Origin of the sequence: Pseudarthrobacter sp. NPDC055928, from assembly GCF_042270935.1 — a bacterium.
GTDB lineage: Bacteria > Actinomycetota > Actinomycetes > Actinomycetales > Micrococcaceae > Arthrobacter.
Genome location: NZ_JBHJZH010000002.1, coordinates 115344 through 173014, shown reverse-complemented (window position 1 = coordinate 173014; position 57671 = coordinate 115344). Strand labels below are relative to the sequence as shown.

Genomic DNA, 57671 nt, shown 5'->3' with positions numbered 1-57671 from the left:
GCTGCCTATCGAAGCGGCAACCACCAGCTACTACATCGGCCTCGACGTCGCCGACCAGCCGGGCGTCCTGGCCCGCATCGCCCAGCTCTTCGCCGAGCATGGCGTGTCCATCGAAATCATGCGGCAGACCATCCACAAGGACGCCGAGTCCAACGTGGAATCGGCCGAATTGCGGATTGTCACCCACCGCGCATCCGAGGCTGCCCTCGCAGCCACCGTCGAGGCCGTGAAGGGCCTGGACGTCATCAATTCAGTTACATCCGTTCTGCGGGTAGAAGGAGTCTAAGTGGCTCACCAATGGCGCGGCGTTATCCGCGAATACGCTGACCGTCTGCCCGTGACGGAATCCACCAGGGTCATCACCCTGGGTGAGGGCGGGACCCCGCTGGTCCACGCGCAGAAACTCTCCGAACTGACCGGTTCCACCGTGTACCTGAAGGTCGAGGGAATGAACCCCACCGGTTCGTTCAAGGACCGCGGAATGACCATGGCCATGACCGCCGCCGTTGAATCCGGCGCCAAGGCCGTTGTCTGCGCGTCCACCGGCAACACCTCGGCTTCCGCCGCAGCCTACGCAACCGCCGCAGGCCTGAAGTGTGCCGTGCTGGTTCCCGAGGGCAAGATCTCCATGGGCAAGCTCAGCCAGGCCATCGCACACGGAGCCACGCTGCTCCAGGTTGACGGCAACTTCGACAACTGCCTGGACATTGCACGGAAGTTGGGGGAGTCCTACCCGGTCTTCCTGGTCAACTCTGTCAACCCTGCCCGGATCCAAGGCCAGAAGACCGGCGCATTCGAGGTAGTGGACTCCCTGGGCGACGCTCCGGACATCCACGTCCTGCCCGTCGGCAACGCCGGCAACATCACGGCCTACTGGAAGGGCTACAAGGAGTACTCCGCGCCGTTCGAGTCCGCAACAGCCGGTACCCTTCCTGCCGTCTCCACTAAGACCCCGCAGATGTGGGGCTTCCAGGCCGCTGGCGCCGCGCCGTTCGTAGCGGGCCACCCGATCACCGAGCCGGACACCATCGCCACCGCTATCCGGATCGGCAACCCTGCCTCCTGGGACGGCGCCATCGCCGCCCGCGACGAGTCCGGCGGATTCATCGATGCCGTCACGGACGAAGAAATCCTCGATGCCCACCGCTGGCTGTCGGCCCGCGAAGGTGTCTTCGTGGAGCCCGGCTCAGCCGCCGGTGTTGCCGGGCTCTTGAAGAAGCACGCCGCGGGGGAAGTTCCGTCCGGCAAGACGATTGTTATCACCGTCACGGGCCACGGGCTCAAGGACCCCCAGTGGGCACTGCGCACCGAAGACGGCAGCGACGTGCAGCCGGTCAAGGTCTCCAACGATGTTGTGACCGTTGCAGCCGAACTGGGACTGGAAGACAAGTAGCCGTGGAAACCACCTCGCCCACCACTGTTGGCCTGCCCCTCATCGAGGCAGGACAGCGCGTCACCGTCCGGGTCCCGGCCACCAGCGCCAATCTCGGTCCCGGATATGACAGCCTTGGCCTGGCCTTGGCGTTGCATGACACCCTGACAGTGGAGAGCCTCGAAACCGACGAACTGCTTTTCGAGCTCAGCGGCGAGGGAGCCGAAACGCTGCCGCGCGATGCCAACCACCTGGTTATCCGGGCCATGGAAGCCGCCTTCGAGCGACTGGGCTACCGCCATGGCGGCTTGAAGATTATCGCGAAAAACGTCAACCCGCACGGCCGGGGCCTGGGTTCATCGGCCTCGGCTGTGGTGGCTGCAGTCTCCGCGGCCAACGCCATGGTGCCGGAGGCCGGACAGCGTGGGCGCGACTGGATCCTCCAGCTCACCAGCGAGCTGGAAGGCCATCCGGACAACGTCGCACCGGCCATTTTCGGTGGGCTGGCGCTCTCCTGGCAGGACAGTGACCAGTACAGCAGCACGTGTGCCAGTGTGCTGGAGTCGGTGATCCCGATTGTGGCGGTTCCTGATTTTGAACTGTCCACGGAGGCCGCCCGCGCGCTCCTGCCTGCCTCGGTGGGCCACCATGCTGCCGCCATGAATTCGGGCAGGGCTGCCCTGCTGATCCATGCACTGACGCAGAAGCCGGAGTTCCTGCTCGCCGGCACCGAGGATTTCCTGCACCAGAGCTACCGCGCGGAAGCCATGCGGCCCAGCGCAGCCCTGATCAGCGCGCTGCGGAAAGCCGGACATGCGGCCGTTGTCTCGGGTGCCGGGCCCACGGTCCTGGTGCTGGCCAACGGCCAGGCTGAAGCCTCCGCAGTCGTGGACTTTATCAATGCCTTTACGGCGTCAAACACGCCGGATATCGCCTGGCGCGTGCTGAAGCTCGCAGTGGACGTTGAAGGTGCTAAGGTGGACTTGCACCGGCGGTGATTCCGCCTATCTGATCTGCAGCTGCATTCAGTTGTTATTTGATCTCCTACTGCGCAACATCTTCCGGTGCCGCCTGCTTGGTCTGTCGCAGGAATCTGCAGCATGAAGTGTCTGCCCCTGAACCGTCAGTCCAGCGTTCCGCCATTAATCGGAGCGTGGGTGAATCAGTATCCGGTCCTGCTGGCCGAAATCCAACCGGCAAGGCCGAATTTCCGGCTGCAGATCTGAACTGCAGCCCAGATCAAATCATCGCGTCCAGCTCCCAGTCTGGACGCCGTCGAGGGGGAAGGATCCTTCGTGACCGAAACCACTGAGCTGTCTCCAGCTGTGGAACTATCATCTTCTGCTGCCGGATCGTCAACGGCCGCACCCGCCAAGAGCAGCGGCCTAGCCGGCCTGAAGCTCGCCCAGTTGCAGGCGCTTGCCAGCCAGCTAGGTATCTCCGGCGGATCCCGCATGCGCAAGGGGGACCTGGTCACGGCCATCTCCGCCCACCGCGCAGGCACTCCGGCCACCAAGGCCCCGGCCAAGGCTGCCGGAAAGGCGACTGAAAACCACGCCGCTCCCATTGTTGCCGCGCCTGCGACTGCACCCGCCGCTGCAGCGAGCGAAACCGCGGAGGCCCCGGCCGCCGAAGGTACCCGTGCACGTGGCCGTGGCCGCAGCCGCCGGGCAGTCAGCGACGGCGTTGTTGCCGCCGCTCCGGCGGAAGCAGCCGGCGAGGCTCCGGCCGCTGCCCCCGCCGAAGCTCCGGCCTCCCAGCCCGCCGAGGCCGGCGAGGCAGCAGAAGGCGCCGGCGAACGCCGCCAGCCCCGCACCCGCAACCGCCGCCGCGGTGAAGCAGCTGCTGCGTCCCCGCAGACCGCCGAAGCTGTCGAAACACCGGCCGAGCAGCCCGTTGCCGAACAGCGCCAGGCGGAGCGCACTGAAACCCAGCGCACTGAAACCCAGCGCACCGACGCGCAAGGCTCAGAAGCCGGCGACGGCCAGCGTGCCGACCGCCGTGAAGGCGGACGTAGCCGCGGTGGCCGCGACACCGCCGTTCGCGAGACCACCGACGGCGGCCGCGACAACGCAGGCAGCCGTGAGGCTGGCCAGCGTGAAGGCGCCCGTCGCGACGACTCCCGCGACAACACCCGCGACAGCGATGATTCTGACGGCGGAAGCCGCCGGAACCGCCGCAACCGCCGGGACCGGAACGACCGCAATGACCGCTCAGGCGGCCAGGATAGCCGGGACAACTCCCGCAATGACCGTTTCCGCGACCGCAACGACCGCCGTCGGGGACGCGCCCAGGGACCGGACGTCGACGACGTCGAGGTCACCGAGGACGACGTCCTGCTGCCTGTCGCAGGCATCCTGGACGTCCTGGAGAACTACGCGTTCATCCGCACCTCCGGCTACCTCCCGGGCCCGAACGACGTTTATGTCTCCCTCGCCCAGGTCAAGAAGTACAACCTGCGCAAGGGCGACGCCGTGGTTGGAGCCATCCGTGCTCCGCGTGACGGCGAAGACCGCAGCCAGCAGTCAGCCCGCCAGAAGTTCAACGCCCTGGTCCGCGTGACGTCAGTCAACGGCAAGACCTCCGAAGAACTCAAGGACCGCGTCGAGTTCGCCAAGCTGGTTCCGCTGTACCCGTCCGAGCGCCTGCGCCTCGAGACCGACCCCAAGAAGATCGGCCCCCGCGTCATCGACCTGGTTGCCCCGATCGGCAAGGGCCAGCGCGGCCTGATCGTCTCCCCGCCGAAGGCCGGAAAGACGCTCATCCTGCAGTCCATCGCCAACGCCATCACCACCAACAATCCTGAGGTCCACCTCATGATGGTGCTCGTTGACGAACGCCCCGAAGAAGTCACCGACATGCAGCGCACGGTCAAGGGTGAGGTTATTGCCTCTACCTTCGACCGTCCGGCCGATGACCACACCACCGTGGCTGAACTCTCCATCGAACGCGCCAAGCGCCTCGTGGAAATGGGCATGGACGTGGTGGTCCTCCTGGACTCCATGACCCGCCTGGGCCGCGCCTACAACCTGGCAGCACCGGCCTCTGGCCGCATCCTGTCCGGTGGTGTTGACTCCGCCGCGCTGTACCCGCCGAAGCGCTTCTTCGGTGCAGCCCGCAACATCGAAAACGGTGGCTCCCTGACCATCCTGGCAACCGCCCTTGTGGAGACTGGTTCCAAGATGGACGAGGTCATCTTCGAAGAGTTCAAGGGCACCGGCAACATGGAGCTCCGCCTGTCCCGCCAGCTGGCAGACAAGCGCATCTTCCCGGCCGTGGACGTCAACGCCTCCGGCACCCGCCGCGAAGAGAACCTGCTTTCCCCCGAGGAAGTCAAGATCATGTGGAAGCTGCGCCGCGTCCTCTCCGGACTCGAAACGCAGCAGAGCCTTGAGCTGTTGACCAACAAGATCCGGGAGACCCAGAGCAACGTCGAGTTCCTCATGCAGGTCCAGAAGACGACGCTTGGTGCGAAGTCGGATAACGACAAGTAGCTGTTTTCAGGGGCGGGGTGCGGTTGCCTCGCGTGGTTCGCCACGCGGGTTTTCCGCCCCCGCCCCTTCGCGTGGTGGCCATGTCCTGACGGACTTGGCCACCACGCTTCGGCAGGCCCGATGCCACTCCCGGGGCGGAAAACCCACGCGTCGGGTGCCCGGTTCACCGTGTGCCCGGCCGCTTTGGGATGGATTCCTGTGCCCCACTAAAATGGGTGCAGAACGAAAGGTTTTGAAAATGTTTGAGTCCGTACAGGGCCTGCTTGATGAGCATGATGCTATCCAGGCGCAGCTTGGGGATCCTGCTGTTTATGCTGACCAGCGGCTGGCCCGGAAGCTGGGGCGGCGGTCTGCCCAGCTGAACGGCATTGTTGAGGCCTACCACAAGTGGGAGGGCATCCGGGATGATCTTGCTGCTGCCAAGGAAATGGCGGGGGAGGACCCCGAGTTCGCTGCCGAGGTGCCTGAACTGGAGGCTGCGCTCGAGACGGCCTCCGCGAAGCTGCGCCGTCTGCTCATCCCGCGCGACCCTGACGACGCCCGCAACGTGATCCTTGAGGTCAAGGGCGGCGAGGGCGGCGATGAGGCTGCGCTGTTCGCCGGCGACCTGCTGCGGATGTACACCCGGTACGCGGAATCGCGCGGCTGGAAGACCGAACTTATCTCGGCCACGGAGTCTGACCTGGGCGGCTACAAGGACGTCCAAATGGCCGTCAAGGGCAACTCGAACGATCCTGCCGAAGGCGTCTATGCACGGCTCAAGTTCGAAGGTGGTGTGCACCGTGTGCAGCGCGTGCCCGTGACGGAGTCGCAGGGCCGTATCCACACTTCGGCTGCCGGTGTGCTGGTGCTGCCTGAAGTTGACGAGCCCGAAGAGCTCGAAATCAACCAGAACGACCTCAAGATCGACGTCTACCGGTCCTCGGGACCCGGTGGCCAGTCGGTGAACACTACTGACTCCGCCGTCCGCATCACCCACCTTCCCACGGGGATCGTGGTGGCCATGCAGAACGAAAAGTCGCAGCTGCAGAACCGCGAAGCGGGCATGCGTGTCCTCCGGGCCCGCATCCTGGCCCACCAGCAGGAGCAGATCGACGCCGAGAACTCGGCCCAGCGGAAGTCGCAGATCCGTACGATGGACCGTTCCGAGCGCATCCGCACCTACAACTATCCCGAAAACCGGATCGCGGACCACCGTACCGGCTACAAGGCCTACAACCTGGACCAGGTCATGAACGGCGACCTCGAGCCCGTCATCCAGTCCGCCATCGAGATGGACGAACAGGCACGCCTGGACGCCATCGGCGAATAGCCTTCCCAAGAGATGACTGGTTCGGAGCGGACCCTCGCGGCAGCCGTCAGTGAGGCCACCACCATACTGCAGCAAGCCGGAGTTCCCAGTCCCCGTGTCGACGCCGAGCTGCTCGCCGAACACCTGCTCGGCGTCGGCCTCGGCCGGCTCCGGGCGATGATGCTCGGGAACTCCCCGGCGCCGGAGGGCTACGCGGACCTCGTGGCCGAACGCGCGCAGCGGACCCCACTCCAGCACATCACGGGCGTTGCGCACTTCCGCTACCTGGAACTCGCCGTCGGACCTGGCGTTTTCATCCCACGGCCCGAAACCGAGTCTGTCGTCCAGCTGGTCATCGACCATGTCAAAGGCATGGAACACCCGCGGATTGTGGATTTGGGCACAGGTTCCGGCGCGATTGCCGGTTCCATTGCCCATGAGGTTCCGGGCGCGGACGTGCATGCCGTGGAGTACAGCCCGTTCGCGCACGCGTGGGCGGCGAAGAACCTCGCTCCCCTCGGTGTGAACCTCGTCCTGGGGGACCTGCGCGACGCGCTTCCCGAACTTAACGGAACTTTCGACGTCGTCATTTCGAATCCGCCGTACATCCCGGCCGAAGCCGTTCCCAACGAGCCGGAAGTTGCGCTCCACGATCCGCCGGAAGCATTGTACGGCGGGGGAGCGGATGGCATGGAACTCCCGACGGCGGCGGCAGCTTCCGCGGCGCGGCTGCTGGTTCCCGGGGGCTACTTCGTGATGGAACATGCTGAGGTCCAGGCCGGCTGGATCAAGGCGATGTTGTCGCGGTCCGGTGTGTGGACCGGAATTACCACGCACCTGGATCTCAACGGCAAGGAACGGGCCACCAGCGCGGTGCTTTCCGGCCTGGACCACGAGTGATGAAAGAATGAGGCAGTGAGCACAACCTATAACTGCACGTCAGACGATCAGCGCGCCCTGGGACTGGAACATGCCCAGCGTGCCATCAGCGAACAGAAATGCGTCGTATTCCCCACGGACACTGTCTATGGGATCGCTGCCGATGCCTTTTCGCCGCAGGCTGTCACCATGCTGCTGGTCTCCAAAGGGCGCGGCCGCAGCATGCCGCCGCCGGTCCTCATCCCCAGGATCAATGCCCTCGACGGTCTGGCCACAGACGTGTCCGCGGACGCCCGCAAACTCGCTGAAGCTTTCTGGCCCGGCGGACTCACGCTGATCCTGCACGCCCAGCCGTCCCTGGACTGGGACCTCGGCGACACGAAGGGAACGGTAGCCCTCCGGATGCCCGCAGATGAAGTGGCACAGGAACTGCTGACCTTGACCGGTCCGCTGGCGGTGTCGTCGGCCAACCGTACCGGCCACGCTGCGGCCCAGACCGCCGCCGAGGCGCGGGAACAGCTCGCTGAGTCCGTGGAGGTCTACCTTGAAGGCGGATTCCGGCCGCTTGAGGGCACTGAGGGTGTTCCCTCAACAATTGTTGATGCCACCGGTCCGCTGCTCCGCGTGGTCCGGAACGGCGCCGTCACCCTCCAACAGTTGCGCGAGCATGTTCCAGGGGTGCTGGGCCTCGGTGAGATCCCTATGGCCCAGGAACCTGCGGACGAGGCGCCAGTAGGCGACTCTGAAGTGGATGAGGCCCCCCTGGCTGAAGCCACCCTGGCTGAAGGCCCCCTGGCTGAAGCCACCCTGAATGAAGGCCCCACAGGCGCAACGGCGGGGGAGCCAACCGGTCCGAAACAGGAGCCGAACGCTTGATGACCCTGCTCCGCCAGGCCATTCCGGTCCTCGGTGTTGACGCCACGCCCCTGAGGGTGGACGAACTGATTGATGTCCTTGCGGGGTTCGTTAACGACGGCAGCACACGGACCGTCGTCGGCCATAACCTGCATAGCGTGACACTGACCCATTCGGATCCCGGCTTCCGCCGCCTCTACGAGGACAGCGACGTTGTGCTTCTGGACGGAGCGCCAGTGCTGTGGCTCTGGGGCCGTACCGGGCAGGCTTCCGGGCCGGTCATGGAGTACCGGCTTGGGTCAACGGACTGGATTCCCGCCCTGGGGCGGCTGGCCGGCCTGGAGCGGATCGCAGTGGTCGGCGCCGGCGCCGAGGCCAACGCGAAGGCCGTAGCGAGGCTGGAGGGCATTGTCCCGTCCGCGGCGGTCTCAGGCTTTCCTGGCGAAGGCTGGAACGACGACGTCGAGGACACCGCCGCCGCCTGGCTCACCGAACAGCGTCCCCAGTTGGTGCTCCTGGGACTGGGCATGCCGCTGCAGGAATCAGTGCTGCAGCGCAGGCTGGATACCCTGCCGCCGGCCATTTACTGCGCCGTAGGCGGGGCGATCGAGCAGCTCGCCGGAATCCAGAAGCTGGCACCCCGCTGGCTGGGCCGGCTGGGGCTCGAATGGGCCTGGCGCCTGGTCCTGCACCCGCGCAGGGTGGCCTACCGCGTCTTTGGCGAGCCGTGGGTCCTGCTGTGGCTGCTCGCACGGCGCCGCCTCAGGCGGACGTCCTAGAACTTCTGCTCTTCCAGCGGAGCAAATCCCTTGGCCCGCAGCCCGGTGGTAAACGATCTGGCCCAGTCCAGGAACCCGGGCAGGTCTCGGCGCTGCGCAAAATAGCCAACGTAGCCGCCGACGTCGGCCACGAAGGACTTGACCCGGAAATACCGGCGGATCAGATAACCGCGGTTGCGGTAGTAGTAATACCGTTTGAAGGCCGACTCCGGCACGATGACATGCCAGCCGGCCCCATAGACGTGTTTGGTTTCGGCGAAGGCGTGGGGGTGCGTGATGGCGGTGGTTGTTACGGTGCCAAAGCGGATGCCCGCCTTGCGGAGCCGGATGGTGAAGTCCACTTCGTCGCCCCGGATGAAGAGGCGCATGTCCGGCAGGCCCACCTTGAAGAAGACGTCTGAGCGGATCAACGCGCCGTTGAAGAAATGTCCGTCATCCAACAGGAAACCGACCTTCTCCAGTTCGGCGCGGTCGTGGGTGACTTTTCCGTCCAGGCGGAAGAAGAACGACAGCCGGTCGGGCTGGCCCGGCGCGACAACGAGGGGTACCACGGCCTCCAGATCGCGGGCTTCAGCTTCGCGAAGCAGGGTGGCCAGGCATTCCGGGTCAGCCGGTTCGGCGTCGTCGTCCATCATCCAGATCCAGTCTGCGCCGCTTGCGACGGCCTTGAGCGCCGCCAGAGCGAAGCCGCCGGCGCCGCCCAGGTTGGCCTCGGACCGGACATAGTCCACGTTGGAATGCTTACCGGCTACGTCGCGTGCGGGGTTGGTGCCGCTGTCAACCAGGCAGATGGTGTCCACGGATGCGGACTGGGCGTTGATGGCGTCCAACAAGGTGGACAGCTCCCGGTGACGGTCGAAGGTCACCGCAGCAACAGCAATACGGGGGGTCATGGACTTCCTTTCAGCATGGCTGACAGGGAATTCCCCGCTCGCAGTGCGCCGTGTGGCGCGAAGCCATGAAGCCGTTGGCGCTAGTATCTTTGACTAGAGTCCACTGTAATACAGCCGTGTAAGGCACTGCGTACAAGAAAAAAATGCACTGCCTGCTGCGCGCCCGGCGACGGAGAAGTTTCATTTATCGAAGAACAGATCCCCTGCCAGTGAGCCCATCGACCACGGAACAGCCGCTGTTGTGGCTGCCCAGCCCCAGCACTGCCGTAGCTCCAGGAGCTACGGCAGGAACTGACGAAATGGCCGCCATCGCATGATTATGTACCTGCTCATGGGCTTGACGGCTGCCGTCGTGTCCTACTCGGCAACCTGGGGTGCCCGGGTTATCGGAAACCGGCTCGAGCTCCACATGCCCATCCGCAGCCGCGACATGCATTCGACGCCGGTATCCCGGCTGGGCGGCGTGGCTATCTTCCTTGGTGTGATGGTGGCCCTGATCGTGGCCAGCCAATCCTTCTTCGTGAAGGACATCTACCGGAACAACTTTTCCCCGTGGGGAATCCTCGCCGGAGCCGTGCTGATCGTGCTGGTAGGTATAGCCGATGACCTGCTGGACATCCGTTGGTGGGTCAAGCTCATCGGGCAAAGTGCGGCAGCCCTGGTGGTAGCCATCTGGGGAGTCCAGATGACGATTGTTCCCTGGGTACCGGAACCGATCACCCTGGAAAATGAGATGCTTCGGGTGGTGCTGACCGCGGGGCTGATCGTGACTACCATGAACGCCTTCAACTTCATCGACGGCCTTGATGGCCTGGCTGCCGGCGTGGCCATCATCGGCGGCACAGCGTTCTTCTTCACCGCCTACTGGGTCCACCGCACATCCGTCATCTTGGATAAATCGGACCTCGCCACGCTGATTACGGTGGTCCTGGTGGGCAGCTGCATAGGTTTCCTGCCGCACAACTGGTTCCCCTCCAAGATCTTTATGGGGGACTCCGGTGCCATGCTCATCGGCCTGCTCATGGCCTCCGCGGGTATTGTCTCCACCGGACAGATCACGTCAGGGTTGTATGACCGGGCCAACGGTATCTCCACCGTGATACCCATCCTGCTGCCCTTCGCCGTATTGTTCCTCCCACTGCTTGACCTGGGCCTCGCCGTTGTTCGGCGCACGGCACGCGGACGTTCCCCGTGGTCGGCGGACCGCGGGCACCTCCACCACAAACTGCTTGATATCGGCTATTCGCACCGGACCGTGGTGATCCTCATGTATCTGTGGACCGCCATCCTGTCCTTCGGAGGGCTGGCTTTTGCAGTATTCCCGTGGCAGATCGTGCTCTCTGTTGACCTCTTCGCCACCCTGGTGATGGGCCTCGTGACGGCGTGGCCGTACCTGCGGCGAAGGAAAGAGGAACCCGCGGCGTAACGGCGTTCGGAAATATTTCTATCTCGTGTAGAATTTAGGGGCAGCTCAAGCTGACCTCCACCACGCCCCTGGCTCCTTGCCTTGGTACCGACGATTGGGATCATATGACCTCCAACGCCGACTCCGGACCCGTGTCCGGCAACGGACCCGTTGGTGTCTCCGGTCCCACCCGGTCACTGTGGCTCCGCCTTCTTGTACTCAGCTCGCTGGCCGCTGGGGCAGGCCTGGTCCTGTGTTCCGTGGTTGCGGCATTCCTGGACGGCGTGAGTGGTGCCCTGTCGACTGTGCTGGGCGGATTGCTGGTGATGCTGTTCTTCGGCATCAGCCTCCTCGTGGGCCATTTCGTCGGGCGCAGCAATCCATCGGGCGCCATCGGCGTCTTTGTTGCGACATATTTCATCAAAGTCGTGGGGTTCGCCGTCGTCCTGTTCCTTATCGGTGCTCCGGAGTGGCTTCACGGCCGTTGGTTCCTGATCGGGGCCGTCGCCGCCGTCGTACTTTGGCAGGGTGCGGAGATCTACGGCTTCAGCAAGGCACGGTTGCAGATCTACAACGACCCCGAGACCAAGGAACCACGCGATGTCTGACCGGAAGCGAAACAGGGGCCCGTCAAAGCCTCGGGTAACCGGTTCCGCACCCGGTGTATCCACTGAAAACAACGACGGCGGATACAACGCCGGGATGGCCGTCTTCAGCTACATAATTGGCGGAATCATCGTCTGGAGTTTGATAGGGTGGGGTCTGGATAATCTGTGGGGAACCCGCTGGATCGTGCTCGCAGGCGCTCTGCTTGGAGCTGTCGGAGGATTTTATCTTTCCCACATGCATGGCCTTACCAGTCTCAGAAACACAGCCGGTAAGAGCGGCGCAGACAGCGGCCCGTCCGCGGACGGAAACACTAATGCCAAATAATTTCACACGGGGAACAGCGGAGCGCAAATCCGCGGATCCCCGACCAACGCCCAATGATGGACACTGCAGAGAGGAAACGCGTTGATCGCGCTTGCGCTCCCGGCCCAAGATTCAGGAGAGTTCACTCCTCCTGGAATTGAAGAAATGCACCTGCCGGCAATCCTGCCGTGGGGGGCGGCAGACGGATTCTCCAAGCAGATGCTGCTGGTAATCCTGTCGGTCGTCATTATCGCCACATTCTTTCTGCTAGCTGCACGGAAGCAGCAGCTTGTCCCCGGCAAGCTCCAGTTCGCTGGTGAAATGGCCTACGGCTTTGTGCGTAACAGCATCGCCAAGGACATTATCGGCGGCAAAGACTTTATGAAGTATGTCCCGCTGTTGTTCAGCCTCTTCTTCTTTATTCTCGTGAACAACATTTACGGCGCCATCCCCGTGATCCAGCTTCCGAGCTTCTCGCACGTCGGCGGCGCGTATGTCCTTGCGGGCATCGTCTACTTCACCTGGATTGCCATCGGCATCAAGAAGAACGGCATCAAGTACTTCAAGCTGGCCACCGTGCCGTCCGGAGTCCCGTTCTACATCCTGCCCATCGTGGTTCCGATCGAGATCATCTCCAACTTCCTGGTTCGTCCGGTCACGCACAGCCTCCGTCTGTTTGCCACCATGCTGGCCGGCCACCTCATCGTGATGCTTGCCGGTTCCGGCATCGAGTACCTCGTGATGCAGGAAAACCTCCTGTTGAAGGGCACCTCGGTCCTGGTCCTGGTCGGCGCCATCGCCATGTACATGCTCGAAGCCCTGATCATGGCGCTTCAGGCGTACGTCTTTACCCTGCTGACCGCCATCTACATCGAAGGCGCTCTGCACGCGGACAGCCACTAGGCTCCCAAAATCTTCCCCTTGCGGGGATGAAGCAAACCAAACAACCTGCCACACAGATGGCATCTTGAAAGGAATAAAATGGAAGGCAATCTCAACCTCGTAGGTTACGGTCTGTCCGCAATCGGCGGTGGTATCGGTGTGGGTCTCGTGTTCGCTGCCTACATCAACGGTGTAGCACGTCAGCCGGAAGCACAGCGCGTCCTGCAGCCGATCGCATTCCTCGGCCTCGCGCTGACTGAAGCCCTCGCCATCCTCGGCCTGGTCTTCGCTTTCGTTCTCTAGTCTGACTTCAGAACAAGCGAACATCCAGAACCGAGTAGATAAGGACGGGTGAATTATGAATCAGCTGATCATCTCAGCCGCCACAGAGGGTGAAACCAGCCCCCTGATGCCCAATGTCTGGGAAATGGGCGTCGTCCTCGTCGGCTTTGCTGTCCTCATGTACATCGTGGTCAAGTTCATTGTCCCGATGTTCGAGAAGACATTCGCAGAGCGTGCCGAGGCCATCGAAGGTGGCATCGCGAAGGCTGAAAAGGCCCAGGCTGAGGCCTCCGCTGCACTCGAGGAATACAAGCAGCAGCTGACTGACGCCCGCGCAGAAGCCAACCGCATCCGCGAGGAAGCACGTGCTGAAGGCGCTCAGATCCTTGCTGACCTGAAGGAAAAGGCGGCTGCAGAGTCCGCCCGCATCACCGCTCAGGCACACGTGCAGATCGAATCGGAGCGCCAGGCCGCAGTTGTGTCCCTGCGCTCCGAGGTGGGCACTCTCGCCACCACCCTGGCAGGACGCATTGTTGGTGAAGCACTCACCGATGACGAGCGTTCGGCTCGCGTCGTTGACCGCTTCCTGGCAGATCTGGAGAACCAGAACGCAGGTGCAGCTCAGTAATGGCAGGTGTATCGAGCGGATCGCTGGCCACGGCACTGACCGCGTTGGAAGCCAAGCTTCCCATCGCCTCACTGCAGCTGGCTAAGGAACTCTTCGGAATCCTGGGAACGGTGGACAGCTCGGCTGGCTTGCGCCGCGCCCTGACTGACCCGTCCCGTAGCGGTGACGAAAAGTCGGCGCTGGTCAAGCAGCTGTTTGGCGGGAAAGTCTCCGCTGATGCTGCGGATATCGCGGGCGGACTGGCCAGTTTGCGCTGGGCATCGGCACGAGACATCGGCGATGCACTCGAGACTCTTGCCGCAACGGTGGTCATCGCCGTCGCTGAAAACAAGTCTGCCGTTTCTGCCTCCGGAATCTCTGGGCTGGAAGAGCTGGAGAACGATCTGTTCTCCTTCAACCAGGCCGTTGCCTCCAGCCACGAGGTACAACGTGCCCTGTCCGAACCACAGGCAAGCGGTGCTGCAAAGACCACCCTCACCGAAAGGCTGGTTCCTGGCGCAAGCGAGGAAGCCAAAGTCCTCATCGGCCAGGCGGTCTCGCAGCCCCGAGGCCTGAAGCCGACCAGGCTGGTGGCGCGGTTCGCCGAGCTGGCGGCCAAGCGGCAGCAGCGCTGGATTGCAACGGTCAGCGTCACCCGTCCTTTGACGGAGACGCAGTTCAGCCGCCTCCAGGCAGGGCTCAACTCCCTGTATGGTCGCGAGCTCAAGGTCAACATCAACGTTGATCCTGCACTGATCGGCGGAATCCGTGTCCAGGTAGGCGACGAAGTGCTTGACGCTTCCGTTGTTTCCCGTCTGGGCCAGCTTCACCGCCAACTGGCCGGCTAGCCGGACAAGCACAACTTAACTGATAGAAACCCCGGTCATCGTGAGCAACGATGATCACGAAAACAGGAGAGCAGGGACTGCAGATGGCCGAATTGACCATCAACGCCGACGACGTCCGTAATGCGTTGAACGAGTTCGCGGCGTCCTACGAACCCGGAAACGCAGAGCGCGTAGAGGTTGGCCGCGTAACCACCGCAAGTGACGGCATCGCCCGTGTTGAGGGCCTTCCCTCGGTCATGGCGAACGAGCTGCTTCGCTTCGAGGACGGCACGCTGGGCCTCGCCCAGAACCTTGACGTCCGCGAAATCGGTGTCATCATCCTCGGTGACTTCACGGGCATCGAAGAAGGCCAGGAAGTCCACCGCACCGGTGAGATCCTTTCCGTGCCGGTAGGCGACGCGTTCCTTGGACGCGTTGTTGACCCGCTGGGCCAGCCGATCGATGACCTCGGTGAGATCAAGGCTGAGACCACCCGTGCGCTTGAACTCCAGGCTCCCGGCGTCACCCAGCGCAAGTCGGTCCACGAACCGATGCAGACCGGACTCAAGGCCATCGACGCCATGATCCCGATCGGCCGTGGCCAGCGCCAGCTGATCATTGGTGACCGCCAGACCGGTAAGACAGCCATCGCCGTGGACACCATCATCAACCAGAAGGCCAACTGGGCTTCCGGAGATGTCTCCAAGCAGGTTCGCTGCGTCTACGTCGGTGTTGGCCAGAAGGCTTCCACCATCGCAGCAGTCCGCCAGACCCTTGAGGACCACGGAGCACTCGAGTACACCACCATCGTGGCGTCTCCCGCTTCCGACCCCGCAGGCTTCAAGTACTTGGCCCCTTACGCCGGTTCGGCCATTGGCCAGCACTGGATGTACGGTGGCAAGCACGTCCTGGTGATCTTCGATGACCTGTCCAAGCAGGCCGAAGCCTACCGCGCAGTGTCACTGCTGCTGCGCCGCCCGCCGGGACGCGAAGCCTACCCGGGTGACGTCTTCTACCTGCACTCCCGCCTGCTGGAGCGTTGTGCCAAGCTCTCCGACGAGCTCGGTGCGGGTTCGATGACCGGCCTGCCGATCGTCGAGACCAAGGCAAACGACGTTTCCGCCTACATTCCGACCAACGTGATCTCGATCACCGACGGCCAGATCTTCCTCCAGTCGGACCTCTTCAACGCCAACCAGCGTCCCGCTGTTGACGTTGGTGTCTCGGTGTCCCGCGTTGGTGGCGCTGCCCAGGTCAAGTCCATGAAGAAGGTCTCCGGTACCTTGAAGCTGGACCTGGCCCAGTACCGCGACATGCAGGCTTTCGCCATGTTCGCCTCGGACCTGGATGCAGCTTCGCGCCAGCAGCTCACCCGTGGCGCCCGCCTGATGGAACTGCTGAAGCAGGGCCAGTACTCGCCGTTCCCGGTCGAAGACCAGGTTGTGTCCATCTGGGCAGGCACTAACGGATACCTCGACGACGTGCCGGTGGAAGACATCAGCCGCTTCGAGTCCGAGTTCCTGGAGCACCTCAAGCACAAGTCCTCGATCCTCACCACGCTGGCACAGACCAACGTTTTGGGCGACGACACCGCAGAAGCACTGAAGACCGCCATCGTGGACTTCAAAAAGGGTTTCTTCGGCGAGGGTGACAACCGCCTGGTAGGGGCTGGCCACGAGGAGCATGATGCTATCTCCGAGGGCGAAGTCGACCAGGAAAAAATCGTCAAGCAGAAGCGCTAGTTCCGTTGAACGGGGTGCGCCGGACCCACGGGTCCGGCGCACCCGGTCTACGGAATCTTAGGAAAGGATAAGTATGGGAGCCCAGATTCGGGTCTACCGCCAGAAGATCAGCTCGACCACGTCGATGCGCAAGATCTTCAAGGCGATGGAACTGATCGCTACCTCGCGCATCGGCAAGGCCCGTGCGCGCGTAGCAGCTTCACTGCCTTACGCGAACGCCATCACGCGCGCCGTTTCTGCTGTCGCCAGCCAAAGCGAAATCGACCACCCGCTGACCACTGAGCCGGAGCAGATCCGCCGTGCCGCAGTCCTGGTAATTACCTCGGACCGTGGCCTGGCAGGATCCTACTCGGCAAGTGTGCTCAAGCAGGCGGAAGGTCTCAACGAGCTGCTCCATGCTGAAGGCAAGGAAGTCAAGACCTACCTCGTCGGCCGCAAGGGACAGGCGTACTACGAGTTCCGGAACCGCGAGTATGCGCGGGTCTGGACCGGCGGCACTGACGCCCCTGAATTCGCCACTGCGCGCGAAGTCGGGGAAGCGCTGCTGACGGATTTCGCAACGGCCTACGAAGAGGGCGGCGTGGATGAAATCCACGTTGTGTACACCCGCTTCAAGTCCATGGTGACCCAGGAGCCGACGGTCATCCGCCTGCTCCCGCTCGAGGTCGTTGAAGAGCAGGCCGCTTCGGAGTCGGAGCTCTTGCCGCTGTACGAATTCGAACCGGAATCGGAGCAGGTTCTTGATGCCCTGCTGCCGCGCTACATCGAATCCCGTATCTTCGCAGCCATGTTGCAGGCAGCAGCTTCCGAGCTTGCTGCGCGCCAGCGGGCGATGAAGTCCGCCGGCGACAACGCGACGGACCTGATCAAGAAGTACACGCGTCTGCGCAACACGGCCCGCCAGGCTGAAATCACGCAGGAGCTTTCCGAAATCGTTGCCGGCGCCGACGCCCTCGCGTCCTAGCCTTCGGCATTTTCGGTTCCCGCGGGACCTGCACCACAACAGATAAACTTAACCCCACGCCATCTACTGAGTGAAGTGAGAGAGATGACTGCCACTGCTACCGAACACGTAGCCGCAACGTCCGGTGCCACCGGCCGTATTGCACGTGTTATTGGCCCGGTTGTCGACGTCGAATTCCCGGCTGACGCAATCCCGTCGATTTACAATGCCCTGTCCACGGAGATCACCCTCAACGGTGTCACCAAGACCATCACGTTCGAGACCTCCCAGCACCTGGGTGACAACCTCGTCCGCGCCATCTCCCTGCAGGCTACCGACGGACTCGTCCGCGGCACGTCCGTGGTGGACAGCGGCGCCCCGATCTCCGTGCCTGTTGGCGACGGCGTCAAGGGCCACATCTTCAACGTCCTGGGCCAGCCCCTCGACGTTGCCGAGTCGGAACTGGAGATCAGCGAACGCTGGCCCATCCACCGCAAGGCTCCTGCCTTCGCTTCGCTTGAAGGCTCCACCGAGATGCTGGAAACCGGCATCAAGGTGATCGACCTTCTCACCCCGTACATCAAGGGTGGAAAGATCGGCCTCTTCGGCGGCGCCGGCGTGGGCAAGACCGTTTTGATCCAGGAAATGATCACCCGTGTTGCCCGCAACTTCGGTGGTACCTCCGTATTCGCCGGTGTGGGCGAGCGTACCCGCGAGGGCAACGACCTCTGGGTCGAAATGGAAGAGGCTGGAGTCCTCAAGGACACCGCCCTTGTATTCGGCCAGATGGATGAGCCGCCGGGAACGCGCCTGCGCGTGGCATTGTCGGCCCTGACCATGGCGGAGTACTTCCGCGATGTCCAGAACCAGGACGTGCTGCTCTTCATCGATAACATCTTCCGTTTCACGCAGGCAGGCTCCGAGGTTTCCACCCTCCTCGGCCGCATGCCTTCGGCTGTGGGCTACCAGCCCAACCTTGCGGACGAAATGGGCCTCCTCCAGGAGCGCATTACGTCCACCAAGGGCCACTCCATCACCTCGATGCAGGCTATCTACGTTCCCGCAGATGACTACACCGACCCGGCCCCGGCCACGACCTTCGCACACCTCGACGCGACCACGGAACTTTCCCGTGAAATCGCCTCCCGTGGTCTGTACCCGGCCGTTGACCCGCTGACGTCGACTTCCCGAATCCTGGATCCCCAGTACATCGGCAAGGACCACTACAACACGGCTGTCCGCGTGAAGCAGATCCTGCAGAAGAACAAGGAACTCCAGGACATCATCGCCATCCTCGGCGTTGACGAACTCTCGGAAGAGGACAAGATCGTCGTGTCGCGTGCACGCCGCATCCAGCAGTTCCTGTCCCAGAACACCTACACCGCCAAGCAGTTCACCGGCGTCGAAGGCTCCACGGTTTCCATCAAGGACACCGTCGAAGGCTTCACGGCGATCTGCGACGGCGACCTTGACCACATCGCAGAGCAGGCGTTCTTCAACGTCGGCGGCCTGGATGATGTTGAGCGCCAGTGGGCCAAGATCCAGGAACAGACCAAGTAATATGGCTGAGCTTGAGGTTGAGATTGTCGCAGCGGACCGCTTTATCTGGTCCGGAGCGGCCACGATGGTCAAGGCCCGCACCAGCGATGGTGAGATCGGAATCCTGCCCGGCCACTCGCCCCTGCTGGCGATCCTGGCCGAAGGTGAACTGGCCATCCAGCCGGTTTCCGGTGACCGTATTGCCGTAGTTGTTGACGGCGGATTCTTCTCCGTTGACAACAACCGCGTGGTTATTGTTGCTGACAACGCCCAGCTGGGTGACGCGGCTACTGCTGGGATCCGCTAGCACGACCTTGATGGACGCACCGAGTCTTCCGTTCATCGCCATGGCAATCGCCTTTGGATTGCTGATATTTGCACTGTGCCTTTCCGGGGTGCGCCGCTTCAATTTGCGGCGTGCCCTGGGCACGGTGGACGCCTCCATTTGCGTAGCTGGAAACAGCTGGCAGATGGGGGTTTGTCGTTATCAGGACAACGACCTTGAGTGGTTCCGGCTGCTCTCGCTCAGTGTCCGGCCCAAGCATAAGTTCAAGCGAAGTTCCCTGGAACTGCTTGGCCGCCGCAAGCCGACCGAAGCAGAGGCCGTGAAAGTCCAGCCCGACGTCGTAATTGTGGAACTGCGTTATGAGGGCCAGGACCTGCGGCTGGCCATGAAGTTCGATGCCTACACCGGGCTCTCATCCTGGCTGGAAGCCGGGCCGGTCATCGGTGTCGGAACCTGGCGCTAGCCGGCGTGGACTTCATTGCTGATGTCCGGCTGACTGACGGACCGGTATTTTGGACCGCCTCGGCACTGGGGGCGGCTGCAGCCGTATACCTGGTGTGGCGCCCCGCAGCCGAGGGACCGCGTCCATGGTGGCTCTCAGTCCTGGTCTCCGTTGCCGGCGGCTTCGCCGTAGTGGGCCTGGTGCACTGGGCGCTGATCGACGTTTTTTCGACTTTCCCGGAGGACCTTCCGGATGACGTCCTGGTCTGGGCGGTTCCAGCTGTAGCCGCCCTGATCCTGGCGCTGATCCGCCTGCCGCGGTCCACCCAGCGGGCGCGGGGCGCCGGTATTGTTGCTTTCTTGCTGGTGCTCCTGTTGTCCGGAGTCCAGATCAACGCGTACTTTGGCCTCAACCGGACAGTCAGCGACCTCATGGGCACCGCGCTGGCCCGGATCCCGGCTCTGGAGCCTGCCCTGACTCGCCAGCCTGGCGGCCCCTCTCCCGTGCCGTTGGCAGGCTGGGCCCCGCAGGGGGAGGTGCCTGACGAGGGTGCCCTCCGAAAGGCAACCATCCCCGGAACGGCCTCGGGGCTGGAGACGCGGGAAGCCTACATCTACTTGCCGCCGGCCTATTTCGCCACCAACAGGCCCGCGCTTCCGGTCCTCGTGCTGTTCTCCGGACAGCCCGGCGGTCCTGCCGACTGGCTCACCGGCGGCGCGCTGAGGACACACCTGGACACGTTTGCCTCCGGCCACGGCGGTATTGCGCCGGTTGTCGTGGTGGCGGACCCCAACGGGACACAGTCGGCTAATACGCTGTGCCTGGACAGCCGGATAGCCCGGGCGGACACCTACCTGTCCGTGGACCTTCCGGCATGGATCAACACAACCCTGGATGTGGACCCTGACCACAGGCAATGGGCTGCGGGCGGATTTTCCTTCGGTGCAACCTGCGCCCTGCAGATGGGCACCCGCCACCCGGATCTGTACAGCTCCGTGCTGGCGTTCTCCAGCGAACTCGAACCGGCCCTTGCCAAGGAACGGCAGAAAACCATCGACGCGGCGTATGCCGGAGACACCGCTGCCTTTGAGCGCGAGACCCCGCTGACCAGGATGAACCAGCAGCGGTTTGACGCCAAAGCAGTGTACTTCGCAGCGGGGGAGCGGGACCCCGAATTTGTGGAATACATGGACACCCTGGCCGAGGCTGCCAGGAAGGCCGGCTTCACTGTCGAAGCCACGCAAGTCCAGCATGCCGGCCACTCCTGGGACACGCCGTCCCGCGGGATGGCGGACGGACTTGCGTTCCTGGCCGCCCGCTGGGGTATCAGGTCATGAGTGCCGGAACCGATGTCCGGACTGCCTCACTCGCCTGGGCCACTGTGGGCCGGCCGGCGTGGCAGCGCTCCAAGGCGCGCCTCAGCTCGATTCCCTTCACCCTGGGCGTCCTGGGGGCCTTCATTCTGACCGGAGCCCTGACCGGAAGCTATCTTGCCGGTCCGCCGGAAACCATGCTGGACCTCGCCAGCGTCAGCGGGCCGGGACTGAAGTCGGGCCTGTGGTGGTCGCTGTTTACGTCGATGTTTTTCGCCACCAACCCGCTGGCCTATTTGACGGCATCACTGATGATCCTTCTGCTGCTGGGACTCGCCGAGCGAAAACTTGGGACACTGCAGGCTGCTGTGTTCTTTGCCGCCGGCCAGTTCGGCTCTGTAACTCTCTTCCTCCTGATCACCCAGGTGGCCAGATACGCAGGCGATGGCTGGTTGGGCCTGATGGCGGACAGCCACCTCATCGGCCCTTACGCCGCCGTTCTCGCTGTTGGCCTCGCCGCGAGCGGCCGGCTCGCAGTCCTATGGCAGAGGCGCTTGCGGACGGGGCTGGTGTCGGTATCGCTTCTCCTTGTGCTCTATGTTGGCCACCCGGAAACAGTGATTGGTTTCTTGGGGGCACTCCTTGGCCTCGTCGCCGGCTGGTGGATCCAGGGCGAGCACGGCCACCTGCACCGGCACCGTTCCACAGGCCGCGAAACGCGCAACCTGCTCGCCCTGACAGTGGCCGTTTTTGCCGTTGGACCCATCCTTACGGCAGTGGCGAGGACCCCCACCGGTCCCCTTGCCCTGCTGCGCGACGTAGTCCTGAATCCGCTGCCTACGCTGAGCCAGTTGGAATCCTATTGCGGTTCCACGGTTGAGGCATCCTGCCTGGAGGCGGGCCGGCAGGGTTTCGCAGGACCGGTGGGGCTGGCCCTGGCGATCGTTCCCGTCATCCTGCTGCTGATCTGCGCGGACGGAATGCGCCGCGGGCGGCGGCTTGCCCTGCGCATCACGCTGGTGATCCAGTTGGCCGTCACAGCGCTGGCGGCCGTCTACCTGGCGCTTTTTGCGCTGATCCCGCACTATCCGTCGCGGCCGCATACGGCGGCGATGGGGTCAGGGTTCGCGCACATCCTGCCACTCGTGACGGTGCCCCTGCTGCTGGCCGCCGTGCTGTGGGCCAACCGCAGGCAGTTCAGGGTGGAGACCGTCCCTGAAGCCCGCAGAACGCTCATGGCTGTGCTGGGCGGGGCCCTGCTGTTGCTGGCCGGAGGCTACAGTGCGGCGTGGCTCAGCGCGGGCGGAATGACCCGCGACGGCGGCCCCTTGGGACTGCTTGCTGAACTGTCGCGGCAATACCTGCCCGTGCCCATCCCCAACCTTTATCGCAGGGTGTTCGCAGACCGCGACGGCGCAGAGTCCTTCATCTTCGCCTTCTCCGGTCCCGTTTTTTGGGTGATTGCCCTGGCCGGCGTCTGGTTCGTACTGCTGGGGCGGCACCATGGCAGCGATGCCGGCGCGTCCGACAGGGCGAGGGTGCGAGGGCTATTGCAGGAGGGCGGCGATTCCTTGTCCTGGATGGCTTTGTGGGAACCCAACGTGTACTGGTTCAGCCCGGACCATAGGGGTGCCGTCGCGTACCAGCAGCACGGTAGCGTCGCGCTGACCCTTGCCGGACCCTTTGGCGCCCGGGCCTCGCGTTCCAGTGTTGCTGAAGGCTTCCTTGCACACTGCAGCCGGCATGCGCTCATTCCCGCGTTCTATTCCTGCGACTCCAGCCTCTGGCCACCGCTGCAGGACCGGGGCTTCCACCGGGTGGCGGTTGCCCAAGAGACCAGGCTTGCGGTACGCGAACTGGAATTCCGTGGGAAGGAATGGCAGAACGTACGGACCGCCCTGAACCGTGCAGCGAAAATGGGCGTCACCGCTGTTTGGGGGAGCTATCACGGTTTGCCACAGGCCCTGCGCGGCCAGCTCAGCGAAGTATCGGAGGAATGGGCGGCCGAAAAATCCGTCCCCGAAATGGGCTTCACCCTCGGCGGGTTGGATGAGCTGATGGACGACGACGTGCTGTGCTGCCTTGCCGTCGACAGGGACGGGAACGTACATGGGGTGACCAGCTGGCTTCCCGTGTACGACGGCGGCAAACTGGTCAGCCGCACGCTGGACGTCATGCGCCGCGGAGCCGGCGGCTTCCCGGGAGTCATGGAGTTCCTGATTGCCTCGGCAGTGCTGGAGCTACGAAAGTCGGTGGAGGTCATTTCGCTGTCCGGATCTCCGCTGGCGCGGCGCCCGGAGGATGGGCAGGCGAGCGGGGAAGCGGACGGACAGGGGAGCGGCCGGGCCGGCCCGGTGCATGCGGAGAACCTGGTCCGCATCCTGGATGTGGTCGGACATGCGCTCGAGCCGGTTTATGGTTTCCGTTCGCTGGCTGCCTTCAAGTCACGCTTCAAGCCGGAGTACCGCACTCTGTACCTCTACTACCAGGACCCGCTGCACCTTCCGGCCATTGGCAGGGCGCTCACCAGGGCGTACCTGCCGGGGCTGTCCCTGCGGCAGGGCGCCAGGCTCCTCCGCGAACTGGTGAACTGACAAGCGATCCCATGGTGGGACAAAACATTGATGACTGGGGAAGTCTTCGGGGAATGCCGTAACGGAAGGCCCGCCACATTTGGCTTTTGGTAAATAACAAAAAATGATCCCCGGCATTTATGCCGGGGATCATTAATTCGCGGGGGCCGCACACGTGCGGCCGGCAGGCGAGGGACTAGACCAGCGTCACGCCGGTAGCCTGGGGACCCTTGGCGCCCTGACCGATTTCGAACTGAACACGCTGGTTCTCGTCGAGGGTCTTGAAGCCACCGGTCTGAATCTCGGAGTAGTGAACGAAGACATCGCCATCGGAGTCATCCGGGGTGATGAAGCCGAAGCCCTTTTCAGCGTTGAACCACTTGACGGTTCCCTGTGCCATTTATTTCTCCTCATAATGGAACTTTTAAGTCCAGCACACCTCGTGCTGGCCTTGGTCACTCCGCGAGAAGAATCCTGGATTGCCGTTCCTAGGAACTGGCCCTGCAGGAGCTTCGCGCTCGCAACATGTCTTGCGAGCATGAAAAACACCTACACAAAGACTCAGATAAGAATTTCATGTCACTACCCTCAGGTCAACGGTCCAGACAGCCAATCCGGTAAATTTTGCGTAAAACAAGCGTTAAACCCCTCGTCAGGGCCTTGTAACGGCCGCATCTCCGGATTCGCCGTACTGAAGTGCCTAGAAAAGCCGGGATTCGCTGTCGTCCACACCGCGCATGGCGTCATAGTCCAAGGTGACGCAGTCGATGCCGCGGTCATTGGCCAGGACCTTGGCCTGGGGCTTGATCTGCTGGGCGGCGAAGATGCCGCGGACGGGTGCCAGCAGCGGGTCACGGTTCAGGAGTTCAAGGTAGCGGGTGAGCTGTTCAACGCCGTCGATGTCGCCGCGGCGCTTCAGTTCGATGGCCACGGTGGCCCCGCTGGCGTCGCGTGCCAGGATGTCCACCGGGCCGATGGCGGTGAAATACTCCCGGCGGATCAGTGAAAAGCCGGAACCGAGGGTTTCTATCTGGTCCGCGAGCAGGCGCTGGAGATCCGCCTCAACGCCGTCCTTGATCAGGCCCGGGTCAACACCAAGGTCATGGGAGGATTCGTGGAGGTGCTCATGGATGTTGATGATGAGCCGGTCATCGGTCTTGGCGGACTGGACGGTCCACTGCTCCGTGACTCCCAGTTCGAGATCAACGTCCTCCGGGGAAGACACACGCAAAGTTGCCGGCGGGCTCATCCAGTTCAGCGGTTTGTAGGAGCCGCCGTCGGAATGGACCAGCACCGACCCGTCAGCCTTGACCAGCAGGAGCCTGGTGGCAAGGGGGAGATGGGCTTTGAGCCGGCCAACATAATCAACGGAGCATCGGGCTATGACAAGTCGCACGCCGTACACACTACCGGGGCTGGGGCAGAATGGAGGCATGCCGCGTTCGAACCGCCCCCGCCGCCCTGCCTCCGGAAAACCGGGCGCAGCTGCAGGCAAGAAGGGAAACGGCGAGGTCCCGGAACTTGACCTGGAGCGGGCCCGGGCGGGCATTGCCCGCCGCGAAAGCGCCCCCGACGGCGACTGGATGGTCCGGACCATGACGGCCCGCAACGCGGAAAAGACGTACGTCTGCCCTGGCTGCTCCACGGCCGTACTGCCCGGGATTGCGCACCTGGTGGTGTGGAAGGATGACCACCTTTTCGGAGCGGCCGCCGGCCTGGCCGAGCGCCGCCACTGGCACACGAACTGCTGGATGTCACGCAGCTACCGGTACCGCTGAGCAGACCGGTAAACCGGTGACCGCCAAGGGACAATCCCGGCAGCGCAAAGTCGCTAAGCTGGCAGGCATGACTTTTGATCCGGCGTCGTACGAGTTCACCGTTCCTGTTGGCCCTGCACCCATTCGTGCCTCCACCGTTCTCCCCGCGAGGCGCGAAAACGTTGAGCTGCGCACCGAAGACGGCCACACCCTGGTGGGGGAACTGGCGCTGCCCGAGTCCGGAGAGATTACCGCGACGTTGATCACGCTTCACCCACTGCCCACGCACGGGGGGTTCATGGACTCCCACGTGTACCGGAAAGCGTCGTACAGGCTTCCGGCACTGGCGGGCGTAGCGGTGCTGCGGTTCAATACGCGCGGAACCTCTTCTCCCCGCGGCACCAGCGAGGGAGCCTTCGAGGAGGGGATCGGCGAGAGGTTCGACGTCGAGGCGGCCGTCCGCTTCGCCGTCGAACGCCAGCTCCCGAACCGCTGGCTGGTGGGCTGGTCCTTCGGCACCGAACTCGCACTGATGTACGGCGCAGTTGAACCGGTGGCCTCCCAGGTCGAAGGGGCAGTGCTGCTGTCCCCGCCGCTGCACCGGGCAACGGATGCCCACCTGGGTGCCTGGGCGGCGAGCGGCAAACCCCTGACCGTGCTGGTGCCCGAACACGATGATTATCTGCGGCCCGAGGCCGCGGCGGACCGCTTCCGGCTGGTGCCGCAGGCCCGCGTTGTGGGGGTCGACGGCGCCAAGCACCTTTGGGTGGGCGAAAAGTACGCCGCGCGGGTACTTAACGAAATCGTGGATGAGGTTACGGAGGCTGGATCCGGCCCGGAAGGCCTGCCTCAGGAATGGAACGGCCCGGCAGCCACTGCTGCGGCCTAGTGCTTGTCCTGGCGGACGATATAGATCTCCTTGACCAGCAGGAGGATGGCGGCTGCGGTGGGGATTGCTATCAGGGCGCCCAGGATGCCCAGCACGCTGCCGCCGGCGATCACGGAAATAACGGCTACGGCTCCCGGCACTGCCACGGCCTTCTGCATGATGCGGGGCGAGATGAAGTACGCCTCAAACTGCAGGTAGGCGAAGTAGCAGATCGCGTAAATCGCGGCCGTCTGCCAACCCTCCGTCAGCGATACCAGGAGCACCACCACCGCCGCAATCAGTCCGCCCACCAGCGGGATGAATGCCAGCAGAGCCACCACGAAGGCGAGCAGGACGGCAAACGGGATGCCCAGGATGGACATCACCACAAACGCGAAGGTGGCATTGAGCAGCGCGACGCACGCCTGTCCGATGACGTAGTTGCCCACTGAGCGCGTGATTTCTTCGGAGAGCGCCTGCACGCGCGGCCTGCGCGACCGGGGTGCCAGGCGGTAGCCCCACTTCTTCATGGCCGGGAGCGCCGCGAGGAAGTAGAGGCTCAGCACCAGGACGATCAGGGTGCCGAACAGCCCGTTGGCCACCGTTGAGCCGAATCCCACCACCCCACCGAAGATGCCGCCCATGGCCTCGGGGTTATTGACGAACTTGTCCAGTTCGTCCTCGATGCGGTCCCGGACGCCGAACTGGTCATCCACGCTTCGGAAGAAGTCCGAATCTATAAAATCGCGCACCCAGACCGGTGCCTGTTGGACGATTTCCGTGACCTGCTCCACGATGGTGGGGATCAGGGTGGCAAAGAATCCCACCACCGCGGTGACCAGCACTGACACCGAGACGAGGATGCCGGCAGGGCGCGGAATTTTCCTGCTTTCAAGCCAGCCGACCACCGGATCCAGGCCCAGGGCAATGAAGAGGGCGGCGACTATCCAGAGGAGTAGTTGGGTGGTGTTGGAGCCGATCCAGTAGACCAGGAGCGCCAGCCCCACGCCCACTGTGCCCATGAACCCGAGGTAGAGCGGGTGTTGCGGCGAGATTCGTGGACCTGGCTGGCCAAACTGCGGAGGTGACTGCACCGAATCGGAGTCGGCAGACTCTTCCTGCTGTGAATACTCGGGAGGCATCTCAAAGCGGAGCCGGGGCTGCGCACCGGGCAGCGGCTGGCGGAGCCTTCGTAATACGGATCCCAAGGCAGCCGCGGCGCCTGATCGCCGGACCAGGACAGGCCGCTCCGGCCCCGTACGCTGCGCGGGAACAGCGGGTGGATTTTCCTGTCCCGCGGGGGATTCTTCCGTCTTGTCAGTCACTGCTTTTTGGGGCCTGTTCCGTGCGTGGCGCCGCGGCTGCGGGCCGGTGTGATGATCATCGCAAACACTATCAGCAGCCTTGTCAACAGCCGGGAGGATCGCCTGTCCAGGAGCGGCTGGGACGCGCGCGGCAGGCCCCCGACTGAGCTATTGGTAACAAAACGGTTACTATTGAAAGCAAACCCCCGCTGATGATAGGTGTTTCCTTTGCGTTTCAAGACTGCAGTCGCACTCGTGCTGCTCGGCCTCCTGACACTTCTGGCCGGTATCGGCCAGAAGACCATCTGGGCTCCGTCCGAGACCTTCACGGCCTCGGTACCCACAGATGCCGCCGAGGCGCCGTTGACCGTCATTGACCAGAACCTCCGCACGCTTCACGGCGGCACGGTAAAGATCAACATCAAGGGTGATGGCAACTTCATCCTCGCTGCCGGCCGTCCGGACGACGTTGACGCATGGGTGGGCCAGGCCGCCCACAACACCGTCACGGGGGTCTCCGAAGACAACAAGTCCCTGACGGTGGAGCACGCCGACGGCGAAGCCACAGCCCCGAACCCCGCAGGATCAGACCTGTGGGTGTCCAGTGAAAACGCCAGTGGCGAACTGGACTACTCGTGGACCCCTCCCGCAGACGGTGAATGGTCGCTGCTGCTGGCCTCTGACGGCACGAAGGCTGCCCCGGGCACAGTGTCGATGACGTTCCCGAACGACATCTCCACGCCGTGGGCCATTCCGCTGATGGTCATCGGCGGCCTGCTGATCCTCGCCGGCATTGCGTTGGCTATCCTTTCTGCACGAACCCGGAACGGCGACGGCACCGGCCAGGGAAGCCTGTTCGCCCAGCGGGCCCGCGCCAAGGCCGAGACACGCTCCACGGCCCGCCTGGGCATGGTGAGTGCAGGCATGGTCACAGCAGCTGTCACGGCAGCCGTCGTAGCCGGAACGGGCGCGGCCGCCAACGCAACCACAACTCCTGCGCCTTCATCGGAGCCCACAGCTTCCGCCTCCGAAGCGGCCGCTCCATCCTCGCGTGTCCTCCTGGACGCGCAGTTCCGCCGCATCCTGGAGCAGGTCTCCAGTGCCACTGACGCCGGCGACGCCGCCAAGGACGCCGGCAAGCTGGCCGATCGCGTCGCGGGAACCGAGCTGGAAGTACGGACCCAGAACTACAAGATCCGCTCCCAGGTGGGTGCCTACGAGGCACGGATGCCCGTTCGCTCCACGAAGCTGCTCACCACCGTTGTCACTAGCAAGCGTGACTGGCCGCGCCAGGTCCTGGCCGTGACCCAGGGCGACGGCAACGTGGTGCCCCAGCTGCTGACCCTGGTACAGCCGTCACCGCGGGAGAACTACAAGCTCGTGGAAACCACCCCGCTGCAGCCGGGGACCACGTTCCCGTCCATCGGCAGGAGTGGCACGGAGACCCTGGCTCCGAACGACAAGACCGGCCTGCTGTACAGCGGGGAGGAGGCCCTCGCGGGCCTGGCAGACCGCCTCAGCTCCCCTGACTCGAGCTTCAAGGACAAGCTGGTGGAAGGTGAGTCCTCGCCGTACATCGCCGACACACTCTCCTACCAGGCTGAAGTGGTCAAGTCCGGTGAGAACGGCAACTTCTCCTTCACCCACAAAGTCGTGCCGGAAAGCACAGTGGTGTTCCGAACGGCCGACGGCGGTGCCCTGGTTTTGGGTCGGTTGAACTTCGCGTTCGACGGCACTCCCAAGGCTTCCGGCGACAAGCTCACCATCGGTGACGACGCAGCGGCGCTCGCCGGAGGCAAGGAAACCACCACCGGCATGGTGCTGAACTTTGCTGAGTCCATGGCCGTCTATGTCCCGCCGACCGGCTCAACGGACCCCATCAAGCTCGTTGCCGCCACCCGTGGACTGGTCGGAGCAAGTTTCAAGTAGGCAGGCAGCAGGGCACAAGCCCGCTGTGCATTACCCCCGGCAGCGGCCGGAGTGGCTAGAGTGGAAAGCATGAGTTCGCCAGCTTCCCGCCCAGTCCCTCCAGCCGCTGCCAGCCTGCTTAACCTGCGAGGCGCCGTCGACCTTTCCGCACTGAAACAACGCCAGGCGCCGGCTCCCGGTCCCGGAAACGTGCCCGGCAATGCGCCGGGTAATCCGCCCCTTTCCGGGGACGCCGCCGGAACCTCCGAGGCCGGCCCGGCACCGCTGCGGGTCAATGTCACAGAAGGAAACTTCCAGGACCTGGTGGAGCTCTCCACCAGGGTGCCGGTGGTCTTCGCCCTCTGGGCCGCCTACTCACCGGAATCTGCCGGAATGCTGGACACGCTCGAACGAGTCGTCAACAGCTATGGCGGCCGCCTGGTTCTGGGCACAGCCGACATCGATGCTTTTCCGCAGCTCGCACAGGCCTTCCAGGTGCAGGCAGTTCCTACCGCCGTTGCCGTGCTCAAAGGCCAGCCGGTCCCGCTGTTCCAAGGCGGCGCGGACGAGGCACAGGTAAGGGCGCTGCTGGATGAACTGCTGAAAGTCGCGGCCGCCAATGGCGTCACCGGCAGCCTGGGCAATGGAGCACCCGCGGACGCCGAACCCGCGCCGCTTCCCCCGCTGCACCAGGCCGCCTACGACGCCATCGAGGAGGGCGATTATCAGGCAGCGGCCGCCGCCTACCGCCAGGCGCTGCTGGAAATGCCAGCAGACGCAGAGGCCAAGGCCGGCCTGGCTCAGGTGGAAATGATGGCCAGGCTGCAGCCGCTGTCCGCCCAGGACACCGAGGCGCTGCGGACCCAGGCAGCCGAGGAGCCCGATAACCTTGACGCCCAGCTCGCCGTTGCGGACCTGGACGTTGCCGGCGGCCACGTCGAAGACGGCCTCAACCGCGTGGTCAGCTTCATCGGGAGGAACTTCGGCCCCGAACGGGAAACGGCCCGTGTCCGCCTCCTGGAACTTTTCGACGTTGTGGGCACCACCGACGAACGCGTGGCGAAGGCGAGGCAGAACCTGGCCCGGGTGCTGTTCTAGTGTCGGCGCTGTTCCGGCCGCTGAGGCTGCGCTCCCTGGAGCTGACGCACCGCGGCTGGGTGTCACCCATGTGCCAGTACAGCTGCGAACCCGACGGCGCCCCCGGAGTCCCCAACGACTGGCATCTGATGCATTTGGGGTCCTTCGCCGCCGGCGGCGCTGCCCTCATCCTCACGGAGGCGGCGGCCGTCAATGCCGAGGGGCGCATCAGCCCGCGGGATGCCGGACTGTACAACGACGAACAGGCCGAGGCCTGGCAACGGATCACGGACTTTGTGCACCGCCACGGCGCCGCGGAGCCGAAGATTGGCGCCCAGTTGGCCCACGCCGGGCGGAAGGCATCCACGTACTGGCCGTTTTCGGGCCAGCGCGGCAGCGTGCCGGAGTCCGACGGCGGCTGGGCCACAGTGGGCCCGTCGCCGTCGGCCTTTGACGGCTATGCCGAACCCGTCGAGATGACCGAGGAACAGATCCAGGGGGTGATCAGCGACTTCACTGCCGCCGCCATCCGGGCCGTCGATGCCGGTTTTGACACCCTGGAACTGCACGGGGCACATGGCTACCTCCTGCACCAGTTCCAGAGCCCGCTGACGAACACGCGGACCGACTCCTGGGGCGGGGATGAAGCTGGGCGGAACCGCCTCGTGCTCGCCGTGGTCGACGCCGTCCGGAAAGTCATGCCGGAGTCCATGCCACTGCTGCTGAGAATCTCCGCTACTGACTGGGCGGAGGGTGGCATCGACATAGAGGCCTCCGTCCGCCTGGCTGCGCAGGCCCATGAACACGGTGTTGACCTCATCGACGTCTCCAGCGGGGGAGCGGTGGCCCACCAGCAGATCCAGCCGGGACCCGGATACCAGACCGGCTTCTCCGCACGGATCCGACGGGAAACCCGGGTACCCACCGGCACCGTGGGCCTGCTGACCTCGCCCGGCCAGGCCGAGCACGCCGTCGCCACCGGACAGGCTGACGGTGTGTTCATCGCCCGTGCCGCGCTGCGGGACCCGCATTGGTGGCTCCGGGCAGCCTTCGAACTGGGGCATGATCTGGCCTGGGCCCCGCAATATGAACGTGCCGTGCCGCGGCATTCCTTTTAGGCGGCCCTACTCCTTTGTCCCTACTCCTGCGGGAGGACCCCCCACACGGGACCGTAGGGCTACTCTGGCTTTATGACTGCTCCGCATCCTGATCCGGTGGTGCACGCCGGCCCGGTTCCCGCCCTGTCCATCCGCGGGCTCGCCAAGCGTTTCGGCGGAAAAATCGCCGTTGACGGTATCAGCCTCGACGTCCCGGCCGGCTCATTCTTTGGCATCGTGGGACCCAACGGTGCCGGGAAGACCACTACCCTGTCGATGGCCACCGGCCTGTTGCGGCCGGACTTCGGCACCGCGGTGGTCCATGGCGTGGACGTCTGGACCAGGCCGCTGGAGGCGAAGAAGCTGATGGGCATCCTGCCCGACGGAGTGCGCCTCTTTGACCGGCTCACCGGAGAGCAACTGGTCACCTATGCCGGGCTGCTGCGCGGAATGGAGAAAGACGTGGTGTCCGCCCGCGTGGGCGAGCTGTTGTCTGCCCTGGACCTTGGCCAGGACGCGGGCACCCTGGTGGTGGACTACTCGGCAGGCATGACGAAGAAAATTGCCCTTGCCTCGGCTTTGATCCATGCGCCCCGGGTGCTGGTGCTGGACGAGCCTTTCGAATCAGTAGATCCTGTATCGGCCTCAAACATCCGCGCCATCCTGGACCGTTACGTCGCCTCCGGCGGGACGGTGATTGTCTCAAGCCACGTCATGGACCTGGTGCAGCGCATGTGCGACCACGTCGCTGTGGTAGCCGGGGGCCGGCTGCTCGCTGCCGGGACGGTGGACGAGGTCCGGGCCGGCGCCTCCCTGGAAGAGAGGTTTGTCCAGCTCGTTGGCGGCCGCAACCACACGGAAGGCCTGGAATGGTTGCGCACCTTCTAAGGCTGAAGCTGACCCTGCTCCGCAATGGCCTCCGGCGCAGTCCCTGGCAGCTGGTGGGCATGGCCATCGGCGGGCTGTACGCGCTGGGGCTCGTGGGCGCCCTGGTGGTGGCGCTGGTCCTTTTGCGCGGCGCGGACCCGGAGCTGGCCCAGACCGTGGTGGTGCTCGGCGGCTCGGCGGCCCTTGTGGGATGGGCCATTATCCCCCTGGCCGCGTCCGCTGCGGACCTGACCCTGGATCCTGCCCGCTTCACCACGTCCGCCATCCCCATGCGGCAGCTCCTGACCGGCCTGGCACTTGGCGGGCTGATTGGCATTCCCGGCCTCGCCACTGCACTGGTGGCGCTCGCTACCGTGTGGACGTGGGCCCGCGGACCCTTGCCGGCAGTCGCCGCCTTGCTGGGTGCCGCCGTCGGCGTCCTCAGCTGTATTGTCCTGTCCAAGGTGGTGACCACGGCAACCGCCAGCCTTGCGTCGTCGCGGCGCTTCAAGGACGTCAGCGCCATTGTCTTTATGATCCCGCTCATCATGATGGGCCCGATCGTGGCGGGCGTGAGCAGGGGTGTCTCCGCCTCTACGGGCTTCCTGCCGGAGTTGGCGGCCACGTTGTCCTGGACGCCCCTGGGGGCTGCCTGGTCACTCGGCGGCGACGTTGCCTCCGGGAACCCGGGTTCGGCGGCGGTGAAATTCCTTATCGCCCTGGCAACACTCGCTGGCCTCGCCTGGTGCTGGAAGCTCTTGCTTGAGCGGGCCCTCGTCAATCCGCCCTATGCCGGAAGCGGGAGCCGGAAAGGCGGAAAGCTTGGCTTGCTTGGCCTGCTGCCGGCCACTCCTGCCGGTGCCGTCACGGCGAGGGCGTTGACGTACTGGCTGCGCGATCCCCGTTACTCAGGTTCACTTGTTGTGGTTCCGCTGCTGCCCATCCTCCTCGTCTTCCAAGGCAGCCAAAGCGGTGACTATGCCACCCTGGCGCTGGCAGCGCCTTTGGCCGCATTCTTGCTGGCGTGGTCCATCTCGGCGGATGTCTCCTACGACAACACGGCTTTCGCCCTGCACCTGGCCACCGGTGTGAAGGGAACCGATGACCGGCTCGGCAGGGCGCTCGCCTGCCTCACCTTCGCCCTGCCGGTGGTGCTGATCTTCGCCGTGGGCCAGTGCTTCTTCACGGGCAGCTGGGATGCACTCCCGGCCCAGCTGGGCCTCAGCCTGGGCATCCTGTTCACCGGGCTGGGCTTATCGTCCGTGGTCTCGGCACGCTACACGGTGGCCGTGCCGTTGCCCGGGGACAGCCCGTTCAAGAAGCCCCCTGGCAATGTGGGCCAGACCCTGGCGGTGCAGTTCGTAGGGATGGGAGTCCTGAGCCTGCTGGTCCTGCCTGAGGTGGGGCTGTTCATCGCGCAGCTTGTCACTGGCAACCCTGCCTTCGGGTGGGCGAACCTGGCCGTCGGACTGATGCTGGGGCTGGCGCTGTTTGGGGCAGGGATCCGGCTGGGCGGCAAGTGGCTTGACGCCCGCGGACCCGAACTGCTGGCCCAGCTGACCGTTAACCGCTGAATCCGCAGAACTCCAGAAAGGTGGCCCCGAGTGGAAGTTGTCATCCTTCCAGGCAGCAAACAGATCGGGAAACTGGCAGCAGACGCCGTCGAAGCGCTGCTGCGTCGAAAGCCCGCCGCGGTTCTGGGGCTTGCCACGGGCTCCTCGCCCCTTCCCGTCTATGACGAACTGGCGGCACGGCACGAGCGTGACGGGCTGGACTTCAGCGCGGCGCACGCGTTTGCGCTGGACGAATACGTTGGCCTGGAGCCCGGGCACCCGGAGTCTTATCGCGAGGTGGTCAGGCGCGAGTTCACCAACCGGGTGAATATCCTCCCGGAGAACGTGCACACTCCGGATGGTGCCGCCGAGGACCTTCCGGCTGCCTGCGAGGCCTATGAGGACCAGATGCGGTCCATGGGGGGAGTGGACCTGCAGCTTCTGGGCGTTGGCACGGACGGCCACATCGGCTTTAATGAGCCGGGCTCGTCGTTCGCGTCCCGGACCCGGATCAAGAGCTTGATCGAGCAGACGCGCCGGGACAACGCCAGGTTCTTCAACAGCCTCGCAGAGGTGCCGCACCACGTGGTGACGCAGGGGCTGGGCACCATCCTTGAGGCTAAGCACGTTATCCTCATCGCCACGGGAGCGCAGAAAGCCCAGGCTGTCCGTGACTTTGTGGAAGGGCCTGTCGCCGCCATCTGCGCGGCCTCGATCCTGCAATTCCACCCGCATGCCACCATCCTGCTGGACGAGGCGGCAGCGTCGTCGCTGAAACTCGCTGATTTCTACCGGCACACTTACGACAACAAACCCGCCTGGCAGGGGCTATAGGCGCAGGGGCCGTGAGAAGCGAAACGGTCCTCCCGCCGTCGGACGCCACTCTCCCGGAACGGCTAAGATGGATGCCATGACTAGCATGACGGACCCTCTCGAAAACGACCCGATGCGCGAGCTTTCCGGGGCTGGAACGTCCACGGCCACTATTGAGCGCGAGGAACTGCGCCAGGAAGTTGAGCCCGGTGACCGGGAACGCTTCTCGCATTACGTGCGCAAAGAAAAGATCATGGAATCCGCGCTGACGGGTGAGCCCGTCATTGCCCTCTGCGGCAAGGTGTGGACGCCGGGCCGGGATCCGCAGAAGTTCCCGGTATGCCCCATGTGCAAAGAGGTTTATGAAGGCCTCCGCCCGGGCAACGACGGCGGCAAGGGTCCCGGAGGGGACTCGGGCAACAACAAGTAGTGACGGAGACGCTCTTTGGCGGCCCCACCCTGCCCCCGGCTTATCCGGAACGTGCAGCCTGGGGAACCGCCCCAAAACTCCGTGCCTGGCAACAGGAAGCCCTGGACCTCTACTTCACCACCGGCCCCCGGGATTTCCTGGCGGTAGCCACCCCCGGGGCAGGAAAGACCACCTTCGCGCTGCGTGTGGCGTCCATGCTCATCGAATCCGGGACGGTCAACCGTGTCACGATTGTTGCGCCCACCGACCACCTGAAACGGCAGTGGGCCGACGCCGCTGCCAAAGTAGGCATCGCCATCGACCCCAATTTTAAGAACTCCGATGGCCAGCACGGCCGCGGGTTCATCGGAGTCGCCGTCACCTATGCCCAGGTGGCCAGCAAACCTATGCTGCACCGGGCCAAGACGGAGGCCGCCCGCACCCTGGTGATCCTCGATGAGATCCACCATGGCGGCGAGGCCCTGTCCTGGGGCGATGGGCTGCGCGAGGCGTTCGATCCCGCTGCCCGGCGGCTATCGCTGACGGGTACCCCGTTCCGCTCGGATACGTCGCCCATCCCTTTTGTGGAATACGCGCAGGACCGGGACGGCATCCGCCGCTCCAAAGCGGATTACACCTATGGCTACGGCAACGCCCTGCGGGACCACGTGGTCCGTCCCGTAATGTTCATGGCGTACTCCGGCCAGATGCGCTGGCGCACCAGCGCCGGGGAGGAGATGGCGGCTTCGCTTGGCGAGGCTGCGGTCACGAAGGATATTACTTCCCATGCGTGGCGGACGGCGCTGAATCCGGCCGGAGAATGGATCCCGGCTGTCCTTGCCGGAGCGGACAAACGCCTCAGCGAGGTGCGTCGTACGGTCCCGGACGCCGGCGGCCTGGTCATCGCCACCGACCACGAGGACGCCAGGGCATACGCCGGGCAGCTGAAGCGGATCACCGGCGAGTCGCCCACGGTGATCCTGTCCGACGACGCCAAAGCCTCCAGCAAGATCGAGGAATTCACGGCCAGCGAGAAACGGTGGATGGTCGCCGTCCGGATGGTATCCGAAGGCGTTGACGTTCCCCGGTTGTCAGTGGGGGTGTACGCAACGTCTACATCCACTCCGCTGTTCTTCGCCCAGGCTGTGGGACGCTTTGTGCGTGCCCGGAAACGGGGTGAGACGGCATCGGTCTTCCTGCCGTCCGTGCCGCAGCTGATGGCGTTGGCAAACTCGATGGAGGCCGAGCGCGACCACGCACTTGACCGCCCCGAGAAGGAGGACGCCGACGGGCTGTTCAATCCCGAGGATTCCCTGATGGCGGAAGCGAATCGGGAGGACAAAGCGTCGGACAGCCTGACCAAGGGCAAGTTCGAGGCCCTCGATTCGCAGGCCTCGTTTGACCGTGTCCTGTTCGACGGCGGCGAGTTCGGCACCGGGGGAGAAGTGGGCTCGGAGGATGAGCTGGACTTCCTCGGCATCCCGGGGCTACTTGACGCCGAGCAGGTGGGCACGTTGCTCCGGCAGCGCCAGCACGACCAGCTCAACCGGAAGAACCGGCGCTCACCGGCGGCCGAACAGGCGCCGACCGCTCCTGCGATCCCGGACCACAGGATGCTCATGGACCTGCGCAACGAACTGGCCAAGAACGTGGCGGCCTGGTCCGCGCGGACCGGAACCCCGCACGGTGTGGTGCACACCAAGCTGCGGACGGTGTGCGGCGGACCCCCGGTGGCCCAGGCGAACGAGGAACAGCTGCAGTCAAGGCTGCGGAAGCTCCAGGACTGGTTTATCGGCAGGAAATAGCAGCCCGTTTGGAGCTGTCGTGACGTAAAGAGAGGAGTGGCCCGGTGCAGAGCACCGGGCCACTCCTGCAGGTGCCCGCCCTGCAATCAGGCGACGTCTACGCCCCCGAGCTCCATTTCGGCCACGGCGTCGTCGAGGTCTTCCGCGATTCCGGCGGTGAGGGAGCGGATGACCGTTACCGAGTAGCCCGCTTGGACCGCATCGAGGGAGGTTGCCATGACGCAGTAGTCCGTGGCGATCCCCACAACCACCACGTCCTCGACATCATGGCTTTGGAGCCAGTCATCAAGCCCGATGGCGTCGTCGGCTGCGGCGTAGCTTTCGGGATCACCGGCGGAGAGGGACCCGGGCTGGCGGTCCCCGGTGGGCACTGCGTCCTCGGGCGCCAGGAGCCCTTCGAATCCCGAGTACGCTGCTGCGAATTGGCCCTTCTGGAAATAGGCCTGGATGTATTCGGTGTCCAGGTCCGGATGGAGTTCTGCCCCTTTGGTCCCCGCAACGCAGTGCGGCGGCCAGCTGTCCTTGAAGTCGGGCTCCTCGGAGAAATGGGCACCGGGATCGATGTGCCAGTCCTGCGTGGCGACGATGTGGTCGAACTCAAGGTGATGTGCGTCCACGTAATCGCTGATTGCCGCGGCTACCTCCGCGCCGCCGGCCACAGCCAGTGAACCGCCTTCACAGAAATCGTTCTGGACGTCGACAATGATCAAGGCGCGTGACATCAGTACTCCTCGTAGATGGTGGGAATGGCGGCTTCGCCGCGCTGCAGCCGGTTGACCACGGGTGGAAGTTCGGCCATGGTGTCCGCGTGCCGCTGCCGGGCGCGAAGAACGCCTTCGTGCCCGGTCCAGCCCGGAAGGAGTTCGCCGTTCTTCATGAACTGCTGGAGCAGGGGCCGGTCGTTGCCGTCGTCCTCGGGTCGGTGTCCGATTCCTACTATTTCCTGGGTGGCGATTCCGTGCTCATTGAGCTTCCGCAGGGCGTACTTGCGCCCGCCCATGCTGGTCTTGTTCTTGGCAGCCTTCGCCACCGAGACGAAGTTGCCGTCGTCGTCGGTGCGGCTGACGAGCTTGTAGACCATGCTGGCAGTGGGTGCGCCTGAGCCAGTGACCAGTGACGTGCCCACGCCATACGAGTCGACAGGCGCGGACTGCAGTGCGGCGATGGCGAACTCGTCCAGGTCCGAGGTCACCACGATCTTGGTGTCCTCGTTGCCGAGTTCGTCCAGCAGCTGCCTGACCCATTGTGCCTGCGCGACGAGGTCGCCGGAATCCAGCCGCACCGCACCCAGCCGGGGCCCTGCCAGCTCGACGGCGGCACGGACTGCCGCTTCGACGTCGTACGTATCCACCAGCAGCGAGGTGGCCGGCCCCAGGGAGGCGATTTGCGCCTCGAAGGCCTCCCTTTCGGTGTCATGCAGGAGCGTGAACGAATGCGCGGCGGTGCCCACGGTCTTGATGCCGTAGCGGATCCCGGCTTCGAGGTTGGACGTGCTGTCGAACCCGGCGATGACGGCGGCGCGTGCGGCGGCCGCGGCGGATTCCTCGTGCGTGCGGCGGGATCCCATCTCGATGCAGGGCCGGTTGCCGGCCGCAGTGATCATGCGGGAGGCTGCGGAGGCGATGGCGCTGTCGTGGTTCAGGACGGAAAGCAGGTAAGTCTCCAGCATGCAGGCTTCGGCGAACGTTGACTCGACGATCAGGATGGGCGAGTTGGGGAAGTAGGCCTCGCCCTCCGGGTAGCCCCAGATGTCCCCGGAGAAGCGGTAGTTCGCCAGGTAGTCTAGCGTGTCCTGGTTGACCACGCCGGTCCGGCCGAGGAAATCCAGTTCCGCCTCGCCGAACCGGAAGTCAGCGAGCCCTTCCAGGAGCCTGCCCGTGCCCGCCACAATCCCGTAGCGGCGGCCGTCCGGCAACCGCCGTGCGAAGGCCTCGAAGACCGACCGGCGGTGCGCGGCGCCGGAATGGAGCGACGCCTGCAGCATGGTCAGTTCGTAGTGGTCTGTGTAAAAGGACGTGCGGGGATGGTCCCAGCCGGCAGAGGTACTCACAAAATTCACTCTAGTCCCCACCGGCTCCCAACGTCTCGCTTCGCTTCGCCGCGGGGCCCTCGCCGGCGTGGGCCCACCCAGCGTGGGCCTCCCCATAGAATGGACAGATGACCTTAAGCGTTGCGCTCGGCCCTGATACACAGGAGGGCACCCGGACCGGGACAGAGGCGTCCACCGACTCCCTGACCGCCCCGGACATCCCCTGGAACCTGGTGATCTGGAACGATCCCGTCAACCTGATGAGCTATGTCAGCTATGTTTTCCAGAGCTACTTCGGCTACTCCGAATCCAAGGCGAACAAGCTCATGATGGAGGTCCACAAGAAGGGCCGGTCCATTGTTGCGCACGGCAGCAAGGAACAGGTCGAACGCCATGCCGTGGCCATGCACGGCTTCGGGCTGTGGGCCACCGTGGAGAAGGCATCCGGAGGGCCGGGAGGAAATTCCGGCAAACCGGGCGGATCCGGGCAGGGACGAGGCAAGCGTGGCTAAAGCATTCAAATACGGACTCAAAGGCATCACCGGATTCCTCGAACCTGCAGAACGGGAACTGCTCCGCAGCCTGATCGATGACGTCATCTCGATGCTTCAGCCGGAGGAGCGGGCCAACCAGGATCCGCTGACTGCGATGATCGGGCTGGACATGGACGTCCAGGAACCCACCGACCGCGCGGTCCGGCGGTTGCTTCCCAACGTGATGAAGAACGACGACGGCGCGTCCCTGGAATTCCGCCAGCTCACCGAGCGTTCACTGCGGGAAACCAAGATCGGTGCCCTCCGGGCCGCCGCCCTGGACCTGGACAAAGACGAAATTCTCCTGACCCCTGAGGGCGCCCGACACTGGTCGATGGCCCTGAACGACGTCCGCCTGGTGCTGGCGGAACGGCTTGACATCCGGGATGAGGAGGACGCGGAGCACGTCCACCTCATGCAGGACTGGTCCCAGGCGGAGGACGTGGAGAGCTACCTTGCCCTCGTATATAACTTCGCCACATGGCTGCAGGAGTCGCTGGTCCAGGCGATGCTCCAGTCCTTGGACACGCGGGCCTGAATGCTGTCCTGTCCGGGCTCTCCTTTCCGGTGTGCGTCAGCCTCCTGCTTCGGGGATATATCCTGCAGTGTGACAAATTAGACATGAGTCGGCCGACACAATGTGATGGCCGCACCCACAGGGAAGACCTATCCTCGAATAATCATGACAACAGCCTCGAGCACGGATTCGACAGCAGCTGCGGCGGAGTCCCCAGCCAGCAGCATTCCCGGCGGTCACCTGGGATCCCGGCCCATCGGCGTCTTTGATTCCGGCGTCGGCGGACTGACCGTGGCGCGGTCCATCATCGACCAGCTGCCCAACGAATCGATCCTTTACGTTGGCGACACCGCCCATGGGCCGTACGGGCCGTTGCCCATCGCCGAAGTCCGGGCAAACGCCCTGGGCGTGATGGACGAACTGGTGGACTCGGGCGTCAAGCTGCTCACCATTGCCTGCAATTCGGCGTCGGCCGCTGTCCTGCGCGACGCACGTGAGAGGTACACCGCCAAATACGGGATTCCCGTTATTGAAGTGATCCAGCCCGCTGTGCGGCGGGCAGTGGCTGCCACCCGGAGCGGACGCGTGGGCGTCATCGGAACGTCCGCCACCATTGGGTCCCGAGCCTATGAGGACACCTTTGCCGCCGCACCGGACCTGGAGATCACGTCAGTCGCGTGCCCTGAGTTCGTCAGCTACGTCGAAGCAGGCATTACCACCGGCCCGGCGCTGCTCGCCATCGCCGAAGAATACCTGGCACCGCTGAAGGCCGCCGGCGTGGACACCGTTGTCCTTGGCTGCACCCACTACCCGCTGCTGACCGGGGTCATTTCCTACGTCATGGGCGAGGACGTGACGCTGGTCTCGAGCGCGGAGGAGACGGCCAAGGATGTCTACCGCGCGCTGGCAACCCACGACCTCCAGCGCACCACGGCAACGCCGCCCGAACACCACTTCATCGCCACGGGCGATGCCGGACAGTTCGAAGCGCTCGCGCGCCGCTTCCTGGGGCCGGAGGTCCTCTCAGTGCGGCACGTGGACCATGTTTCCGCCCAGTACCCCACAGGCAGCCTGGCCCGGATCACCCCTGAGATGATTGCCGCTGCGCAGAGCGGAGCCGGAAGCATCAGGCCCCAGCGGCGGTTGTCGAACTTCGTGGGCAATGCCGGCCGGGCCGGGGGTCCTGCCCAGTGAAGCTCACCATCGTTGGCTGCACGGGTTCCTTCCCGGGACCCGGCTCGCCGGCGTCCTGCTACCTGCTTACCGCCAACGACGGCGAACGGACCTGGAAGATCGTGATGGACCTGGGCAGCGGAGCCTTGGGCGCCATCCAGCGCTACACCGATCTCGAGGACATCGATGCGATTTTCCTGACCCACCTGCACCCGGACCACTGCATGGACCTGTGCGGGTTGCACGTGGCGGTCCGCTGGAAGCCAGGCGGCTGGGGACGCGGCCGGATTCCTGTGTGGGGTCCGGCGGCAACGGCCGACCGCATGGCAACTGCGTATGGCCTGGAGCTGGATCCCGGCATGCACGAGGAATTCGACTTCACCAACTGGACCGAACGCGAGTCCGTAACCCTTGGCCCATTCACCATCACTCCGTTCGCCGTGAACCACCCGGTGGAGGAGGCTTACGCCCTTCGGGTGGAGGTCACAGAGCCGGATAAGGAAGGCAACCTGGTCAGCCGGGTGCTGACGTACTCCGGGGATACCGATTCCTGCGCCGGCCTGGAGGAAGCGGCCAAGGACGCTGACCTCTTCCTTTGCGAGGCAGCCTTCGAAGAGGGCCGCGACGACGGCATCAAGGACGTGCACCTGACCGGCAAGCGCGCGGGCGAGGCGGCGGCGGTTGCCGGCGCGCGCCGGCTCCTGCTCACGCACATCCCCGTCTGGACCTCACCTACTACCGTCATGGCCGAGGCCCGCCCGGTCTTTGGCGGCGACGTCGCGGTCGCGGTGGCCGGAGTGCACTACACGATCTAGGAGTACGTGCCCGTTGGGTAAGTACTGGTACCGGGCCTGGGGTGGAGCACGGCAGGGGTGCCCGTGGCCGGGCTGCCCGCGGCTAGTCGATAAGCTAAAGGTATGACTTCAGAAGCAACCGCAGTGCCCGTGGTACCCGTAGTGCGCGCCGATGGCCGTACGCCGGACCAGCTCCGCCCCATCAGCATCACGCGCGGGTGGTCCAAGCAGGCAGAGGGTTCGGCCCTGATCGAGTTCGGCAACACGCGGGTCCTGTGCACGGCTTCGTTGACGGCTGGCGTTCCGCGCTGGCTCAAGGGCGAGGGCAGAGGCTGGGTCACCGCCGAATATGCCATGCTGCCCCGCGCCACGAACACCCGTTCGGACCGCGAATCGGTCAAAGGCAAGATTGGCGGGCGGACGCACGAGATCTCCCGGCTGATCGGCCGTTCGCTGCGCTCCATCATCGATACCAAAGCATTGGGCGAGAACACGATTGTGCTGGACTGCGACGTCCTGCAGGCCGACGGCGGAACCCGGACCGCGGCCATCACGGGAGCCTACGTTGCCCTGGCCGACGCCATCCGCTTCGCCCGCGACAACAAGCTGATCGCCAAGAACGCCCAGCCCCTGATCGACACCATCGCCGCAGTCTCGGTGGGCATTATCGACGGCGTGCCCATGCTTGACCTGCCCTACGTCGAGGATGTCCGGGCCGAGACTGACATGAATGTTGTGGTCACCGGGTCAGGGAAGTTCGTGGAAGTCCAGGGCACTGCGGAAGGGGCGCCTTTCGACCGTGACGAGCTGAACCAGCTGCTCGATCTTGCCCTCCTGGGCACAACCCAGTTGGCGGCGATCCAGCGCGAAACCCTCGCGGATGCCCTGTGAGCCCGGCAGCACCAGGCGGCGGCCTTCCGGATAGCGCCGGATTGGACAGCGCTGGATTGGATAGCGCCGGATTGGACGGCACCGTGCCCCGGCTGGTCCTCGCCACCCACAACGCGGGCAAGCTCCGCGAGCTGCGTGAGCTCCTGCGCGGCCAGGTTCCAGGGCTCGACGTCGACACCCAGGTAGTGGACGCCGCGACGGCCGGTGCGCCGGACGTCGTCGAAACAGGCGTGACGTTTGCCGAGAATTCGCTGCTCAAGGCCCGTGCCGTGGCCGAGGCAACCGGCATGGTGGCGATCGCCGACGATTCAGGGCTGGCTGTGGACGTCCTTGGCGGGGCCCCTGGCATCTTTTCTGCACGCTGGGCCGGCCGGCACGGTGATGACGCCGCCAACCTGCGGCTCTTGCTGGACCAGCTCTCCGACGTCCCGGACGGGCACAGGGGTGCGGCCTTCGTCTGCGCCGCAGCGCTCGCCGTGCCTGCGCCGGGCGGCACGGCCCACGAAACGGTGGAATACGGGCAGCTTGAGGGGATCCTGCTGCGCGAGCCCCGGGGTGTGGGCGGTTTTGGCTACGACCCCGTCCTGCAGCCGCTCGGCGAGGACCGCAGCTGCGCGGAACTGTCCCCGGAGGAGAAGAACGCGATCAGCCACCGGGGCAAGGCCTTCCGGGCCCTGCTGCCCGCCATCGTTGAGGCCCTCGCCCGGACGTAGCGCGGTCTCTGATGACACCGGATCGAAGAGACAAAGGAAGGGAGCCCTGCATAAGCAGGGCTCCCTTCCTTTGTGCAGGCGTTGTGCCGGCGGTGCTCTTCAGGACCTAGTCCAGGTTGGTCTTGCGCTCTTCAGCGGGGGCGTGCTCTTCGATGAATTCGTCCACCGCATCCGTTCCGAAGACGGCTGCCTGGCGCTTGGCCGAGATGCCGCGGAGTACTTCGATGCCGATCGGGATCACGGAGACCAGCACGATTGCGATGAAGATGATGTCCAGGTTGTCCCTGACCCACGGGACCCGGTCGCCCAGCAGGTAGCCCAGGAGAGTGACGCCGCTGCCCCAGAGAACAGCGCCGATCACGTTGAAGAGGAAGAATTTCTTCTTGTCCATCTGGGCCACGCCCACAATGACCGGAACGAAGGTCCGGATGATTGGAACGAAGCGCGCCAGGATGAGCGCCTTGCCGCCGTGCTTTTCGAAGAATGCGTGGGCGTTCTCCACGTTTTCACGCTTGAAAAGGCGGGAATTTGGTTTGTTGAAGATGGCAGGACCGGCCTTGGAACCGATCAGGTAGCCGGTCTGGTTGCCGATGATGGCTGAGACGGTGATCAGCAGTGCCAGCAGCCAGACATTGAACTTGATGGTGTCGGTGGCCACCAGCAGGCCGGCCGTGAACAGCATCGAATCGCCGGGCAGGAAGAAGCCCACCAGCAGGCCTGTCTCGGCGAAGACGATGCCGCAGACGAGCAGCACCACCCAGGGAGCCAGTGCAGGGTCGGCCAGGAAGACCTGGGGGTTCAGCCAGTCGGGCAGGAATGATGCCAGCTGCGGCTGGACCGGTCCTGCACCTCCCAGCATGGGCACGGCGAGGTCGCTGATCGCAAGAAAGTTCACCTACTCAGGGTACTTGACCTAGCCAGTGGCGGTGGCGCGGATGCCACCCGTCGCTCAGTGGACCAAGTACGGGAATCCGTTGCTCATCCTCGCCGCCACCCGCCCTCGTGCAGGTGATATCCGCGACAGCGCCGCCGTGGTGCCGCCGGAAGGGCCATGCGCGGCGGTAAAGTGTGGGCCGTGGGTTTGGACTTTACGGCGATCGACTTCGAAACGGCCAACGGCTTCCGGGGTTCACCGTGCGCGGTGGGCTTGACGAAGGTCCGGGGTGGAAAGGTCGTAGCCGAGGCGTCCTGGCTTATGCGGCCCCCGGCGAACCACGACCACTTTGACTACCATAACGTCCGGATCCACGGCATCCGGGCCGAGGACGTTGCCGGGCTGCCCCGGTTTGGTGAGCTGTTTCCGGAAATCGGTGCCTTCATCGGCGACGACATCCTTGCGGCGCACAATGCGGCCTTCGACCTCGGCGTCATCAGGTCAGGCCTGGAGGTGTCGGGCCTTCCCGGACCCGCCTACGACTACGTCTGCACCGTGATGCTGTCCCGCCGCTGTTACTCGCTGGTCTCCAATTCCCTGCCGTTCGCCGCCGAGGAGGCCGGCGTCCCGCTGGTCAACCACCACGACGCCGGGGAGGACGCGCGGGCATGCGCCGGCATCCTGATCGACATCGCGGCACGAAACGGGGCCAACAGCATCGCCGAGCTGTACCTGTCACTTGGCCTTGCCGTGCCCCACCAGCAGGCCTTCGATCCATCCCGGGACGCCCTGTCCAAGCAAAGCCTCGCTGCAATCGACGTTGCCGGCACCGGCGGCAGTGGCGCCGCCCGTCCACTGCCGTTCCGGTCGGGCTGGCCTGAGGAGGGTGCCAACCCGCTGCCCAATGGCGACGCCGAACCCGGCCATCCGCTGTTCGGCCAGACTGTCGTCTTCACCGGAGAGCTTTCCATGGCCAGGCCCGAAGCCAAGGTCCGCTCGGCAGAACTGGGCGCCCGGCCCGAAAGCAGGGTGACGGCACGGACCACCGTGCTCGTGGTGGGAGACGGGTTTGTGGCCTCGGACCTGCGCTCGGGGAGGCTGACCGGCAAAGCCCGGCGGGTCCTGGAACTGCACGAACGTGGCCAGATGATCGAAGTACTCTCCGAAGGCGAGTTCCTCCAGATGGTGGGCGGCTACGCCACTGCCGGCGTTGGTGCGGGAGCCCACCCGGCCTGATCCCTGGCGCAATTCATCTGGCGCAACAAACCTTCCACGCCGCCCGGTGTACTCCTAGCCTTGCAGCATGATCAAATCCACGGGCGTTCAGACCACCCCTCCGACCACGCGGACGGGGATCGACTGGCGCGTGGTGTTTGCCTTCCCCAACCCGGTCAACGAATACGCTGCCCGGATCACGGCCGGGCTTGTAGTGCTGCTGGCCGGCATCACGCTGTTAACCGGTTCCGGGTGGGGACTGCTGTTGATCGCCGCCGGGTTTTGGCTCCGGGTGCTGTTCGGCCCCAGGATCTCCCCGCTGGCCCTGCTTTCGGTGAAAGTCCTGGCACCGCGGCTGGGGCGGCCTAAGCTCGTCCCGGGACCTCCCAAGCGCTTCGCCCAAGGTCTGGGCACCGTGGTCTCCACCACCGCCCTGATCCTTTTCGCCGTTGGGGCAGCCCCGGCAGCCTGGATCGTGCTGGCGGTGCTGATCCTGGCAGCCTCGCTGGAAGCCTTTGCAGGCTTTTGCCTGGGCTGTGTCATCTTCGGGCTGCTGCAGCGCCGTGGCCTCATTCCCGAGGAAGTCTGCGAAGCCTGCAACAACATCTCCCTTAGGCGGTTGTGACGCCCACCAGCAGGTCCGCCATGCCGCGGATGACGTGCGGAGCCTCTAACCGCTCGAGCCAGGCAGCCGGGAGGCACGCCTCGCCGTAGTAGGCGCCGAGGATGTTGCCGGCGATGGAACCGGTGGAGTCGCTGTCCCCGCTATGGTTGACGGCCAGGCCGATGGCGGCACGGAAGTGGTCTTCCGGTGCGCTTGGGGCGGTTTCGTCAGGGGCGGTGGCAAGGACCGAGTAAAGCCCGACGGCGAACGCCTCCTCCGCGACCCAACCCTCGCCGAGCTGCTGCACCAGTTCCTCCGGCTCTGCAAGCCCGGTTTCGGCCAGGCGGACGGCAGCCTCCAGTCGCACCGGCAATTCCGGTGCGACGTCGGCGATGGCCCGCACATCAACCAGGACAGCCGCCGCAGCCGACTGCAGGCTTTCACCGGACACCAGGCGGTGGATCAACAGGCTGAACGCTCCCGCACTCTGGCGCGCGGACGGGTGGCCGTGCGTCAGGGCCGCGGCGTCGGCACTGAGCTTGTAGACGGCGTCGGGCGTGATGTGGGGTATCAGCCCGAACGGTGCGGACCGCATGACCGTCCCGCAGCCCTTGGAGTCGGGGTTGACCGGACGGAAGGACGTGCCCATCTCGCCGGTGGCGAGTCCGCTGATGCAGGCCGAGCCTGGGGCGCGGCGGTGCCGGAGCACCTCCTGAGTGTCGATCCAGCGTGGCTGGGGAACCGGGGCGGAGGACGGTGCCGCCTCACCTTGGCTGGCCAGCCAGCGAAGGTATGCCAGCCACAGGCAGGCGTTGACGTCGGCGCCCACGCCGGAATTGGCCCATTCGAGGGCCTCGACGAGGCCGTCCACGGTGTAAAGGGTCATTTGGGTGTCGTCCGAAAAGTGGCTGCCGCCGTCGACCGCTGAAAAATCCGTCAGTCCTTCCGGACCGAACCGGCGGCGGATGTCCGCGATGGAGTCGAACTCGACGGCGTAACCCAGCGAGTCGCCCAGCGCCCCGCCCAGCAGGCAACCATGGATGCGGGACTCCAACGAAGGCACGGCAAGGGCGCCCGGTTCATAGCTCATGCCAGTAAATTTACCGTGGCGAAGGCCGTCGCCTGCACCGGACGCTAAGCTCGGTTCCAGCCAACGCCCAGACTCCGGTGGCACAATGCAGGGGCTGCCTGGTGCATTACAGCCCACCGCAGTTCCCGGCCACTGTGCCTGACCCCTACGAAAAGGACCGTCCAAACATGACCACGCCTGTGCCCGTTCACCACGCCCACAACGCCGAGCCGTACGGCAGCGGCGCTGTCGCCGTCCGTTACGGGCTGGTGGCCAGACTGTCAGCCGAAGCATTCGGCAGCTTGTTTCTGGTGGTGGCGGGCCTCGGTGTGCCGCTCTTCACCATTCCGCAGTCCAGCCCGCTGCCTGCGGCTCTCGCCGCTGGCCTCGCTGTCACTGCCGTAATGCTGGCGTTCGGCTATGTGTCGGGCGGACACTTCAACCCCGCCGTGACCGTCGGCCATGCCGTGGCCGGGCGGATCCGCCTGGCAGACGCCGCTGCGTACATCGGGGCGCAGCTGGCAGGTGCCCTGCTCGGCGCCCTGGCGCTCTTCGCGATCCTGCGCACGCTTCCCAGCATCCAGGACAGCCGGACGGCGTTCGACACCGTCACGGCGGGTTTTGGTGAGCATTCCATTATCCAGGCGCCCATGGCCGCTGTCCTGCTGCTGGAAGTGCTGGGCGCCGCCATCCTGGTTGCCGTGTTCCTGGGCACCACCGCCCGGAACGGCCTGAACAAAGCCGCTGCACCCGTCGCAGTGGGCCTCGCCTTCGCAGTGCTGTTGCAGCTGGGCCAGTCCGTGGGCAACGCGCCCTTCAACCCTGCCCGCGCCACGGCGTCTGCCGTTTTTAGCTCGTCCTGGTCGCTGGAGCAGCTCTGGGTCTTCTGGGTGGCACCGCTGGTGGGCGCAGCCATCGCAGGGCTGGTTTTCCGCGGCTTCGCGGTTTCGACTCCTGCCGCCGGCGGAACGTCCGTTGCTGTTTCCGCTGACGCGGCGGACGCGGACCTGGAAGAATCCGATGAGCTCGAAGAAGCGGAAAACCTGGACGGGCCGGAAGGCTCGGTTGCGTCCGAGCCCGCGGCGGTCCCGGCGACCAAAAGCAACGAGGCCCAGGAGTTCTTTGACGGAAAACGCGGTTAGGCCTCCCGGCCAAGGGTCCCCGCATGCACTGCGCAGGGGCCCTTGCAGCGGGGTTGGCTCAAACTGTCAGTGGCAGCCGATAGCGTAGGAATATGCGGTTATTGCACACATCGGACTGGCATCTGGGCCGGTCGTTCCACGGCGTCGGGATGCTCGATGCCCAGCGGTCCTTCATCGACCAGTTGGTCAAGGCTGTTTCGGAAAACGCTGTTGACGTTGTCCTGATCGCCGGCGACGTATACGATCGCGCCCTGCCGGGAGTGGATGTGGTGGGCCTGCTGGACGATGCCCTGGTAAGGCTCACCGGAGCCGGCGCCCAAGTGGTCCTGACCAGCGGCAACCACGACTCCGCCATCAGGCTGGGGTTTGCCTCCCGGCTCTTGGAACGGGGCGGGGTGCATCTTCGGACTCGGCTGGCCGAACTGGACCAGCCCGTGCTGCTGCCGTTGGACGCAACGCCCGTGAAAGACGGCGCAGCCGGCGCCACACTGGCCATCTACGGCATTCCGTGGCTGGAACCGCGGCTGGTGGCCGAGCCGCTGGGCGTGGAGACGGCCAGCCACTTCGAGGTCACCCGGGCAGCTACGGACCTCATCCGCGCGGACCTTCGGCGCCGCGCCGGGCAGGGCACCGTCTATTCCGTCGTGCTGGCACACACCTTCGCCAGCGGCGGCATCAGCTCGGACAGCGAACGGGACCTCAGCATCGGCGGAGTCGGGGCCGTCCCCCTGGACCTGTTCGACGGCTTCAGCTACACGGCCCTGGGCCACCTTCACGGCCGTCAGACGCTCTCTGCCCAGGTCAGGTACTCCGGATCCCCGTTGGCCTATTCCTTCTCGGAAGCCAGGCACCAAAAAGGGGGCTGGCTTATCGACGTCGGCCCGGCCGGAGTCGCCAGCGTGACCGAAGTGGCCTGGGAGGCCCCCCGGAAACTGGCGGTACTCCGCGGCGGGATCGCGGAACTGCTGGAATCCAGTGACCACACCTGGGCAGAAGATGCCTACTGCCAGATCACCCTGACGGACGCCCAGCGGCCCGCCCAGGCCATGGAACGCCTGCGGTCACGTTTCCCGGACACGCTGGTGCTGGGATTTGACCCGCAGGGCGCGGCCACGAAGCCCGCGTCGACCTACAGCAGCAGGCTGGCCGAGGCAGAGGACGACCTCTCCGTCTGCTGCGGATTCCTGGACCATGTCCGTGGCCGTGAACCCGACGACGCCGAGCGGAGTGCCCTGGCAGCTGCCTTGGACAACGTGCGGCTCCAGGAGGCGTCGCTGTGAGGATCCATCGGCTCAGGATCTCCGCTTTCGGACCGTTTGCCGGCACCGAGGAAATCGATTTCGACAGGCTGAGCGCCCATGGGCTGTTCCTCTTGAACGGACCCACCGGCGCAGGGAAGACCAGCGTCCTGGATGCCATCTGCTTCGCGCTCTACGGCTCTGTACCCGGCGCGCGGCAGGACGGCAAACGCCTTCGCAGCGACCACGCGGACCCGGCCACCGAACCGGCCGTCAGCTGCGAGTTCTCAGCCCAGGGGCGGCATTTCGAAGTCACCCGCTCGCCGTCCTGGGACAAGCCCAGCACCCGGGGGAAAAATGGGTTCACTACCCAGCAGGCCAAAACCCTGCTCCGCGAACGGGTGAACGGGGAATGGACGGAAAAATCCGGTCGCAACGATGAAGCGGGCGCCGAAATCACCGGCCTTTTGGGGATGGACCGGGAACAGTTCACGCGCGTGGTCATGCTGCCACAGGGAGACTTCGCCGCATTCCTCCGCTCAAAGGCGGCGGACCGTCTGGACCTCCTGCAGAAACTTTTTGGCACACAGCGTTTCGAGGCAGTGGAGCAGGAGCTCTCCCTCCTTGCCCAGGAAGCGCGCAACGATGTTTCGCGTCTCAACGGACAACTTGAGCTGCTCACGGCCAGGGCAGAAGCCGAGGTATCCGCTGTTGGCATTGATGAATCCGACGCGCCGCCGGCAGCAGACCCGGCGGCCCGGATTGAGTGGCTGCAGGCAGCCCTCGCCGTCCGCGCCGCCGGCCTGGCCGGCGAGGCCGAGGCAGCCGCTTCGCTGAGCAGGGAGCACCGGCAGGCCCTGGACACCGCGGTGGCCCGGACCGGGCGCCGCAGCCGGCTGGAGTCCGCAACAGCGCGGAAGGCCGCCGCGGAGGAAGCAGCTCCGCTGCTGGCGGCGCACGCCGCCCGGCTTTCCCGGCACCGCCAGGCGGAAGTCCTGACCGGTCAGCTGCAGGCAGTGGAGAAGGCGGAGGCCCAACTCCGCAGTGCCTCTGCCGCACGTGAGGCGGCCCTCACCCTGCTGCGAATGGCAGTGGAGGAGGATCCGGAGCTTGGGAGGCTTGATCCGGACGCCCCTGATGCTGAAAGGGAACTGGACAGGCTGCGCTCCCTGCTGGCCGTTGTGGAAGCACGGCTGCTGGACGAAGAGCGGCTTCGTGCCCTCACGGCCAGGCGGACAGCGCTCGGCCGCACAAAGGAAGAACTGCAGGCCGACGGGATTGAACTTGATGGCCGGCTCAAAACCCTGCGGGCGGAGTATGCGGACGTGTCCGCGGGCCTGGAGCCACTCGCCGAGCTGGCAGCAGCCGCCGTCATGCACACCAAGGAAGCCGCCGCGGCCGACGAACTGCTGGACGTCGTCCGCCGCCATCATTCGGCGGTTGCGGCGCAACTGTTGGCGTCAGAGCACTACGAGGCATGCCGTGAGGATCAGCTGCAGAAAAAGCGCCACTGGCTTGACCTTCGCGAAGAGCGCCTGGCCAATGCGGCAGCTGAACTGGCGGCCCAGCTGGCCGACGCCCTTCCGTGCCCCGTGTGCGGCAGCCCGGATCACCCATCCCCGGCAAAGGCCGCCCAGTCAGCCCTCCAGCTGGGCCAGGCCGAAGAAGAGGCCCGGGAGGTGTTCGAGGCGGCCGAGGCCCGGCTCTCAACGCTGGGCACGGAGCTGGCAGGAGCCAAGCAGTTGGTGGCCGTCCTTGCTGGCCAGGGTGGCGACACACCCGAAGCAGAAGCCAGGAAAGCGGCGGACGACGCCCGGCAGGCCGCTGAACGCTCAGATCAGGCGGCTGCCAAACTGGAAGGGATGCGGCTGCGGCTCACGGAAATCGAAACGCGCATCGCAGAAGCAGAGACCGCCAGGGCCGCTGCCGGCGAGGAGCTTGCGCAGGTGCAGTCCACACTGGCTGAGGTCCTGGAACAGGCAACTGCCCTCCACGAGTCACTGTCTGGCCTCCGCTCCGGCCACCGCGACCTCGCGCACCGGCTGCGCGCGCTGCAGGAAGCATCCCGAACGCTTGAAAAGACGGTGCAGGCGCAGGCCCAGCTGGACCAGGCCGAGGTTCGGGCCGCCGACGCCAGGCAACAGTTGGAGTTGGCCCTGCCCGAGGCAGGCTTCAACACAGCCGGGGATGCCCGGGCGGAACTGCTTGACAGCGCCGAGGCTGCGTCCCTGCAGGCAGAGATCCGCGCCGGCCACGATGAACAGGCCAGGGTTGCGGAGCTCTTTGCCTCCGAAGAAGTGATGCTGGCCCTTGAGGAACAGGAGTTGGAGCTGTTCCCCGACGAGGCACAGCTCGGGGAGTTGCAGGCAGCTGCTGCACAGGCTGAGGAGAAGGCACGCGCGGCCGGCCTTTCGGCGGCAATGGCGAAGCGCTGCGTGGAATCCCTGAATGGCATCATGGCGGAATACCAGGACCTCGCCGGCTCCGGAAACGCTCCGCGGGAGCGCGCACGGATGCTGACAGCCTTGGCGGACGCCGCCGGCGGACGCGGTGAGAACACCTATCGCATGAGCCTGAACAGCTACGTCCTAGCGGCGAGGCTGGAACAGGTGGCCCTGGCAGCATCTGAGCGACTGGTTGCCATGAGCGACGGCCGTTACCTGCTCCAGCACACCGATGCCAAAGCGGCACGCGGGGCCAAATCGGGGCTGGGACTGGAGGTGGTGGACCAGTGGACCGGGCACCGCCGTGACACGTCGACGCTCTCCGGCGGTGAATCATTTATGGCATCCCTGTCGTTGGCCCTTGGCCTGGCCGATGTGGTCCAGCATGAGTCCGGCGGAATCCAGATCGAAACCTTGTTCGTGGACGAGGGTTTCGGCAGCCTGGACGAGCAATCGCTGGAACAGGTCATGGACGCCCTCGAAGGGCTGCGGGACGGCGGTCGGGTGGTGGGGCTCGTGAGCCATGTGGGCGAAATGAAGCAACGCATCGGAGTGCAGCTCCAGGTGGTCAAAGGCCGCAACGGGTCCGCACTGCACATCTCAGATACGGTTTCGCCGCTTTCCTGACACCGGATCGTCGAAACCCCAGGTGCTGGCAACCGCTATAATCGGACAGTTACCGGGTTGCGCGCATCGGGAGGAGGGACGATGCGCATGACTGAACGAGCCCGGAACCTTGAATCCTTCAACCCTCCCATCAACTCCCTCCCTGCAGCACGGTTCCAAGACCGGCAGTCCTCCAACTGACGCTCCCCAGCCGATAGCCAGGGGGCGCTTCGCGCAGCTTCCGCAGTTGGCCGGACGTACCTTTATTCCCTTGGGACTCTTCGCCCGGCTGCCCTTGGCCATGCTCACAGTAGGGACCCTGACCCTGGTGACTTCGATCACCGGCTCTTACGCTGTGGGCGGCACTGCGGCAGGTGCGGTCGGTATCGGTTCCGCGCTCGGCGCGCCGGTACTCGGGGCGATGGCAGACCGCCGGGGTCAGCGTCCTGTCCTGCTGATCGCAGCCGCCCTCAACGCCCTCGCCGTACTCGCGCTGATTGCCGCAGCCTACGCCACGGTCCTGGCCGGGGCCTTCCCCGCAGCCCTGCTCGCGGCCGCGTTTGCCGCCGGGGCCAGCTGCCCGCAGGTCGGCCCGCTGGCACGGGTCCGCTGGATGGCGTTGACGTCCCAAAACTCCCCAAACAGCCCGGCTGACAGCAAGGCGTCGAACAGGCAGGACCTGGACACAGCCCTGTCCTATGAGAGCACCGCGGACGAACTCACGTTTGTGCTGGGTCCTGCCTTGGTGGGAATCCTGGCCAGCCTGGTCGCGCCCTGGCTTCCCCTTGCCCTTGCTGCTGCCCTGACCATCACCCTGGTCCCTGCGTTTGCCATCCACCGGACCCACCGGGCTGTTCCTGTCCACCGCACGGTACCCCGGGGACCCTTAAGCCCCGGCAATGAGGGCACGAACGCAGCTGCGCCGAAAGCCACCCCACGCACCATCCCGTGGGCGGTGGCCCTCCCTGTTCTGGCCATGGTCTGCATGGGCACCTTCTTCGGGTCCACGCAGACAGCACTGAGTTCGTTTGCAGCGGGCTTTGCCACCTCCGAAATCGCCGGATTGCTGTATGCCGTGATGGGCGTGAGCTCCGCCGTCGCCGCATTGTCCGTAGCGTACTGGCCGCAACGCCTCACCCTCTCGGCACGGTGGCTGCTCGGCGCCGTAATGATGGCGGCCCTGGCGTTCCTGCTCTTCGTTCCGTCGTCGGTTGCGGGTATGGTGCTGGTGCTGCTGGTTCTGGGAATCCCGGTTGGCCCGGTGATGGTGACGGTCTTCGCCATCGGCGGCCTCATCTCTCCCGCAGGACGGCTGGGAACGGTCATGACGGCGCTGGCCAGCGGCATTGTGGCAGGCACAGCCGTCGGATCCGCGGTTGCGGGCCAGCTGGCACAGGCCCATGGCTATTCAGTGGCGTTCCTCGTACCCGTCGCAGCGTCGGTTGCCCTTATCCTGCTTGGTGCTGCGTCCGCCGTCGTGCTTCGACGGAAGCGGCCCTAAGCCGCCGCGCCGCAGCAGCGCCCGTCAGGCCAGCTGGCGTTCAATCCTGGCAGCGCTTTCGGCCAAGGCAACACCCATAGTGGCGGGGTCATGCGAGGACCGGATATAGACGACGGCGAGGGCGGCCGGCCGCCCCCCAGGCACCCGGACCGGGGCAGCCAGGGATGACACTCCCGCAATGACCTCGTCATGGCTGGCTGAGTACCCTGCGCGGCGGGCATCAGCAGCCTCGGGCCGGTAGGGTATCCCCGGCGCCAGCTGGGCCCACTCGGCCTCTGTCAGTGCTGACTGGATGGCGATGCCCGGTGCCCCCGCGCTGATGGGATGCCGCGTGCCAGGGTGCTGGGCGACTGTCGCCCCTGAATGGCGCGGTTCCACGGTCACCAGGGTGATGCAGTCGAGGTGGTCCCAGACGGCCACGAAAGCCGTCATGTCCAGGGTGTTGGCCAAGTGGGTGAGTTCGGGGAGAGCGGCAGTCTGGAGATTTCGTGAGACGCCCCGAGCCAGGACGGCCAGGCCGGGGCCGGGCTGCACGCGGCCGGCGTCGTCGCGCACCAGCAGCGAGTGGTCCTCCAGCGTCCGCAGGATCCGGTACGCGACGGACCGGTGGACGCCCATGGCGTCGGCAAGCTCGGCGATGGTCATCGGGCTCTGGGCGGCGGCCAGGATCTCGAGCGCCCGGATGCCGCGGGAAAGTGTCTGCGACGGCGACGCCTGCGCTGCTCCGGCGGGGGCGGCGGCTGTGGGATTCATGGTGTCCATCCTAGGCGGCTCCGGGCGGGGGATCGGGCACACTCTTGTGCTGACGCCTTCATCCGAGTAGCGTCCTATATACGAATTAGTAGTTCAAATATAGAACTCGCACGTGAAAGCGTCCACCATGTGGCGCTCGCGGGTCCTGCGTTGAGGATCAGTGATGATTTCCGATTCACGGAACACGGCCGATCCGTCAGCCGCCGGCCGGACCTCGGCCCCGCGGTCGCATCACTTCCGCGGCAGTCTGGGCAGATATGCCACGGGGGTCGCCATTGTGACCTTCGACGGCGCAACCAGGCGCCACGGCATCACGGTTAACTCCTTCACGTCCGTGTCCATGGAGCCACCCTTGGTGCTCGTCAGCATCGCCCGGAGCGCCAGGGCCCACGACGAATTGTCCGGCCGGGCGTTCACGGTCAATATCCTTGGTGCCGAGCAACGCCAACTGGCCTTGCACTTCGCCGGGCGGCCGGGGCCGGAGCCGTTGTGGGTTGAGGGCGGGTCGGCGCCGCGGCTATCAGGTGTCCTGGCCTGGTTCGAGTGCAGGCCCTGGGCCGCCTACCCCGGGGGAGACCACACGCTCTACGTGGGCGAGGTGGCCGATTTCAACTACCGCAGCGGTGACGCGCTGGCCTTTGCCAACAGCAGCTTCACAACCATTCCGGAGAGCCAGTTGGGAATGGAGAACCTCCTCTGACCCCTTGCTCCCGCCACAGGACCAGCACTTGGCAGTTCAACGACGAACGGAGAAAACACGATGGGCATCCGCACCGGCCAGCAATACCTGGACAAGCTCAATTCCATGACGCCGCAAGTAATGATCGACGGCGAGATGGTCACCGGGAACATCGCAGAGCATCCGTCTTTCGCCAACGTGGCCCGCACGTACGCCCGGCTCTTTGACATGCAGCACGAGCCGCAGCACGCCGCTGCGCTGACCTATGTCTCGCCCACCTCCGGTGACACGGTCAGCGCTTCCTTCCTGATCCCGCGGACAAGGGAGGACCTGGCCCACCGGCGGGCTGCCACCAGGACGTGGGCGGAGTACTCCAACGGGTTCCTGGGCCGCACCGGCGATTACATGAACAGTGCCCTGACGGCGCTCGCGGCCTCCGAAAAGTGGTTCGCGCGGGTGGATCCGATGTTCGGCCAAAACATCCGCAACTACTACGAGCACTGCCGTGAAAACGACCTGCTCGCCACCCACACCCTGATCCCTCCGCAGGCCAATCGCTCCGTCTCAGGCTCTGAGCAGCTCGGCGGCCAGCTTTCCGCCCGCGTCGTTGAAGAGCGCAAGGACGGCATCGTGGTTCGGGGTGCCCGGATGCTGGCCACGATCGCCCCGATCGCCGACGAACTGCTGGTGTTCCCTTCGACGATCCTTCGCGGAACCCCCGAGGATGCCCCGTACTCCTACGCCTTCGCGGTCCCGAACGACGCCGAAGGCGTCCGGTACCTGTGCCGCACCTCGCTGTTCCACGGTGGAAGCAGGCACGACGAACCGCTGGCCAGCCGCTTCGAGGAGACGGACGCCGTCGTGGTCTTTCACGACGTCTTTATCCCTAACGAGCGGATTTTCATGCTTGGGCATCCGGAACTCTGCAACGTTTTCTATTCCGAAACCGGAGCCGCCGCACTCATGACGCACCAGGTGGTCACGCGCACGATTGCCAAGAGTGAGTTCTATCTTGGCCTCGCCTCCGAAATCGCGGATTCGATCGGCATCGACGGCTTCCAGCACATCCAGGAGGATCTCGCCGAGCTGATCCAGACCGTTGAGATCGGCAAGGCGCTGATGACGGCAGCGGAGGCTGAAGCGGCGTTGAACGACGACGGCGTGATGCTGCCCAAGTGGTCTACGTTGAATGCCGCCCGGAACTGGTATCCCAAAGTGGCCCAGCGCTTTCCCCAAATCATCCGGAAGCTTTCGGCGTCCGGCCTGATGGCCCTTCCCGGCGAAGCTGACGTCGCCGGGGAAGCGCGGCCGGACATAGACCTCTACTTGCAGGCCAAGACTCTTACCGGCCCGGAGCGCGTGAGGTTGTTCAAGCTGGCGTTTGACGCGAGCGTCTCGTCGTTCTCGGGCCGGCAGGCGCTTTATGAGTACTTCTTCTTTGGGGACCCCGTGCGGATGGCCGGCGCCCTGGTCAGTTCCTACGACCGCGGGCCGGTCCGGGCGAGGGTGAGGGAGTTCCTGACGAGGGAAGACTGATGCATCCGATCCCGCCATCTGTCGAAATATCTGCGAGGGGCGTGTTTTCCCTCACATATTCGTAGTACGCTACTAACTAACTGACCGTTCTGTCGGTAATCATGAAGGCGTTTCACCTGGCAGCACCCCTGCCTTAAACAATGGAGTTTCAATGACCACACCTTCTTTGGTGGATTCACTTGCCGGCCCCAGCACCCGGAGGGAAGAACGCAAGGTCCTGGCCGGGACCCTCGTAGGCACCACCATCGAGTGGTACGACTTCTTCATCTTTGCCCAGTTGACGGGGACGCTGCTATCCCCGCTGTTCCTGGCGCCGCTGAACGATTCCAACCCCGGACTGGCGCAGATCCTGTCGTTTGCCCTGATCGGCATCAGCTTCCTGTTCCGGCCCCTGGGCGCTGTCGTCGCCGGCCACCTCGGTGACCGCCTCGGCCGCAAGGCGATGCTGGTGTTCACCCTCGTCATGATGGGTGCCGCGACGGCGCTGATCGGCATGCTGCCCACGTATGCCCAGATCGGCGTCTGGGCACCGATCCTGCTGATCACCCTGCGCATTATCCAGGGCTTCTCGGCGGGCGGGGAATGG

The 57671-nt window shown here is 64.9% G+C and carries 56 protein-coding genes (2 of these 56 cut by a window edge); 47 read left to right on the top strand and 9 right to left on the bottom strand.

The window, feature by feature from the left end; translation table 11 throughout:
- The 8 genes from ACFC25_RS03905 to ACFC25_RS03870 all read left to right on the top strand — a co-directional run.
- On the top strand, positions 1-286 hold the final stretch of the coding sequence (locus ACFC25_RS03905; RefSeq protein ID WP_337352180.1) for a homoserine dehydrogenase. The gene continues 1031 nt to the left of window position 1, outside the view; 286 of the gene's 1317 nt are visible here — the last part of the coding sequence; the start codon falls outside the window, past its left edge; its stop codon occupies positions 284-286.
- Positions 287-1393, top strand: a complete 1107-nt coding sequence (thrC, locus tag ACFC25_RS03900; RefSeq protein ID WP_337345842.1) for a threonine synthase — start codon at positions 287-289, stop codon at positions 1391-1393.
- A 2-nt stretch (positions 1394-1395) separates the two neighbouring features.
- A complete protein-coding gene (thrB, locus tag ACFC25_RS03895; protein ID WP_376044112.1) occupies positions 1396-2370 on the top strand; it encodes a homoserine kinase in 975 nt (324 codons plus the stop codon).
- A gap of 297 nt (positions 2371-2667) precedes the next feature.
- Positions 2668-4866 (top strand): transcription termination factor Rho, encoded by a 2199-nt coding sequence (gene rho, locus ACFC25_RS03890; protein WP_376044110.1) that lies wholly within the window; start codon positions 2668-2670, stop codon positions 4864-4866.
- Between the two features lie 238 nt (positions 4867-5104).
- The gene (gene prfA / locus ACFC25_RS03885; RefSeq protein WP_337345845.1) at positions 5105-6178 is read left to right on the top strand and encodes a peptide chain release factor 1; all 1074 of its coding nucleotides are present in this window, start codon (positions 5105-5107) and stop codon (positions 6176-6178) included.
- A 12-nt stretch (positions 6179-6190) separates the two neighbouring features.
- Positions 6191-7057 (top strand): peptide chain release factor N(5)-glutamine methyltransferase, encoded by an 867-nt coding sequence (gene prmC / locus ACFC25_RS03880; protein WP_337352178.1) that lies wholly within the window; start codon positions 6191-6193, stop codon positions 7055-7057.
- Positions 7058-7072: 15 nt separating this feature from the next.
- Entirely contained in the window at positions 7073-7912 is an 840-nt protein-coding gene (locus ACFC25_RS03875) for an L-threonylcarbamoyladenylate synthase (protein WP_376044108.1), read from the top strand.
- Entirely contained in the window at positions 7912-8670 is a 759-nt protein-coding gene (locus tag ACFC25_RS03870) for a WecB/TagA/CpsF family glycosyltransferase (RefSeq protein WP_376044107.1), read from the top strand. Before ACFC25_RS03875 ends, ACFC25_RS03870 begins: the two co-directional genes overlap by 1 nt.
- On the opposite strand, the gene ACFC25_RS03865 is transcribed toward ACFC25_RS03870, so the two are convergent.
- Positions 8667-9563 (bottom strand): glycosyltransferase, encoded by an 897-nt coding sequence (locus tag ACFC25_RS03865; protein WP_337352175.1) that lies wholly within the window; start codon positions 9561-9563, stop codon positions 8667-8669. The genes ACFC25_RS03870 and ACFC25_RS03865 overlap by 4 nt on opposite strands.
- 313 nt (positions 9564-9876) lie before the next feature.
- On the opposite strand from ACFC25_RS03865, the gene ACFC25_RS03860 reads away from it, so the two are divergent.
- The 14 genes from ACFC25_RS03860 to ACFC25_RS03795 all read left to right on the top strand — a co-directional run bounded on the left by ACFC25_RS03860 (position 9877) and on the right by ACFC25_RS03795 (position 23337).
- Positions 9877-10989 carry an MraY family glycosyltransferase gene (locus ACFC25_RS03860; protein WP_337345850.1) on the top strand — a complete coding sequence of 371 codons (1113 nt, stop codon included), beginning with the start codon at positions 9877-9879 and terminating at the stop codon, positions 10987-10989.
- Between the two features lie 104 nt (positions 10990-11093).
- Entirely contained in the window at positions 11094-11576 is a 483-nt protein-coding gene (locus ACFC25_RS03855; protein ID WP_376044104.1) for a hypothetical protein, read from the top strand.
- Positions 11569-11901, top strand: a complete 333-nt coding sequence (locus ACFC25_RS03850) for a hypothetical protein (RefSeq protein ID WP_337345852.1) — start codon at positions 11569-11571, stop codon at positions 11899-11901. The genes ACFC25_RS03855 and ACFC25_RS03850 overlap by 8 nt, the downstream gene beginning before the upstream one ends.
- Positions 11902-11982: 81 nt before the next feature.
- On the top strand, positions 11983-12783 hold the full coding sequence (gene atpB, locus ACFC25_RS03845) for a F0F1 ATP synthase subunit A (protein WP_337345853.1): 801 nt from the start codon (positions 11983-11985) through the stop codon (positions 12781-12783).
- A gap of 78 nt (positions 12784-12861) precedes the next feature.
- Positions 12862-13065: an ATP synthase F0 subunit C gene (gene atpE / locus ACFC25_RS03840; RefSeq protein WP_009356484.1), complete on the top strand. Its 204-nt coding sequence runs from the start codon at positions 12862-12864 to the stop codon at positions 13063-13065.
- A 55-nt stretch (positions 13066-13120) separates the two neighbouring features.
- On the top strand, positions 13121-13672 hold the full coding sequence (locus ACFC25_RS03835) for a F0F1 ATP synthase subunit B (RefSeq protein WP_337345854.1): 552 nt from the start codon (positions 13121-13123) through the stop codon (positions 13670-13672).
- Entirely contained in the window at positions 13672-14499 is an 828-nt protein-coding gene (locus ACFC25_RS03830; protein ID WP_337345855.1) for a F0F1 ATP synthase subunit delta, read from the top strand. Before ACFC25_RS03835 ends, ACFC25_RS03830 begins: the two co-directional genes overlap by 1 nt.
- Before the next feature lie 83 nt (positions 14500-14582).
- Positions 14583-16220, top strand: a complete 1638-nt coding sequence (gene atpA, locus ACFC25_RS03825; protein WP_337345856.1) for a F0F1 ATP synthase subunit alpha — start codon at positions 14583-14585, stop codon at positions 16218-16220.
- Positions 16221-16293: 73 nt separating this feature from the next.
- Positions 16294-17184 carry a F0F1 ATP synthase subunit gamma gene (locus tag ACFC25_RS03820; RefSeq protein ID WP_337345857.1) on the top strand — a complete coding sequence of 297 codons (891 nt, stop codon included), beginning with the start codon at positions 16294-16296 and terminating at the stop codon, positions 17182-17184.
- Positions 17185-17268: 84 nt separating this feature from the next.
- Positions 17269-18723: a F0F1 ATP synthase subunit beta gene (gene atpD, locus ACFC25_RS03815; protein ID WP_337345858.1), complete on the top strand. Its 1455-nt coding sequence runs from the start codon at positions 17269-17271 to the stop codon at positions 18721-18723.
- A 1-nt stretch (position 18724) separates the two neighbouring features.
- Positions 18725-19009 (top strand): F0F1 ATP synthase subunit epsilon, encoded by a 285-nt coding sequence (locus tag ACFC25_RS03810; protein ID WP_131131695.1) that lies wholly within the window; start codon positions 18725-18727, stop codon positions 19007-19009.
- A gap of 10 nt (positions 19010-19019) precedes the next feature.
- Complete coding sequence (locus ACFC25_RS03805) at positions 19020-19451, top strand: DUF2550 domain-containing protein (protein WP_131131696.1); 432 nt, start codon at positions 19020-19022, stop codon at positions 19449-19451.
- Positions 19452-19456: 5 nt separating this feature from the next.
- Positions 19457-20767, top strand: coding sequence for an alpha/beta hydrolase-fold protein (locus ACFC25_RS03800; RefSeq protein ID WP_376044098.1), 1311 nt, complete (start codon positions 19457-19459; stop codon positions 20765-20767).
- The gene (locus tag ACFC25_RS03795) at positions 20764-23337 is read left to right on the top strand and encodes a bifunctional lysylphosphatidylglycerol flippase/synthetase MprF (RefSeq protein ID WP_376044097.1); all 2574 of its coding nucleotides are present in this window, start codon (positions 20764-20766) and stop codon (positions 23335-23337) included. The genes ACFC25_RS03800 and ACFC25_RS03795 overlap by 4 nt, the downstream gene beginning before the upstream one ends.
- Before the next feature lie 175 nt (positions 23338-23512).
- Here ACFC25_RS03795 and ACFC25_RS03790 read toward each other — a convergent pair whose 3' ends face one another.
- Positions 23513-23716, bottom strand: coding sequence for a cold-shock protein (locus tag ACFC25_RS03790; RefSeq protein ID WP_011692441.1), 204 nt, complete (start codon positions 23714-23716; stop codon positions 23513-23515).
- Positions 23717-24016: 300 nt separating this feature from the next.
- A complete protein-coding gene (gene nucS, locus ACFC25_RS03785) occupies positions 24017-24712 on the bottom strand; it encodes an endonuclease NucS (protein WP_337352171.1) in 696 nt (231 codons plus the stop codon).
- A gap of 37 nt (positions 24713-24749) precedes the next feature.
- On the opposite strand from nucS, the gene ACFC25_RS03780 reads away from it, so the two are divergent.
- Together ACFC25_RS03780 and ACFC25_RS03775 are read left to right on the top strand one after the other, a co-directional pair.
- Complete coding sequence (locus ACFC25_RS03780) at positions 24750-25094, top strand: ATP/GTP-binding protein (protein WP_337345862.1); 345 nt, start codon at positions 24750-24752, stop codon at positions 25092-25094.
- Positions 25095-25161: 67 nt separating this feature from the next.
- On the top strand, positions 25162-25962 hold the full coding sequence (locus ACFC25_RS03775; protein ID WP_337345863.1) for an alpha/beta fold hydrolase: 801 nt from the start codon (positions 25162-25164) through the stop codon (positions 25960-25962).
- Here ACFC25_RS03775 and ACFC25_RS03770 read toward each other — a convergent pair.
- Complete coding sequence (locus ACFC25_RS03770) at positions 25959-27266, bottom strand: AI-2E family transporter (RefSeq protein ID WP_376044095.1); 1308 nt, start codon at positions 27264-27266, stop codon at positions 25959-25961. The two genes, ACFC25_RS03775 and ACFC25_RS03770, sit on opposite strands and share 4 nt — an antisense overlap.
- Before the next feature lie 207 nt (positions 27267-27473).
- On the opposite strand from ACFC25_RS03770, the gene ACFC25_RS03765 reads away from it, so the two are divergent.
- From ACFC25_RS03765 to ACFC25_RS03730, 8 genes are all read left to right on the top strand, one after another.
- A complete protein-coding gene (locus tag ACFC25_RS03765; protein WP_376044094.1) occupies positions 27474-29174 on the top strand; it encodes a hypothetical protein in 1701 nt (566 codons plus the stop codon).
- A 69-nt stretch (positions 29175-29243) separates the two neighbouring features.
- Positions 29244-30251 carry a co-chaperone YbbN gene (locus ACFC25_RS03760; protein WP_376044093.1) on the top strand — a complete coding sequence of 336 codons (1008 nt, stop codon included), beginning with the start codon at positions 29244-29246 and terminating at the stop codon, positions 30249-30251.
- Positions 30251-31348: an NADH:flavin oxidoreductase/NADH oxidase gene (locus tag ACFC25_RS03755; RefSeq protein WP_376044091.1), complete on the top strand. Its 1098-nt coding sequence runs from the start codon at positions 30251-30253 to the stop codon at positions 31346-31348. Before ACFC25_RS03760 ends, ACFC25_RS03755 begins: the two co-directional genes overlap by 1 nt.
- Positions 31349-31420: 72 nt before the next feature.
- Complete coding sequence (locus tag ACFC25_RS03750) at positions 31421-32215, top strand: ABC transporter ATP-binding protein (protein ID WP_337345867.1); 795 nt, start codon at positions 31421-31423, stop codon at positions 32213-32215.
- The gene (locus ACFC25_RS03745) at positions 32197-33768 is read left to right on the top strand and encodes a transporter (protein ID WP_376044089.1); all 1572 of its coding nucleotides are present in this window, start codon (positions 32197-32199) and stop codon (positions 33766-33768) included. Before ACFC25_RS03750 ends, ACFC25_RS03745 begins: the two co-directional genes overlap by 19 nt.
- 30 nt (positions 33769-33798) lie before the next feature.
- Positions 33799-34581 carry a glucosamine-6-phosphate deaminase gene (nagB, locus tag ACFC25_RS03740; RefSeq protein ID WP_337345869.1) on the top strand — a complete coding sequence of 261 codons (783 nt, stop codon included), beginning with the start codon at positions 33799-33801 and terminating at the stop codon, positions 34579-34581.
- Between the two features lie 67 nt (positions 34582-34648).
- Positions 34649-34990 carry a DUF3039 domain-containing protein gene (locus ACFC25_RS03735; RefSeq protein WP_066292415.1) on the top strand — a complete coding sequence of 114 codons (342 nt, stop codon included), beginning with the start codon at positions 34649-34651 and terminating at the stop codon, positions 34988-34990.
- Entirely contained in the window at positions 34990-36774 is a 1785-nt protein-coding gene (locus tag ACFC25_RS03730; protein WP_337345870.1) for a DEAD/DEAH box helicase, read from the top strand. The genes ACFC25_RS03735 and ACFC25_RS03730 overlap by 1 nt, the downstream gene beginning before the upstream one ends.
- Positions 36775-36860: 86 nt before the next feature.
- On the opposite strand, the gene ACFC25_RS03725 is transcribed toward ACFC25_RS03730, so the two are convergent.
- Complete coding sequence (locus ACFC25_RS03725; protein ID WP_376044087.1) at positions 36861-37496, bottom strand: isochorismatase family protein; 636 nt, start codon at positions 37494-37496, stop codon at positions 36861-36863.
- A complete protein-coding gene (locus ACFC25_RS03720; protein ID WP_337345872.1) occupies positions 37496-38824 on the bottom strand; it encodes a nicotinate phosphoribosyltransferase in 1329 nt (442 codons plus the stop codon). Before ACFC25_RS03720 ends, ACFC25_RS03725 begins: the two co-directional genes overlap by 1 nt.
- Before the next feature lie 107 nt (positions 38825-38931).
- Here ACFC25_RS03720 and clpS point away from each other — a divergent pair, with 107 nt between their 5' ends.
- From clpS to rdgB, 6 genes are all read left to right on the top strand, one after another.
- Positions 38932-39315, top strand: a complete 384-nt coding sequence (gene clpS, locus ACFC25_RS03715) for an ATP-dependent Clp protease adapter ClpS (RefSeq protein ID WP_337345873.1) — start codon at positions 38932-38934, stop codon at positions 39313-39315.
- The gene (locus ACFC25_RS03710; RefSeq protein WP_337345874.1) at positions 39308-39874 is read left to right on the top strand and encodes a DUF2017 domain-containing protein; all 567 of its coding nucleotides are present in this window, start codon (positions 39308-39310) and stop codon (positions 39872-39874) included. The genes clpS and ACFC25_RS03710 overlap by 8 nt, the downstream gene beginning before the upstream one ends.
- A gap of 105 nt (positions 39875-39979) precedes the next feature.
- Positions 39980-41047, top strand: a complete 1068-nt coding sequence (gene murI, locus ACFC25_RS03705) for a glutamate racemase (protein ID WP_376044085.1) — start codon at positions 39980-39982, stop codon at positions 41045-41047.
- Positions 41044-41841 (top strand): MBL fold metallo-hydrolase, encoded by a 798-nt coding sequence (locus tag ACFC25_RS03700; RefSeq protein WP_337345876.1) that lies wholly within the window; start codon positions 41044-41046, stop codon positions 41839-41841. Before murI ends, ACFC25_RS03700 begins: the two co-directional genes overlap by 4 nt.
- A 102-nt stretch (positions 41842-41943) precedes the next feature.
- A complete protein-coding gene (gene rph / locus ACFC25_RS03695) occupies positions 41944-42711 on the top strand; it encodes a ribonuclease PH (protein WP_337345877.1) in 768 nt (255 codons plus the stop codon).
- Between the two features lie 41 nt (positions 42712-42752).
- Positions 42753-43424, top strand: coding sequence for an RdgB/HAM1 family non-canonical purine NTP pyrophosphatase (gene rdgB / locus ACFC25_RS03690; protein ID WP_376044356.1), 672 nt, complete (start codon positions 42753-42755; stop codon positions 43422-43424).
- Positions 43425-43530: 106 nt separating this feature from the next.
- Here the strand turns inward: rdgB and ACFC25_RS03685 are convergent, their stop codons facing one another.
- Positions 43531-44304, bottom strand: coding sequence for a VTT domain-containing protein (locus ACFC25_RS03685; protein WP_337345946.1), 774 nt, complete (start codon positions 44302-44304; stop codon positions 43531-43533).
- A 195-nt stretch (positions 44305-44499) separates the two neighbouring features.
- Between ACFC25_RS03685 and ACFC25_RS03680 the strand changes: the two genes are divergently transcribed.
- On the top strand, positions 44500-45534 hold the full coding sequence (locus ACFC25_RS03680; RefSeq protein WP_376044083.1) for an exonuclease domain-containing protein: 1035 nt from the start codon (positions 44500-44502) through the stop codon (positions 45532-45534).
- A gap of 67 nt (positions 45535-45601) precedes the next feature.
- Positions 45602-46138 (top strand): DUF4395 domain-containing protein, encoded by a 537-nt coding sequence (locus tag ACFC25_RS03675; protein WP_337352161.1) that lies wholly within the window; start codon positions 45602-45604, stop codon positions 46136-46138.
- Here ACFC25_RS03675 and ACFC25_RS03670 read toward each other — a convergent pair.
- Complete coding sequence (locus ACFC25_RS03670; protein WP_337345881.1) at positions 46125-47207, bottom strand: ADP-ribosylglycohydrolase family protein; 1083 nt, start codon at positions 47205-47207, stop codon at positions 46125-46127. The two genes, ACFC25_RS03675 and ACFC25_RS03670, sit on opposite strands and share 14 nt — an antisense overlap.
- A gap of 167 nt (positions 47208-47374) precedes the next feature.
- Between ACFC25_RS03670 and ACFC25_RS03665 the strand changes: the two genes are divergently transcribed.
- The 4 genes from ACFC25_RS03665 to ACFC25_RS03650 all read left to right on the top strand — a co-directional run bounded on the left by ACFC25_RS03665 (position 47375) and on the right by ACFC25_RS03650 (position 54117).
- On the top strand, positions 47375-48328 hold the full coding sequence (locus tag ACFC25_RS03665) for an aquaporin (protein WP_376044080.1): 954 nt from the start codon (positions 47375-47377) through the stop codon (positions 48326-48328).
- 92 nt (positions 48329-48420) lie between these two features.
- The gene (locus ACFC25_RS03660; protein WP_376044079.1) at positions 48421-49608 is read left to right on the top strand and encodes an exonuclease SbcCD subunit D; all 1188 of its coding nucleotides are present in this window, start codon (positions 48421-48423) and stop codon (positions 49606-49608) included.
- Positions 49605-52637, top strand: coding sequence for an AAA family ATPase (locus ACFC25_RS03655; protein ID WP_376044077.1), 3033 nt, complete (start codon positions 49605-49607; stop codon positions 52635-52637). The genes ACFC25_RS03660 and ACFC25_RS03655 overlap by 4 nt, the downstream gene beginning before the upstream one ends.
- A gap of 142 nt (positions 52638-52779) precedes the next feature.
- Complete coding sequence (locus ACFC25_RS03650) at positions 52780-54117, top strand: MFS transporter (protein ID WP_376044355.1); 1338 nt, start codon at positions 52780-52782, stop codon at positions 54115-54117.
- Between the two features lie 24 nt (positions 54118-54141).
- Here ACFC25_RS03650 and ACFC25_RS03645 read toward each other — a convergent pair whose 3' ends face one another.
- Positions 54142-54870, bottom strand: coding sequence for an IclR family transcriptional regulator (locus ACFC25_RS03645; protein ID WP_337345885.1), 729 nt, complete (start codon positions 54868-54870; stop codon positions 54142-54144).
- Between the two features lie 163 nt (positions 54871-55033).
- Here ACFC25_RS03645 and ACFC25_RS03640 point away from each other — a divergent pair, with 163 nt between their 5' ends.
- The 3 genes from ACFC25_RS03640 to ACFC25_RS03630 all read left to right on the top strand — a co-directional run.
- Positions 55034-55570 carry a flavin reductase family protein gene (locus ACFC25_RS03640; protein WP_337352157.1) on the top strand — a complete coding sequence of 179 codons (537 nt, stop codon included), beginning with the start codon at positions 55034-55036 and terminating at the stop codon, positions 55568-55570.
- Between the two features lie 60 nt (positions 55571-55630).
- Positions 55631-57085 carry a 4-hydroxyphenylacetate 3-monooxygenase, oxygenase component gene (hpaB, locus tag ACFC25_RS03635; protein WP_376044075.1) on the top strand — a complete coding sequence of 485 codons (1455 nt, stop codon included), beginning with the start codon at positions 55631-55633 and terminating at the stop codon, positions 57083-57085.
- Between the two features lie 151 nt (positions 57086-57236).
- Positions 57237-57671, top strand: the start of a protein-coding gene (locus ACFC25_RS03630; RefSeq protein WP_337345888.1) for an MFS transporter. 897 nt of this gene lie beyond the right edge of the window; 435 of the gene's 1332 nt are visible here — the first part of the coding sequence; it begins with the start codon at positions 57237-57239; the stop codon falls past the right edge of the window.

Excerpts from the sequence above, each read along its gene's own strand:
- ACFC25_RS03830 (WP_337345855.1), top strand. The coding sequence starts at position 13,672 with ATGGCAGGTGTATCGAGCGGATCGCTGGCCACGGCACTGACCGCGTTG.
- ACFC25_RS03760 (WP_376044093.1), top strand. The coding sequence starts at position 29,244 with ATGAGTTCGCCAGCTTCCCGCCCAGTCCCTCCAGCCGCTGCCAGCCTG.
- ACFC25_RS03725 (WP_376044087.1), bottom strand. The coding sequence starts at position 37,496 with ATGTCACGCGCCTTGATCATTGTCGACGTCCAGAACGATTTCTGTGAA.
- ACFC25_RS03795 (WP_376044097.1), top strand. The coding sequence starts at position 20,764 with ATGAGTGCCGGAACCGATGTCCGGACTGCCTCACTCGCCTGGGCCACT.
- atpD (WP_337345858.1), top strand. The coding sequence starts at position 17,269 with ATGACTGCCACTGCTACCGAACACGTAGCCGCAACGTCCGGTGCCACC.
- rph (WP_337345877.1), top strand. The coding sequence starts at position 41,944 with ATGACTTCAGAAGCAACCGCAGTGCCCGTGGTACCCGTAGTGCGCGCC.
- ACFC25_RS03775 (WP_337345863.1), top strand. The coding sequence starts at position 25,162 with ATGACTTTTGATCCGGCGTCGTACGAGTTCACCGTTCCTGTTGGCCCT.
- ACFC25_RS03745 (WP_376044089.1), top strand. The coding sequence starts at position 32,197 with ATGGTTGCGCACCTTCTAAGGCTGAAGCTGACCCTGCTCCGCAATGGC.
- murI (WP_376044085.1), top strand. The coding sequence starts at position 39,980 with ATGGCCGCACCCACAGGGAAGACCTATCCTCGAATAATCATGACAACA.
- ACFC25_RS03780 (WP_337345862.1), top strand. The coding sequence starts at position 24,750 with ATGCCGCGTTCGAACCGCCCCCGCCGCCCTGCCTCCGGAAAACCGGGC.
- atpE (WP_009356484.1), top strand. The coding sequence starts at position 12,862 with ATGGAAGGCAATCTCAACCTCGTAGGTTACGGTCTGTCCGCAATCGGC.
- ACFC25_RS03670 (WP_337345881.1), bottom strand. The coding sequence starts at position 47,207 with ATGAGCTATGAACCGGGCGCCCTTGCCGTGCCTTCGTTGGAGTCCCGC.
- atpA (WP_337345856.1), top strand. The coding sequence starts at position 14,583 with ATGGCCGAATTGACCATCAACGCCGACGACGTCCGTAATGCGTTGAAC.
- ACFC25_RS03665 (WP_376044080.1), top strand. The coding sequence starts at position 47,375 with ATGACCACGCCTGTGCCCGTTCACCACGCCCACAACGCCGAGCCGTAC.
- ACFC25_RS03645 (WP_337345885.1), bottom strand. The coding sequence starts at position 54,870 with ATGAATCCCACAGCCGCCGCCCCCGCCGGAGCAGCGCAGGCGTCGCCG.
- ACFC25_RS03855 (WP_376044104.1), top strand. The coding sequence starts at position 11,094 with ATGACCTCCAACGCCGACTCCGGACCCGTGTCCGGCAACGGACCCGTT.
- ACFC25_RS03790 (WP_011692441.1), bottom strand. The coding sequence starts at position 23,716 with ATGGCACAGGGAACCGTCAAGTGGTTCAACGCTGAAAAGGGCTTCGGC.
- prfA (WP_337345845.1), top strand. The coding sequence starts at position 5,105 with ATGTTTGAGTCCGTACAGGGCCTGCTTGATGAGCATGATGCTATCCAG.
- ACFC25_RS03820 (WP_337345857.1), top strand. The coding sequence starts at position 16,294 with ATGGGAGCCCAGATTCGGGTCTACCGCCAGAAGATCAGCTCGACCACG.
- ACFC25_RS03810 (WP_131131695.1), top strand. The coding sequence starts at position 18,725 with ATGGCTGAGCTTGAGGTTGAGATTGTCGCAGCGGACCGCTTTATCTGG.
- ACFC25_RS03750 (WP_337345867.1), top strand. The coding sequence starts at position 31,421 with ATGACTGCTCCGCATCCTGATCCGGTGGTGCACGCCGGCCCGGTTCCC.
- prmC (WP_337352178.1), top strand. The coding sequence starts at position 6,191 with ATGACTGGTTCGGAGCGGACCCTCGCGGCAGCCGTCAGTGAGGCCACC.
- ACFC25_RS03735 (WP_066292415.1), top strand. The coding sequence starts at position 34,649 with ATGGATGCCATGACTAGCATGACGGACCCTCTCGAAAACGACCCGATG.
- ACFC25_RS03640 (WP_337352157.1), top strand. The coding sequence starts at position 55,034 with ATGATTTCCGATTCACGGAACACGGCCGATCCGTCAGCCGCCGGCCGG.
- ACFC25_RS03850 (WP_337345852.1), top strand. The coding sequence starts at position 11,569 with ATGTCTGACCGGAAGCGAAACAGGGGCCCGTCAAAGCCTCGGGTAACC.
- ACFC25_RS03865 (WP_337352175.1), bottom strand. The coding sequence starts at position 9,563 with ATGACCCCCCGTATTGCTGTTGCTGCGGTGACCTTCGACCGTCACCGG.
- hpaB (WP_376044075.1), top strand. The coding sequence starts at position 55,631 with ATGGGCATCCGCACCGGCCAGCAATACCTGGACAAGCTCAATTCCATG.
- ACFC25_RS03835 (WP_337345854.1), top strand. The coding sequence starts at position 13,121 with ATGAATCAGCTGATCATCTCAGCCGCCACAGAGGGTGAAACCAGCCCC.
- ACFC25_RS03675 (WP_337352161.1), top strand. The coding sequence starts at position 45,602 with ATGATCAAATCCACGGGCGTTCAGACCACCCCTCCGACCACGCGGACG.
- clpS (WP_337345873.1), top strand. The coding sequence starts at position 38,932 with ATGACCTTAAGCGTTGCGCTCGGCCCTGATACACAGGAGGGCACCCGG.
- ACFC25_RS03660 (WP_376044079.1), top strand. The coding sequence starts at position 48,421 with ATGCGGTTATTGCACACATCGGACTGGCATCTGGGCCGGTCGTTCCAC.
- ACFC25_RS03860 (WP_337345850.1), top strand. The coding sequence starts at position 9,877 with ATGATTATGTACCTGCTCATGGGCTTGACGGCTGCCGTCGTGTCCTAC.
- ACFC25_RS03805 (WP_131131696.1), top strand. The coding sequence starts at position 19,020 with ATGGACGCACCGAGTCTTCCGTTCATCGCCATGGCAATCGCCTTTGGA.
- ACFC25_RS03870 (WP_376044107.1), top strand. The coding sequence starts at position 7,912 with ATGACCCTGCTCCGCCAGGCCATTCCGGTCCTCGGTGTTGACGCCACG.